Raw genomic sequence first — 54,266 nt, 5'->3', positions numbered from 1 at the left:
TGCGTACTCCGTGTGACGACCCTCACCCCCCGCCCTCTCCCAGAGGGAGAGGGAGCATGCGCAACACGACAATCCCCCTGTCGCTCCGGCATGCTCCTCGGCCAGAGGTGAGGCAATGACCATCCAGGGGACGTGGCTCTGTTCGTTGATGTTGCTGGGAAGCCTGGGGTGCGCCGGCCCGAGGCCACTTCTGGAAGAACCGGCTCCCGCGGTGGCGCCCGAGGTGATCCGGGCCGATCTCCACGTGCACGTGACCATGCGCGAGGCACTCGGGCCCCTCTTCCAGGGCGAGCCCGGGGACGGCGTGCTGGCGGGCTCGCACACGGAGCGCTTCGTCAACCAGGTGGACGCGGCGGCGCTGCGGCGGGCGGGAGTACGGCTCATCCTCGCGACGGTCTGGCCTCCTCCCGCCACCCGTCCCGGCCGCGGCGCACTGGGCGAGGCCCTCCACCAACTCACGGAGCTCGAGGCCTTCACGCGGCGCAACCCCGACTTCGTGCTGGCCCACGGTGCCGCGGAGGCTCGGCGGAAGCTCGCGGACGGCCAGCTCGTGCTCATCCCCGCCGTCGAGGGCGGCGAGGGCATCCGGCGCGTGGAGGACGTGGATCTGCTCTACGCCGCGGGCGCGAGATCCATCACCCTCGTCCACTTCGTCGACAACCCGCTGGCGGACGCGGCCGATGACCAGTTCGGCGCGGTGGTGGGTGGCCTCGCCAACGGACGGGACGGAGGCCTGACGCCGCTCGGCGCGGACGCGGTCCGGAGGATGATCCAGCTCGGCATCCTGATCGACGTGGCCCACGCCAGCGACCGGACCATCGAGGAGGTGCTCGCCATCGCCGGGCCCGCGGGGGCGCCGCTCCTCTACTCGCACACCGGGGCCGGCTGGGCCGCGACGCGCTGCCTGAGCACGCCCCTCGCCCAACGGATCGCCGCGGGCGGAGGGCTGATCGGCATCGGCCTCTTCCGCTCCCCCTTCCAGGAGGTCCCCCTCTCCGAGCGCTGGGAGGGCTTCCAACCGGGAACCTGCGACGACGACGTGGCCCACTGGCTGCACTACGCCCGGCAGGCGGGCCCCGAGGCCGTCATGCTCGGCAGCGACTTCAGCAGCGCCATCCTCCGCGCCCGGCCGGGAGGCGCCTGTGCCCGAGGCCTCCGCCATACGGGGGACCTGCCCGCCCTGTTCGCCGCCCTGGAGGCCCATGGCGTCGCCCGCGACACCCTGGACGGCTCGGGAGAGCGGTTGCTGCGCCTGCTCGAAACGGTGGAGCGCCGGGCGGACCCCTCGGTCTCCCGCTCCGCTCGGAACCTCCCCGTGCCACGGGACGACCTCTTTCTCGACCGGGGGGAGCACTCTTCGGGCCAATGACCTATGATCGACGTTGGACCCCCTACCCCAGCACACATCGGCGGCTGGGAAGCGTCAGTCCTTGCTTCCAGCCGTCGGCTGCCGTAACTCGCCCCGCATGCTCGCGCACTCGGTCGTGAATGGAACCAAGACCTGGACCACCCCGAACGGGGAGCTGCGGCTGTGGCAGCCCGCCCCCCACGTCATCGTGACGCGGTTCCAGGGAGCGATGTACGACGCCCACCTGGCCCACCTCGCCATGACGAGCATCGAGGGAATCGTCTCCACCCAGACGAAGACGGACATCTTCCACGACTGGGAGGAGATGGAGCTCTACGCCACCGAGGCGCGGACCATCATGACGGAGCGCGCCATACCGCTCGCGCCGAAGATCAACTCGCTGAGCGTGTTGTTCGGCTCGAAGGTGGTGCTGATGGGGGTGTCGCTGGCCAGCCTCAAGCTGGGCGGCATCAGCACCTACACCAGCCGGGAAGACTTCGAGCAGGCCGTGCAGCAGGCGGCGGCGTCCCGGCCGGGGACGTTCAAGCCGGCGCACTGAGGTCCGCGGCATGATCTCCAACGTGGTGTTCGACTTCGATGGCACCATCGCCAATTCGAAGTCGGCGCTCCTCGGCGTCTACAACCAGGTGGCGGAGAAGCACCGGTTCAAGCCGATGGCCGAGGAGGACATCCCCGTCTTGAGCAGGCTCTCCATCCCGGAGCGATGCAGCAAGATGGGGGTCCCGCTCTACAAGGTGCCCTCGTTGATGGTGGAGGTCGCCCGGAGCTACAGGAACGTCGTGGACTCGGTGCGGGCCTTCGACGGCATGCTGTCCGTGCTCCAGACGCTCCACCGCCACGGCCTCACGGTCGGCATCATCTCGTCCAACGCGACCGAGAACATCCAGCGGTTCCTCGCGAAGAACGGCATGGAGTCCGTTGTCCGGCGCGTCCACTGCTCCAGCAACCTGTTCGGCAAGGACAAGGTCATCTCCCGGTACCTGAAGACGTACGGGCTGACCTCAGAGCAGGTGGTCTACGTCGGGGATGAAGAGCGGGACGTGGTGGCCTGCAAGAAGACGAAGCTGCGCGTGCTGTCCGTGTCGTGGGGGCTCGATTCCCTCGACGTCCTCACGCGCGTGAACCCGGACTCCATCGCCCACCAACCCACGGACATCCTCCAGTGGGTGGCGCGGTTGAACGGGTTGCCTCACCTGGCGTAGGCACGCTCGAGGTGTCGTGGCACCATCCGCGGCACGAACCATCTGGCGCCATGGGGTAGAGGAGCAGTACGACGCTCATGTGAACCCCATGCTGGTGCTGGACGGCGGCACGCTGCTGTTTCCGCGAGGCCAGGGCGCGCAGCGCCTGGAGGCCTTTGCTTCCGTGGGCCTGGGGATGAGCCATGCGCGCTGAGTCGCCAGGATTCAAGTGGACGGGGCTGCTGCTGGCCCTGACCCTGCTGTCCAACGCCTGTGCGTCGCGGACGTCACCACCCGGCCGGGGAACGCACCTGCGCTACACGCCGCACGAGGCCGCCACGCCCGCATGGGCCAGAGACCCGAGCGAGGAGTCCGCGCCCAAGCCCGAGGGTCCACAGCGGCTGCACCGCCGCCAGGACGTGCGGGAGGCGGTGACGGCGGTGGGCCCTGGCGGCACGGAAGAGACGGCGTGGCAGAGCGCCCTGGCTGCCCACCTGGCGTTTCGCGGTGCCCTGCTCGACGTGTCTGGCTCCACCCGCGACCTCTCCGGGGAGCTGTCCAGGTTGCGCAAGAGCCACTGGGGCATCGCCGGCAAGGCCGCGGGCCTCTTCGTGCCCTCTCTCGAGTATGGCCAGAGCCAGTTGCGGTGGTTGGACGCCGAGTTCGCCGCCGCCACCCGGCTGGCCCACGCCGCCGCGGACGTGGAGGACCCGGACATGCAGCTGGCCCTGCTGTGTCTGGCGGGCCCACGGCTGGAGGCCGCCCTGCTGGGCTCGCTGCTGCTCGCGGCCTGGGTGGACTTCCTCAACCTCCTCGATGTGGCGTTCAAGCAGGGTTACAACTCAGTGGAGACGCTGTTCGTGGACATGGACCGCTGGCGGAAGATGGTGGAGCCAGCCATGACCGCACTGGCCTCGCTGGAGTCAGGGCAGGTGGAGGCAGCGGCGGAGAACATGCCCGCGCTGATGGGCTACCTGTCCGGCGAGTTCAACAGGACGGCGGAGCGCCTTCACTCGGGGCTGAGGAACGTCGAGAAGGTGATGTTGCTGGCGCAGCTCATGGAGCTGGTGACGATGAGGTCAGCGCTGAAGTTCTCGCTGCCCGCGTTGCGGCCCTCGGCCCCCGTGACACTCGGGGTGGGCATGGTGATGGGCGGCAACGGCGTGATGATGGGCACGCGCATTGTCGTCTCCGCCGAGTGGGTGGAGAGGGTGAACCGGCTGGTGCGGGCGGGCGTCCTCTCCCTGCCCGCCGTCAGCGCCGCGGTGCGGATTCAGGCCGGCCAGATGATGATGGCGCACGGCGAGCTGCCGCGCGGCGTGCGCGAGGCGCTCGGCGACGGGCCCGAGGTGCGGGGCATGCGGGTGTAGACGGCAGCGAAGATCCGACGGAATTTGACGGTCGGGTCGGCCGAGCATCCTCCCCCCCCCAAGACGACAACCCCCCCGATCGTTGGCGCGACCGGGGGGCGAGGTGCTTCACGGAGGCTGGGCGCTCAAGCGGATTTGGCGCTCTTGCGCTTGGGAGCCGGAGCTGTCGGCTGCGGGGCCTGGCCCGCGTGCTTCTGCCTCCAGGAGTCCGCGTCGATATCCAGCACATGGCAGTGCTGGACGAATCTATCCACCAGGGCCGCGACGCACGCCGCACCAGGGAAGACAGTCCCCCACTGCTTGAATGACAAGTTGGTGGTTATCACCGTTGCGCGTTTCTCATGCCGCTGGCTGATGATGTTGTAGAGCAGGTCTCCAGAGCGGCTGTCACACGGCAGGTAGCCCAGCTCGTCGAGAATCAGCAGGTCCGGCTGGAGGTAGCGGCGTAGACGCCTGTCGAGAGCGGGGAGGGACTCCTGTTTGAGCAGGTCGGCCAGGGCGCTCGCGAGGGTGGTGAAACGCACGGTGTAGCCCTGCTGGAGGGCGGTGAGGCCGAGGTTCTGAGCCAGCGTCGTCTTGCCCACGCCACTCTGGCCGCGCAGCAGCACGTTGTGCCCGTGCGCGAGGAAGTCGAGCGTGAGCAGTTGCTCGTAGAGCGGCTTGTCGATGCTGCGCGGGTGATTCCAGTCGAAGCGGTCCAGGGTGGAGAAGGTGCCCAGGGTGGCGACGCGGGTGCGGCGGTCGAGGTTGGTGGCATCGCGGGCCCGGTGCTCCAGTTCCACCAGGCGCTCGCACAGCTCGGTGGGCGAGGCCCGGCCGCGGGTGGAGCTCTCCAGCAGGGAGCGCAAGGCCTCGGGGGCGGCGCGAAAGCCGAGGGTGCGCAGCCTGTCAATCACGTCGACGGGTGGTGCAATCATCGTAGGACTCCAGGGAGTGAGGCAGCACGTCCCGGTCAGGGACATGGCCGCCGAGGTGGACTTCGAGGGGAAGGGGCTGGCGCAGGGCGAGGCGGCGCTGCTCGCACACGGCGGCCAGGGCGCCCGGGTCATGAGTGCCACGCTGGAGCACTTCATGGACGGCGTCGGCCAGGAGGGCGGGGCCGTAGGTGTCCAGCAGCCGGAGGGTGCGGGCGGTGAGGCTGCCCACGTTGCGGCCGGCCTCCACCCAGCGGGTGAAGAGGGCCTCCACGCCGGGCACGGCGGAGCGCAGCCTGTCCTGCCCCTTGGGCTCACGTGCATGGCGCTTGAGGGCGAGCAGGGCCTCGCGGTGCTCGGGGGCTTCCACCAGCTGGCGCCGGCCCCAGCAGCGGGCATGGCGGGCCACCTCCTGGGCGCCGTCCAGCAGACGCACGCGGGTGTCATCGGCCACCAGGGTGAGGGAGGTGCTGGCGTAACGCGGAGGCACGGAGTAGCTGTTGGTGTCCAGGCGGACGAAGGCGGTGGCGTCCACGCTCACCGGCTCCACCCTGTCGGTGCTGGCCGGTGTCGGTGGAAGCGGAAGCAGGCGCTGCTTCTCCTCGGCCAGGCACTCGGCCACGGTGCGCCCGGGCTGCGTGGGGTGGGCTCGCGCGTGGGCCACCTCCTGAAGGAAGGCCCACAGCTCCCGGTTGCCCTGCTCCACCGAGTGCACGCTCCGGCCCGCCAGAAAGCGCTCGCGCAGGTAGCGGATGGCCCGCTCCACCTTGCCCTTCTGGTTGGCCTTGCGTACCGCGCACACCCGCGGCTGCACCCGGTAGTGGCCCGCCACCTCCAGCAGCAGCGGGTGGAAGCGCACCGCGTCCCCATACCTCTCCAGCACCACCGCCTTGGGGTTGTCGAACAGCCATTGCCGGCTGGTGCCGCCGAAGTAGCCCGCCGCTCTCACCAGCGAGCGCACCAGCGAGTGGGCTCCCATGTCGAAGACGAACTCGCCCCACATGCCGCGCGACCAGGCCTGCACCTGGACAAACAGCCACAGCGCTCTCTCTCCTCCGGGTACCTTCACCTTTCCCACGTAGGCCCAGTCCACCTGCGACTGCTCGCCCACCAGCGGCTCCACCCGCAGGAAGGCCTCCCTCGTGGGCCGCGGGCGCACTCCGGCCACGTACTCGCGCACCGTCCGCACGCTGCCCTCGTACCCTCTGCCCCTGAGCATGTCGTACAGCCGCGTGGCTCGCAGCTTCGGGTAGCGCGCCAACGTCTCGCCGATGAAGTCCGCATACGGCTCCACCAGCCGCGGCTTCTCCTGTCGTGACGCTCCGCCGCGCTCCAGCAGTCCCAGCACCCGGCGCACCACGTCCCCGTGCACCGAAAGCTGGCTGGCGATGGTGCCCACCTTCCAGTGCTCGGCGTAGTACAGCCGCCGCACCTCCGCCTCCACCTGCGTGTCCACCGTCACGGCAACCCTCCCGTCGGCGGCGCCTCGCTCAGCGCGTGCATGTCCCCGAAGTCACCCAGGCCGTGCACCTCGGTGCTCAGGCGCTTGTCCCGTGGCGCGACGAGCTGCACCTCGTAGAAGAGGCCGCGCGTACCCACGCCACGTGCGTCGGTCAATCCCAGCCAGTACGAAACGGCCGTGGCGTTGGCACACAGCACAACGCGCAACGGTGCGTCCATCCACAGCGCCAGTCCCTCCAGCACCGTCGTCACCGCCCGGCCGTGGCGCAGGTGCGTCAACGGGGGCAGCACCGCCCTCAGCTTCTCCTCCGGGCCGTGTGTCAGCAACAGGCGCGTCTGCGTGGCCGAGGGCCACAGCAGCAGCGAGGGGGAATCCATGCTCAATCTCCACGCCGGCTCGCTCGCGCTCACCGCCCATCGGTGCGCTCGGCTCGCCCGGCGCCGCGCACTCCACCGCGGCCGGATGCGACTGCGAAGGTGGAGCCGTCACGCTGTACCTGGTGCGTTGGCTTCGCCGCTGCCTGTAGGCGCGTTGCCGGTCGCGGTGGTCCAACCGCCCCTCCTCGCTACGCTGGTGGCGGGCCCTGGCCGCACGTACCACCCGCTGGCGGCCGGCCTCGCGGCACTCCGGGCTACAGTAGGACTGGCCCCGATAGCAGGAGGGGCAAATGAAGAAGACCCTGAGGCACCAGGAGCAACGCTCCTCGAGAAGAAGCTCCACGTCCGCACACTCCGAGCGGACGGGCAGGAACTTGACGGGGCCGCGGCCCGGAGGCACTCCTGCCGCCAGCCGACCGCAACACTCCGGAGGGCTCGGGTGGCACAGACCCGGGCCCTCTCTTTTTATCGCCGCCCGCTACTGCGCAGGTGGTGTACGGCGCTCTACCACTCCGGTCGACTTCTCGACCCGACCGTCAAATCTCATCGGATCTCGGCTGCCGTCGACAGCTCTGGACATGCGCGGTCCTGGGACTGCTACCCGACACACTGGTTCAAGGAGCACGGGTGGGACCCCCTTGCACCCCGCGACGACCCGAGACGCAGCGCGGCCATGCAGGGCCGTCCAGTTCAAGGCTGCTCCGCGCTGCCCGCAGGACGGTACCTTTCGGGCAACCTGTGAGCCGACCAGATCGCGCACGACGCCCATACCCTGCTGGGGCGGAGAAATGGCTGGGGCCACCCATCAACCAACTCACGTTAGGTCTTCACTGCCAAAGTGAGCTTTTCGATGGCAGTTAGGGCAGAGAGCAATAGCATTCTCAACAGTATCTTCGCCCTCATCTGCGAGTCGGATGCAATGATGCACCTCAAGATAGGGAGTGCCATCGGAGGCGCGAATGAACGGCGCGGATTGGCGGCACCCTTCGCAGAGGCCATTGGCTCGCGCCAACACCTCTGCCACCACGTCAGGGTTACGCTCGTACGCGACCGTCTGCACGAGCTTTCTGCGGGGCTTGCGCGGGGCAGATGCGAGCCTTAACTGCCGCTCTTCTTCAGATGATCGCTGTGCGCTCAACACAGCTTCAAGGAAGGCGTTCTGCTCCCTCTGGAACTCATCTGAGAGCAAACCTCGTTCAAATTCGTCGCAGATCGCTTCAACATCCTTCAACTGCCCAGGCCTTCCATTTCTATAGCGCACAAGGTGGGCTCGTACCGAACAAACAGCCCTTGTAGCTGTTTCAGCTCCGAAATCATCTCGGATGTGCTCAAGGAAATAGCGCGTTGCTTCTGCGTTGATCGTATAGTGGTAAGCCTGCCCGAGACACATCTTCTGGAAGTTGCGGATATAATTCAAAGCCGAAGACTTTGACATGGCTTTTTGCTGAACCAATTTACGCACGCCCGAAGTCTCACTCATTACGGATAGATAAACCCGCTTTGCAACCTCGTACGCGGCACGCACTCCCTGCCCAGAAATCGTGTTCAAGCAAGCCTCTTACAAGCATTCCATAAATCCCGGTCAGATGGAACAGGACGAACTCCATGTCCCAGAACGAGAGGACGAGGGAATGGTATCGGAGGAATCAAACTCGTACAAATCATTTTACTCGGCTTTCGCCATTTCGAGGAGGGCTTGAGAGGAAGAGTGCGAGCGGAAAAGAATAGAGACCAGCGCGAATGGTTGAGATGTCGGCATTGCCTCAAGAGCTTGCCTGTGCCTCATAAGTGAAACCAAACTTCATTAATTGGGGCTTACTCGGCAACAGCGAGCACCCGATTTCGGCTCTATCCCCCTCATATCTACTCGACAACTCATGTAGATAACGAGAGATGTGCTCCAAACCTTCCGGAGATGGGCGCCCGATGCCGTCATTGCTAGAGGCACCATCCCTTGGATCGACGATGGCACACCCCCAAATCCCCTTCGGAGACCAGTCGAGTCCTGGCACAGGACACATCAAACTGGCATGGGGCATACCATAGAATGAGACCAAGGCATTGATATGACCATGCGCACAGCCAATAACCAATGAATGCTTGCCAGGTTGCAAGACGTGTTCTGCCGCCAACTCAGCTTTGATTGGCGTGTCCTGTTGAAAAAGGAGAAGGAAAACAGCCGCCTCTCGCCCGAATCCCAGCCGTTCCCCACCTTGCGCGATGCGCTGAATCCGCTCAACACCCAGCTCGAACGCATATTCTCTTTCGATCTGCCCCTCAAGGACTGCTCGACGAAAGACATCAAACACTCTGAGTCGCGCCAACTCCGGGCCAAGAGCATACGCGACGAAACTGAGGAGGATCTTGTAAAGTGCCCGATGGGCATAGTCCACACGCAAAGGCAGGACCCCAACAACAGGCGTCTGTGTGCTCTTGAGGAGCACATCAAGCCCGGGGCTGAAATCCCAAGGCAATTTCGCCAGCTGCCCAGAAGCAATGATCTGCTCCACTGCTCTTTGTTCAGACTCACTGGCAGCTAGAACCTGGTACACCCCCCGCCTGCTGCGTGCGACAATCACCTGCCCACCCAATTCCACCTCGAATTCTCGGAAGTCACAGCCGCTGATATCTGGCGAAGCATTGGGATGTAGTTCAGAACGCATAACCTGAAGCACGTCTGGACTTGCGCCCCATGCCCTTATGGTACCATCAGCAAGAACGAGCAATTGCGGCGGTAGAGGGCGATTCCAACTCCGCTCAGTCGCATGAGTTCTCCACCACCGCCCGTCCAGCTTGCAGATGGCGGTACTTCCAGAGAGAACGGATCTCTCGGGACTCTGGCGCATTGATAACGACACAAAATCAAGGAGCGCTCGGTCTAACACGGATGTTGCGTTGTTGCAGCGGTCGCACAAAACACCGCGCGGCAACAGGAACCGTGCTCGTAATCCATTTTGGAGAACGTGTTCGCGACTATCGGCGCCTCCATCATTACGGAGACAAACAATGCAGGTGGGTGCTTGCGTTTCCATTGATCCATGGTGCTAGCCCTCATGTATAAATCCAGCAGAGCTAGAGGGAGCATGTGTGGGAACAGACGGGTGCACGAGGTTCGTCACGTCACTCTCGACAACGAGAGGCTTCGGATGGCTCGCCGGGCATGCTCGAGGAAACCTCCCGGCCACGCGGTGAGATGCAGGTCGGCGTGGCCAGTGCGGAGATAGCGCTCGACCTCGTCTGTGATGGTGGGCTGCGCGTCAGTCACTTCGCCATGGTACTCCCGGCCTCCAAGGACGGAGAGAACGATGAACCTGCCCCGATTTCGTGGCTCCCCCACGGAACGGGTTGCCTCACCTGGAGTAGGCGCGCTCAAGGATCCGCCCGGAATCGAGGCTGCTCTCCTTCGCCGCCTCCACGTCGAGCCCCTCGCCGTGGCCCTGGCCCCGCCCCTCGAACGAGACCTCCCTGTCCCCGAAGTGGGCGGTGCGTGGACAGGCGGGGAGCTTCAGCGCTGAACGCAAGAGTTCGCACGGCAGCGATTCCGCAGCGTCGAAGACAGCGCCTCCCTCCCGCCTCGTGCGCAGGAAATGCACGCGCCCGTCCGCGAAGCGCACCGCCGTCACGCCCATTCCCAGCAGAGAGTCCACCCGCTCGCGCGGACGTGTCTCACTCCACGGCTCCTGGCCTCCTTGTGAGAACGGCAGCCACTCGCGCCAACGCAAGGGCGGTGCCGCGAGCGCCCGCTCCTCCTCGGGCTGCACGCGCACGGTCCCGAGGAACGCCTGGCAGTGCGTCGTGTCGCAGACCGGCCGGCCCGCGTGGCGGCTGTGGGCATGCCGCTCGTTGTGCGCCACCACGCGCGCCAGCGCCACCCTCGCCTCACCCTTCAGCGACGCATCCTCCGCCGCCACCACTCCCGCCGTGTATTGCAGGCGCGTGGTGCGGAAGAGGAAATCCGAGCCCCTCCGCGCCTTGAGGGCATTCGGGCTCGTGGGCACTCCGGCGGGCGGCTTGTAGGGAGGAGGCGGAGAGTTCGTGAAGATGCCGGCGTAATCGCGGCCAGCGGGCGCATCCGGGAAGCGCACCCGCCATGGGCTCCCGAGGCACACCATCGCCCCTATCTGTACGAGCGGCTCCAGCTTCGCGAAGCCCTCGGGGACGGCTCTTGGCGTGCCCTGCTCAAGGAGAAACCCCGCGCCCTGGCACCGGACCTCGATGGCGCTCGGCTGCACCAGTCCCATCACCTGTACCCGTGCGGCCTCCAGCCCGCTCCGCTTCTTGCGCACCTTCGCCAACACCTCGGGCACCTCGTGCGCGAAGGCGCGCGGCATCTTCCCTGGCCGAGCCACCACCGCCACCATGTCCCCATCCACCGCGACGATCCACCCGAGCCTCGGCCGGCTCTCCGCGTCGCGCACCGTCCCCGTCTTCGCCGCCACGCCCGCGTAATCCTTCGAGGCCGGCAGCTCGGACAGCGTCCCGCGTGCGGCGCTGCCCGAGAGCACCTCCATCAGGTCCGGCCGCGCCTCGGCCAACAGCCGGTACGCCTGGGCCAGCCCCCACGGCGAGAGGCGCAGCGTCGATTGCAGTCCGATGGCATCCGCCATGTCCAGGGGCTCGCCGGACAGCCCCACCGCGGCCAGCACCGCGCCCCAGGGACCGAAGGCCCTCGGCGCACTCCCCTGCCCCTCCCAGTCCAGGAAGTATCCGTTGCACGAGCGCACCAGCGCCGTCTTCGCGTCCACCTTCCCGGGCAGCCGCTCACCACACACCCACTCGGGCACCTCCGCTCGTGGAGACAGCACCGGCGGAGGCCCCCCGCTCCCGGCCACCACGAAGGGCTTCAGCGTCGAGCCGTACGGCATCGCCGTGCGGATGTCCCCCTCGGAGAACAGCACCTCGCCCGAGTGACGGCTGAGCACCACCGTGGCGGAGGCCACCACCTGTGCCACCCCGGCCAGCTCGTCCACCGACAGCGGCACCGCCCACCGGGCCCCGTCCTGGCACTGCCTCAGCCGGCGCGTCAGGGCTCTCGGAAAGCCCGTGCTCTCGTTCAGCACGCGCGCCAGGGCCCGCCGGGCTCGCGGCGTGTCCACGTCCGGGTTACGCGCCAGCTCCGCCGAGGCGCTCGTCAGTGATTGGTAGGGCGCCTCCCGCCACTCGGCCAGCTCCCCGCTCACCGCCAACGCGAAGGCCTCGTGGAACAGCCGGTCCTCCGCCGAGGCCGGACACGCCCACCACAGCAGTTGGTGCGCCAGCTCATGCCGCAGCGCCACGCGCAACCGCTCATCCAGCACGCCGGGCTTTTCCTGCCGCAGCTCCACCGTGCCCGGCCGCCCCTGCCCATTGCGCGAGGGCAACATCCCCACGCCCCGGCGCAGGGAGATGTTCATCGGCGCCCGGCCCGGTGCACCGCCGGCCTCGGCCACGTAGCGCGCCTCCAGCGCCTTCCACGTGGACTCGGCCTCGGCGCGCAGCTCCGCCTCGGGCGTCACGTCTCCCCTCGTGAGGAAGACGGGGGTGGCCGCCAGCATGGCGACCGTCATGGCGGCCCACCCCATCACCGCTTCACCACCCGCCCGGACCCACGTCGCCCGGGCTGCGCTGGGACGGCGCCACCTTCAGCACGTCCGTCCCCGTGCGCCCGCGGATGCTCGTCACGTACATGTCCTCGATGAAGGCCGGCGGCGCGGAGAACGTGCCCGCGAACTGCGCCCGCATCACGTACCCCACCGTGCGCGGACTGTCGCTCCACCACGCCGGCTCCTCGAAGAAGAACGTGGCGCGCTCGGGGCTCAGCGAGCGGCGCTTGAGAGCCTCGGGAGCCAGCGGCAGCGCGTGCGGCGGACCGCGGAACTCCTTGTCCTCCACCAGCGGCACGAAGCCCGCCGGCACCGCGTCCTCCAGCACGTAGTACGCCGAGCGGTTCCGGTTGTCGCCGCGCGCATCCAGCGTCAGCTCCACGTACACCTCCTCGCCCTGGCTCACGCTGACGCCCGGCTCGAGCTTCACCCGCCCGCCCTCGCGCAGCACGTAGTACACGCGCTGGAGGCTCATGCCCTCGGCCACCGGCTTCACCTCCGCCAGCGGCGTGGCCGCCGTGGCCCGCAGCGTCGCCACGCCCGCGAAGTCCGCCACGTCCACCGAGCGCGTCCCCGGCTCCAGCGTCGCCACCAGCCCCATGCCTCGCGGCGTGAAGCGCACCGGGCCCTTCGCTCCCTTCACCTCCGGCGGCGCCAGCTTGCGGAACTCCTTCGCGTCGCGCTCGATGAGCCACATCGAGTGCAGCAGCGCCGTGCTTCGATCGAAGGTGGACAGCCCCGGCTCCGTCAGCGCCTCCAGCAACCGCCGGCGCGCCTTGTCCACGTCCATCTTCCCGAAGGACGCCGCGTGCCCGAGGATCGCGGTGAGGCCCACCCGGCGCAGCGGGTAGCGCCACAGCGCCTCGCTCGGCGCGGGCAGGTTGGCCAGCGTGACGAAGCCTTCGTTGCTCCGGGCCACCAGCTCGTCGATGCGGCCCTTCAGCGCGGGCTCCTTCATCACGCCCGACTTCTCCGCGGCCAGCACCGCCATCGCCAGCGGGTACAGGTCTCCCGGCTGCGCGGCCTCCACCAGCGCGCGCACCCGAGCCGCCTGCCGCTCCCCGTCCAGCCGCGCCAGCACCCAGGCCCGCGTGGCGTCCCACTCGAAGGGCAGCCCCTCCTGGGCCTCCAGCCAGCGCATGCTCTCGGTGATGCGCGGATCATTCCGGTCCACCAGCCCCGCCTCCACCGCGTACGCCAGCCCGTCCAGGGCGATGAGCGTCATGGGCAGATCCGGCGTGCTGTAACCGCTGAACCAGGTGAAGCCACCGCCGCGCACGGACATCTCCAGGATGCGGGCCGTGCCCTGCACCGAGCGGCTACGCGCCTCGGCCAGCAGCGACTGGCTGTCCGTGTCGAGCGACTCCAGCGAGCCCGCCTTCTTCAGCGTCTGGTACAGCGCCACGTTGGGCACCGTGGTGGACACCAGTTGCTCCAGGCACCCGTACGGGTACGTGAGCAGCTCGCGCACGTTGGAGAGCGCCGCGTCCACCAGCGACGGCTGCAACACCAGCTGCACCTCGGACACCGTCGCGCGCTGCGCCGCGGGCAGGGCCAGCGAGCCGCCACCCCACTGGGACACCTTCACCGGCTCCTCCAGCACCGCCGGCCGCACCGCCACCGCGCGCCTGTCACGCAAGGGCTCCTTGCCGCCCGTCACCTCCACCGCCAGCTCGGCCGAGCCCGGGCCCTTCGTCTTCAGGGTGATGGGCAGCACCTGCTCTCCGCCCTGGCCCAGCTCCACCTTCTGCGTCGCCTCGGAGGACTCGAGCACCCCCGCCGCCGCGAGCCTCACGTCCAGCAACTGGCTGCCCTTGGACAGCTCGCCCGCGGACAGGCGCACCGATGCGAGGGCCTCGTCCCCCTGCCGGAGGAACCGAGGCAGCGCGGCGTACAGGTTGAGCCCGCCGCGCGTGGCGAACTCGGCCGTGGACTCGCCAAAGCGGCCCGAGGTGTCCGCCGCCACGCCCGTCACCACCCACAGCGTCTGGTTGGACGGTAGCTTGAAGCGCAGCGTCGCCCGCCCGTCCCGGTCCGTGACGATCGTGGGGCTCCAGTACGCCGTGTCCCGGTCCAGGTCCTTCGCCTGCCGCGTGGGCGGCTTGATGGAGGCGAAGGCATGATCCGGCAGCCCCGCCATCTTCCGCGCCAGGGCCTCGCCGTAGCCGTAGCCCTGGAACTCGGCCGAGAAGAAGGTGGCCACGTTGTTGCGGCCCACCGGGTAGAAGAAGTCCAGCACCTTCGGGCGGAACTCGTTCTGGATGGCGTAGACGGCCTTGTCCACCACGCCCACCGACAGCTGCGCCACCACGCCCTGGCCCTCGTGGTCCGTCACCCGCACGTCGATGACCTGCTCGGTGAGCGGCGTGGCCTCGGCGCGCCGGGGCTGCAACGAGACGGAGAGCGTGCGCTCGGAGGGGATGACGCGGAAGCCCACCGTGCGCTCCTCCCAGCGGCCCGAGGCCGTCGGGTACGCCACCGAGGCATACACCGCGCTGCCGAAGCGCTTCTCCACCTCGAAGGCATGCACCAGCGTACGGCCCTTCTGCTCCACCAACCTCGTGCCGTACACGCCCGAGCCCGTGAGCGTCACCCACACCGGGCCCTCGTCCGAGCCCCCCGGGCCCCAGCTGTCCGGCAGCAACGCCACGAGCTGCGCCGTGTCCCCCGGCTCCAGCGTGCCCGAGAGCGACGCCAGCGTCAGGTTGGGCACCTGCGCCACCGGCTCCGAGGCCTCGCCGATGACGAGCAACTGGTCCTCACCGGTCCAGGCCTCGCCGCCCTTGTCCTTCACCGTGACACGGGCCACCACCGCGCCCGCGTCCGAGGTGGGGACCTTCTCGCGGTACGTGCCATCCGCCGCCGTGGTGAAGCTCTTCTTGCCCAGGCTCTTCTCGCCGCCATCCGCCTTGCGCAGCACGAACTCCACCTCGCCCTGCGTGGCGCCGTAGGGCTTGCCGGAGAGCGTGGTGGCGCGGATGCCCAGCGTGGCCTCGGTCCCCTTCTTCACCACCGCCGCCGAGTAGCGCGTGCTGCCCAGCACCTCCACCTTCGAGAGGAAGAAGGCGGCGCTCGCGTTGGCGAACGTCTGCTGATCATCCCGCGCGCGCACGGTGAGCGTGTAGCGGTACGGCAGCCGCTCCTCGCCCGGCTTGAGCGCGGGCACCGCGATTTCAATCCGCGCGTCACCGTTGGCGTCGAACGTCGCGGCGCTCGCCCACGGATCCTCCTCCACGCCGCGCTCGGCCACCGTGGAGTACAGGCGCTCGGGCACGCTCAGCCGGCCCTCCGAAGACGAGGCGCTCCCGTACGTCACCGCGCTCCCCTGCCCCCCCAGGCCCGCGTCATCCACCCAGGCCGGCGCGTCCAGCAGCGAGCGGTAGAGGAACACCTCGTACTTCGTTCCCGGAGGCACTCCGCCCGCGTACCGCCGCGCCCTCACCGTGGCCCGCAGCGTCTCGCCCGGCACCACCGTCTCCTTCTCCGGCTGCAGCTCCAGGTAGAAGGTGGGTTTCACGTAGTCCTGCACGCGCGCCTCGCCCTGGTGCGGCTGCGTGTCCAGCTCGGCCATCACGCGCAACACGCCCGTGCCCAGGTCCGCCGGCACCTTCAGCGTGCCGTTGAAGCTGCCGAACTCGTCCACCTTCGCGTTCGTCCGGATCTCCCGGCCCTCGGCCGAGACGAGCTTCACCGCCACGTCACGCCGGCGCGGCGTGAAGAGGCGCGCGAGGAAGCTGTCCGGCTGGCGCACCAGGCCGCGGAACCTCACCTCGTCGCCCGGCTTGTAGATGGGCCGGTCGCTGTAGATGAACACGTCCGGCGCCACCGCCAGCGACGAGTAGAAGTCCGTGTCCACGATGGCGGTGTCACCACCCGACGTCGCCGTGGCGATGAGGCGCGGCTCCTGCACGGCCAGCGTCACCTCGCCCTTGTCGTCCGTGGTGCCCGCGGGCCCCTTGCCCGAGGACAGGTACACCTGCACCTGTGCCCCGGCGCGCGGCTTCTGGTCCCTCCCCGCCACGCGCACCAACACCTGTCCGTCCGTCTGCTTGAGCTGCACGGTGAGGTCCGTGACGACGAGCACCACCTGCCCCTCCACGCGGCCCTGGACGAGCTGGAGGATGTACGTGCCCACCGGCAGCGGCGGGAGCGTCACGCGGCGCTCCTCGAAGCCACTGCTGTAGAACGAGGTGTCGAAGCCCGGGACGTTGAACTCGCGATCGGAGCCGCCGAGGTCCAGGTTCAACCACTGGCTGCGCACCACGGAGAAACCGGCGGGCACGCCCACGAGCTTCGCGGCGCCCTCGGACACGAGGGCGAGCGGACGGCCCGGAGGTGGGGGCGGACGCGCGGGCAGGCCCGGCGCCACGGACTTGCGGAAGTCCTCGTTCAGGGCGAACAGCAGGAACGAGCCCGGCGAGTGCGCGTCGTTGAGGCCACGGCTGAGCGCGTTGCCGGGGTTCGCCGTGGTGGGCGGGGCCTGCCAGGCGCGCCGGACGTCTCCCTGGGCGCGGATGAAGGCGTCGGTGTCCGCGGGCTCGAGCACCCGCAGCTCCACGGGCCCCTTGTTCTCGAAAGCCACGTCCACGGCCACCGGCTCACTGCTGCCGTAGGCCCGGGGAACGGTGATGTAGAGCGGCTTGGCCGCCGCCACGCCAGCGCACACCAGCGCGGCCAGCACCGCGATGCGAGCGGAATACCTCATGACCCAAACCCTCCCGGAACCAGCCTGTTGCCATCCACCGTGCCGCGCAGACCCATGTACGGCAGCGTCTCCAGATCACGCCGCGCCGCCTCGATCTCCGGCGGGGCCGCGCGCGGTTGCGGCTTGCTCGAACCCGCCTCCCTGACCTGCGCCCAGTACCCATCCGCCATCAGCGTGCCGAGCAGCCGCCCGGTGTTGACGCCGAAGGACACCGAACCCGGCGCGCGCAGCCCCTGCACCACCGGCGCCGCCGCGTTGAGCAGGTTGGGCCCCTGTCCCTCGCACGCCTTGCGCAGCCGCGCGAGCACGTCCTGCGTGGAGGCCAGCACGTGGTGTCCGCACAGCGTGGAGGACTCCATCCTGTTGGGCCCGGAGAACAACTGCCCCAGCGCGGCCGCGTCCTCGGGCCGGCCCCACAACAGCGCCACCTCGGTGGGCAGTTCCGAATCGCCCCGAGGCGTCCACACCATCGCCACCTGACGCGTGCGCAGCGGCACCGCGGCGCCCTTGCCGGACCAGAAGGCCTTGAGCGAGTCCTTGTCCAACTGCTCGGGCAGCTTGAGCTGGAGCGCGAGCAGCACCGGCGTCTCCTCGGGGATGAGCTTCAGCAGCTCGTCCGAGAGCGGGGCGCTGTCCAGCCGGGGCTCGTCCGCCACGGGCCCGGAGATGCCACGGCCCACGAGCCGGTTGCCCTCCACGGCGAACTGAAGCCGGATGCCGTTGGCCATGCCCATGACATGCGTGAGCAGCTGCGCCTCGCGGCCGAGCGGCTCGGGAGCGAAGCCCACTTCCACGTCCACGCCCTGGGGCGCCTCGAGATCCAGGTGCCCCTCGCACAGGCCCTGGAGCACCACCGCCGGGTGCCGGCCGAACACCAGCTTGTCATCCGTGCGCGCGGCCCACAGCGCCTGCTCGGCGATGAGCCAGCGCTGCAGCGTGAAGCCCTCCGAGGGCGCCTCCCCCTCCCCGCCCGGACACGTCGCGGCCGTCAGCTCGTTGCGGCGCACCACCTGGCTCATCGAGTCGAAGGCCGCCATGGTGGTGTTGCCCGGCTCGGGGACGATGATGGCGGGCGTGCCCGCGCGGTTCTCCCCGGAGAACCACACCATGCGGAACGGGGCGGCCAGGAACTGTCCGGCCACGACGTCGAACACGGCGCCCTTGAAGCCGGCCCCCAGCTCCTCGCCGCGGGTGTCGAGGAACGGGGCCCATCCGCCCGCGAAACCCTTGCCGAGCGGCTTCTGGAGCTGCTCCTTCACCCACGCATTGCCCGTGAGCGCCTCGCGCACCTTGCCCGGCGCGTAGACGTCCACCCAGAGGGCCGGACGCACCGGCTCGGTGGGCACCTGCATCTGCCCCGGCTTGCCGGGCGCGGGAGGCAGGGCCTGCAGCACCGAGCTCTGTGCGGACCCGGACGTGCCCGGCTGCCCGGAGGGAACCTGGGCCCGCGGACCCTTCGCGGGAGCGGAAGTGCCGCGACCGATGAAGAAGGCGATCAGGGCCACCACGATGAGCACGACGATGCCGATGCCCAGGAGGAGGGCCTTTTTGTGAGGCCCGGAGGGTGCCGGGGGCGGTGCGCCCGGCGCGGGAGACGGAGGGTTCATCGCATCCACTCCTTGAAGCGGAAGAAGCCGAGGAAGGCGGTGTTCTGGGGGACCGGGCGCCACTCCAGCGGAGCCTCGGTGACGAGCGACTGGAGGACGCCGGTGCGCACCGCGGCCCCCTTGTCGCCCGGGTGATAGACGATGCGCGTGGGAGCGTGCGCCTTGTCCTCGGGGCGCACCACGAGCATCAGGTGGAAGATGGGGCCAGCGTCGCGCTCCTGACGGAAGGCCACGAGGTCTCCCGTGCGCAGCGACTCGCGCGTGGCCTCGTCGCGGCCGAGCGGCACGAAGCTGTGCGCCAGCAGCGTCTCGGCGTCGGCGAAGTCACCGGGCCGGCCCTTGTCATCGAGCCACAGGGGTGAGGCGAGCCGCTCGGGGCGGAAGCGCCGGTACGCGCCACGGAAGGCGAAGCGCACCAGGCCGGCGCAGTCGCGCTGGTCCGGGTGCCAGGCCGGATCCATGCGGCGCACCTGGGCGAGCGCCACCTGGGCCACCTCGCGCCGCAGCAGCGTCTCGAGGGCCTCGGCGGGAGCGGGCGTGGCCGCCTGGAGCATCAGGAGCAGGAACAGCGCACTCATGGCGAACCGGGAGCCTCAGCCTTCCGAGTCCACGCCGCCACTGGTGAGCGTCTTGACGGCCGAGTCCAGGTTGCGGGGCCAGGAGGGGCCCTTGGGAGCGGGGTCCTGCGAGGGCACGTACACCTCGGCCTTGCCGTCGCCGAGCACGTTGATCCAGGCGAGCACGCGCGTGGTGCCGGGGGTGGCGAGCGGGATGCGCACCATGCGGCGCGACTCCTGGGGAGTGCCCTCGTAGAGGACGACGTTGAGGGTGGCCACGGTGTGGGCCTTGTCGCCGCTGGGCCAGTAGTTGGTGGCGATGAGGTAGAGGCCCTTGGGCGGCGCGCGGTGGACGTAGAGGTAGGGCCCGTAGGCGGGGTCGTCGAAGGAGTCGCCCTGCTCGTTGAGGTAGAAGGTGCCGCCGCTGGGGCTGTTGGTGTCGGCCCAGTAGACGTGGCCCATCTTCTTCAGATCGAGCACCGGGCCCTCGCCCGCCTTGGGGGTGGAGACGCTGTCCTGGGTGGGCTCGTAGATGTGGAGGTCGGTGTAGACGCCCTGGGTGTCGCTGGTGAGGATGGCCTTGAGGGGCACGGGAGGAATCTGCGCGTAGCTGGTGGCCTGGGCGCGCGCGGTACCGGCCTGATTGGTGGCCATGAGGGTGACGACGTTCTTGCCGCTGGCCGCGGGGAACTTGCGCTTGAAGCGCCCGCTGAAGGTGCGCATCAGGTAGCGGTCGCCGTTGATGGAGATGACCACCGGATCAATGGTGGTGTCGCTCACGGTGCCCTCGACGAGCAGCATGCGGTCCACCGTCCAGCCGCCAGAGGGTGCGGTGAGGCGCACGGTGGGCAGCGTCTTGCCCTGGCCGATGGGAACGCCCTGCTGACGGGAGGGGGCGGTCGGGGCCTGGGAGAGCAGCACGGCCAGGAGTACGGGCAGCATCGCGGACAGGTCCTGTCGAAGGGAGGAACGGCGGACAGCCTGCGTCATGTGGCCGCTGCATTCAAGCAGTGAGCGGAAGTGCTTCCTGGTCCTTGCGATGACCCGTGGAGCCTCCTAGACCTGGGCGGTCGCGGCCCCGGAGTTCCACGGATGAGCATCCTCAACGAAGTCGCCGTCTTCCTCATCGCCGCGGTCATCGCGGTGCCCCTCTTCAAGCGATTGGGGCTCGGCTCCATCCTCGGCTACCTGGCCGCGGGCACCCTCATTGGCCCCTCGGGCCTGGGGTTCGTCGGGAAGCCCGAGGACGTCCTGCACTTCGCCGAGTTCGGCGTCGTGCTGTTCCTGTTCATCGTCGGCCTCGAGCTCCAACCCGCCCGCCTGTGGGCGCTGCGGCGCTCCGTCTTCGGGCTCGGTCTGGCACAGGTGGCGCTCAGCGCCGCGGTGCTCACGGGCGCGGGCATGTTGCTCGGCCTGTCCATGAAGGCCGCCCTCATCGCCGGGCTCGGTCTGTCCCTGTCCTCGACGGCCATCGCCCTCCAGTTGCTCGGCGAGCGCCAGCAACTCACCGCCCGCCACGGCCGCGAGAGCTTCGCCATCCTCCTGTTCCAGGATCTCGCCGTCATCCCCCTGCTCGCGCTCATTCCCCTGCTCTCCGAGCGGCCCGGGGACACGGACGGCGGAGGCCAGGGCATCCTCCTGTCCCTGCTCAAGGTGGCGGCCGTGCTGGCCGTGGTGGTGCTGAGCGGACGATTCCTGGTGCGCCCCGCCTTCCGGCTCATCGCCTCCACCCAGTTGCAGGAGCTCTTCACCGCCGCAACCCTCCTGGTGGTGGTGGGCGTGGCGCTCCTGATGAACTTCGCCGGTATCTCCATGGCCCTCGGCACGTTCCTCGCGGGCGTGCTGCTCGCGGACTCCGAGTACCGTCACGAGCTGGAAGCGGACATCGAGCCCTTCAAGGGCCTGCTGCTCGGGCTCTTCTTCATCGCGGTGGGCATGTCCATGAACCTGGGGCTCGTCATCCAGCGGCCGCTGCTCATCGCCACGTGCGTGGTGGGGGTGATGGCGCTCAAGGGCGCGGTCCTCTTCTGGCTCGGACGGCCCATGGGGTTGATGCTCCAGGGGCGGCGCATCATGGCCCTGGCGCTCGCCCAGGGCGGCGAGTTCGGCTTCGTGCTCTTCGGGGCCGCCGCCTCCGCCGGGGTGATGGACCGCGAGCTCACCGAGCACCTCGTGGTGGTGGTGTCCCTCTCCATGGCCGCCACGCCGCTGCTGCTGACACTGCATGACCGCCTGGTCGAGCGCCAGCTGAGGCGGGCCGTGCCCGCGGAGTATGATCACCTGGAGGACGCGGAGCAGCAGCCGGTGCTCATCGCCGGCTTTGGCCGGTACGGGCAGATCATCGGACGCGTGCTCAACATGCTGGACATCGGCTTCACCGCGCTGGAGGTGAGCCCCGAACAGGTCGACTTCCTGCGCCGCTACGGCAACAAAATCCATTACGGGGACGCCTCGCGGCTGGATCTGCTGCGCGCCGCGGGAGCGGGCAAGGCGAAGCTCCTGGTGCTGGCCATCGACGACCCGGACGCCTCGGTGCGCACGGCCCAGCTCGTGCGCGCCAACTTCCCGCGGCTCCCCGTCTATGCCCGGGCCCGCAACCGCGCGCATGCCTACCGGCTGATGGACGAGGGCGTGAAGATCCTCAACCGGGAGACGCTGCTGTCGAGCCTGGAGATGGCCTGCTTCGTGCTCCAGGGGCTCGGCTTCGACGAGGGACGGGCCCGGCACATCATCGAGCGTTTCCGCAAGTACGATCAGGAACTGCTCCAGAAGCAGTACGCGGTGTCCCAGGACGAGGAGAAGCTCATCCAGACGTCGCAGCAGTTCCGGGAGGAGCTGCGCTCGCTCTTCGAGCAGGACAACCGGCCCCAGACGCAGGCCCAGCTCCAGGAGAACGGGGAGGACAGCGCTCCGAAAGCACCTCCACCGCGGCAGCCGTGACGCTCCCCACCGTCATGCGCGAACCCGCGTGGACGGCGAGGGGGTTCATGTCCTTCAAAGCCGGAACACGTCCGCGAGCACCCCGTCCGGCCCGTAGCACCGCTGCGGCGAGGGCGTGTCGTAGACGACGAGCACGGAGTCATTGGGCTCGAACCAGGAGAACACGGCCACGCCCTCGGCGTTGTCGTCCCTGCTCGCCTCCTTCAAATCGAAGAGCGGCTCCAACACGCCCTTCTCCTGCGGGTGGAGGGTGTCTCCGGTGAGCAGCAGCCCCTTGTGCAGCCGGAACAGCCGGATGGGAGCGTCCACCGGCATGGTGGGCCCCGCGAGGATGAGCAGGTCCTCCCCATGGCGGCACAGCTCGCGGATGCCCAGACCATCCAGGTCCACGAAGTGCTTGCGGTAGGCACGGCCATTCTTCGTCCGCCGGGGCGCGAGGAGGCCACCGCCCACCTCCTCCACCTCCATCTCCAGGATGACGGCGTAGCCCCGCAGCACGGGGCCCCGCAGCCCGAGGAAGAGCCGGTCCCCATGGACGGCGAGCCCCTCGATGTCCAGCCCGTTGTCCTTGCTGGGGATGGCCAGGGCGCCATCCGGATCGTCCGGCGAGGCGGGCGCGAGGAAGGGCCCCAGGTGGGGATCCTGGCGCAGCATCTCCACCAGCACGTTCACCCCCGAGTCCTCCCGGCCCTCCGCGCGCTTGAGCTTCGCCGGACGGGCGGCGCCTGACGCGGCTTCCGGCAGCGGCACACGGGCGAGCAGGAAACGCCAGGGCTCGTGCTCCACGGTGGCCAGCCGCTCCAAGTCCTTCACCATCGCCTTGCCCTTGGGCTTCTTGCGCTTCGCGCTGTGGGAGCCCACGAACCACAGGTGCCCGTCCTGGAAGTCCAGCGCTTCGATGTCCACCTCCTCGCGGATCTCCTCCCCGAGCAGGTCCGCCATCACGAAGTGCTGGTGCTCGCCGAAGACGCGCGGATTCACCGGAGAGAAGCGCTCGAGCGAGTGGTGCTCGTCCGAGGCCACCCAGAGGCTCCCATCCGCGGAGAACACCGCCGCGGAGAGATCCTCGTGGAGTTCCTCCTTGCCAGCGTCGAAGCGCAGCAGGACACGGCCGAGGAGTGGGGCATGCAGCATGATGGAAGACCTCCAGGAAGGAGCTCTCCCGCTTAAACACGCCCGTCGAGCGAGGCAACGGCCGCCCCCCGGAGGCACGAGGGACTCGGCCCGCGCCTGTTCTGGCGCCAACCCCCGGGCCCTGCGTCGAGCCCGCTGGAAGACAGGGGGTGCGGTGCCCGGGAGCACGCCCCCAACTTGAAACACGTGGAGGCTGGCCCATGCTCCCCCAAGGCACTCCTGTCCATCCGGAGGCGCTCGAGCGCGCCGTGCTCGACGTCGTCGGGACGCTCGTGGCCGAGCTGGCACCACCGCGTGCCGGGGAGGCGATCGGCCTGGACGACTCGCTGGATCATGACCTCGGACTGGGCAGTCTGGAGCGGGTGGAGTTGTTGCTCCGGCTGGGGCAGCGCTTCGGCGTGGTGCTGCCGGATCCGCTCGTGGCCAGCGCCTCCACCCCGCGCGACCTGGCCCGGGCCGTCGCCACGGCGGTGCCCGCCCTCTCCGAGGAGCGGCTCTCCCCTCCCCAGGCTCCGCTGACGCCAGGCATGGCCGCGCCGGACTCGGCACGCCTCCTGACGGACGTGCTCCGCTGGCATGCGGAACATCACCCGGAGCGCCCCCACCTCTTCCTGCGCCAGGAGGACGGCTCGGAGCACCCCCTGCACCATGGCGAGCTGTGGGCCTCGGCCTCGGCCGTGGCGGCGGCCCTCTTCCACGAGGGGCTCCAGCATGGGGACACCGTGGGACTGATGCTGCGCACCGAGCGGGCCTTCTTCCCGTGCTTCCTCGGCATCCTGCTCGCCGGAGGGCTCCCCGTTCCCCTCTACCCGCCCTTCCGGATGGATCAGCTCGAGGAGTACGTCGAGCGGCAGGTGGGCATCCTGCGCAATGCCGGGGCGCGCGTGCTCATCACCTTCGACGAGGCGAAGCGGGTGGGCACGCTCCTGAAGGCCCGGGTGCCCTCCCTGCGGCATACCGTCACGCCCGCCGGCCTGGACTGGAAGGAGGCGGTGGCTCCGCCGGTGCGGCTGGAGCCCTCGGACCCCGCGCTCATCCAGTACACCTCCGGCAGCACGGGTGCCCCCAAGGGCGTCCTGCTCACGCACGAGCACCTGCTCGCCAACATCCGCGCCATCGGCCAGTCGCTGCGCATCCAGCCCGAGGACGTCGCGGTGAGCTGGCTGCCGCTGTACCACGACATGGGCCTCATCGGCTCCTGGCTGATGCCGCTCTACTACGGGATTCCGCTCGCGCTCCTCTCCCCCCTCGCCTTCCTCGCGCGCCCCTCGCGCTGGCTGCGCGCCGTGCACCACCATCGGGGCACGCTCTCCGCCGCGCCCAACTTCGCCTACGATCTGTGCGTCCGGAAGGTGGAGGACGCGGAGCTGGAGGGACTCGACCTGGGCTCCTGGCGCGTGGCCCTCAATGGCTCCGAGGCGGTGAGCCCGGAGACGATCGAGCGCTTCACCCGGCGCTTCGCCCGGCACGGCTTCCGGCCCGGCACGATGTTCCCGGCGTATGGCCTGGCGGAGGTTGGCGTGGCCCTGACCTTCCCGCCCGTGGGACGGCCGCCCCGCGTGGAAGCCATCGAGCGCGAGCACTTCACGCGCCATCGCGAGGCCCGGCCCGTGTACGAGGGGGAAGCTCCGCTGCGCTTCGTCTCCTGCGGCCGGCCGCTCCCGGGCTATCAGGTGCGCATCGTGGACGGCGCGGGACGCCCGCTCGGCGAGCGGGTGGAGGGACGGATCGAATTCCGGGGGCCCTCGGTGACGTCGGGCTACTTCCACGACCCCGGGGCCACCCGGGCCATCCTGCACGAGGGGTGGATGGACTCGGGGGACCTCGGCTACCTGGCCGAGGGGGAGCTGTATGTCACCGGGCGGTGCAAGGACCTCATCATCAAGGCCGGCCGCAACCTGTACCCCACGGAGCTCGAGGAGGCGGTGGGAGACCTTCCCGGCATCCGCAAGGGCTGTGTGGCCGCCTTCGGTCTGCCCAGCGAACAGCTCGGGACCGAGCGGCTCGTGGTGGTCGCGGAGACGCGCGAGCGCGGAGAACAGGCCCGGGAGCGGCTCCGCGCGGCGATCATCGATCGGGTGACGGCGGTGCTCGGCCTGCCGCCGGACGAGGTGGTGCTGGCCCCTCCCGGTGCGGTGCGGAAGACGTCCAGCGGGAAGATCCGCCGGAGCGCCACCCGGGAGGCCCATGTGCGCGATGAGCTCTCGCGAGGCAGGCGCGCGGTGCTGCTCCAGTACGTCCGGCTGGCCGGGGCGCACCTGCGGGCGCATGGAGGCCGGGTGGCCGGCACGGTGGGCTCCGCGCTCTACACCGTCCATCTGTGCCTCGTGATGCTGTTCACGGCGCTGCTGCTCTGTGTGGGGCTGGTGGTGGTCCGCCCGGGGCCTCCCACGGCTCGTCTGGTGCGCCGGCTGGCGCGCTGGATGCTGTGGGCCGCTGGGTGCCCGGTGCGCGTCGAGGGGCTCGAGAACCTGCGCGGCTCCGGGCCGTGGGTGCTGGTGGCCAACCACGTGAGCTATGTGGACTCGGTGGTCCTCCTCGCGGCCCTGCCCGTGGATTTCCGCGCGGTGGCGAAGCAGGAGGTCCGCGCATGGCCCCTGGTGGGCGCGGCGGTCCGCCGGGCCGGTCACCTCACGGTGGATCGCTTCGACACGCTCCATGGAGTGGAGGGCGCCGCGCACGTCACGGAAGTGCTCCGGCGGGGCACCTCGCTGCTCATCTTCCCCGAGGGCACGTGCGCCCAGGGGCCCGCCCTGCTCCCGTTCCGGCTGGGGGCCTTCAAGGCCGCGGTCGAGGCCGGGCGGCCCGTGATCCCCATCCATCTCGAGGGCACGCGGCGCCTCCTCCGTCCGGGCTCGCGCCTGCAACGCCCCGGCCAGTTCACACTCTCCATCGGCGAGCCGCTCATTCCGGCTGCCGGGGGCTGGCCGGAGATGGTACGCCTGCGCGACAAGGCCCGGGCCCGGCTCGAGACTCCGGCCAGCGCCCCCACCATCTGAGCGGTCAGGACGAGGAGAGCACGGACATGTCCATGGATCCCCACCGCGAGTACTGCCGGCGCCAGCATCGACTCCTGGCCCATCACCTCAGCATCGAGGCGTGGTGCGCTGGAGACGACTGCATCCTCCTGGAGCGCAACCACCTGGAGGAGTTCCTGAAGCTCGAGCGCTTCAAGAGCACCCGCGTCCAATGGCTCCTCGAGGACATCAAGCCCTGGTTCAAGCACACCGAGCCCGTCTACGACGGCCCCGAGAGCGAGCTGTCCTCCCTCGAGGCGCTGTACCTGTCCCGGGTGCCCATCGCCCGGAAGTTCCTCGTCCGGCCCGATCCCATCAACGTCGACGAGCTGATCGCCTGGCTGAGGAGCAACGGTCTGCGCATCCATCTCCTGGATTCGGTCAGCGCGGTCATTCCGCCCTCGGAGGAGCAGATCGTCACCCGGCTCGCGCTGCTCGCCCAGGGGCTGGCGGAGCCGTAGACTTCCGCCATGACGAACTCCCTCACGAGCGACGCCGAGGTGGTGGCGCTGCGCACGCGGCTTCAGGCGGCCTCGTGGCGCCACGTCGTGGTGCTCACCGGGGCGGGTATCTCCGTGGCCTCGGGGCTCCCCACCTACCGCGGCCCCGGCGGCCTGTGGACCCGGCCAGACCTGGAGGAGATTCCCGATGCCGGCATGCTCGCCCGCGATGTCTCGCGCGTCTGGTCCCTCTTCGGTCCCTTGCGTGAGCAGGTCCGCACCGCGGCGCCCAACGCCGCCCATCTCGCGCTGGCCGGGTGGGAAGGGCGGTGCGGAGGCTCCTTCACCCTCCTGACCCAGAACGTGGATGGGCTGCACTCGCGGGCGGGGAGCCGCGAGGTCGTCGAGCTCCATGGCTCGCTGCGGCGCACCCGCTGCACCAACGCGCGCTGCACGCTCGCCCCGTTCGAGGACTCCGCCGCGCATACGCGAGCGCCCGTGTGCACGCTCTGCGGCGAGCCCCTCCGGCCCGACATCACCCTGTTCGACGAGCCGCTCCCCGTGGATGCCGAGTGGAAGGCCAAACACGCATTGCGTGAGTGCGACCTCTTCCTGGCCGTCGGGACGTCCGGGACGGTGTCCCCCGCTTCCAATTTCGTCCGGGGGGCGAAGTACGCGGGGGCTCGGACCCTGCTGGTCAACCTCACGCCCATGCGGCCCCGCCACCCCGACTTCGACGTGGAGCTCCTGGGGCACGCCGAGCACATCCTGCCGCTGCTGCTCGGCGAGAGGTGAGCCTCTACTTCACCAGCGCGCGCTCCTCGGCGGGCAGCGCCCCGAGGCACTTCGCGCAGTAACGCCCCGAGCTCGCGTCCGCGGACGAGATGGCCTTGCCCTTCGCGTCCGCCATCACGCAGCCCTTCTCCTCGCAATGGGGGAACCCCAGCGTGTGCCCGAACTCGTGCACCGCCAGATCTCCCAGCCGGCGCAGCAGCGCCTCCTGCGTCTTGCTGTGCTTCTTGTAGATGTGCGCCGACACCACGCAGTTCGGCCCACCGACAATCCCCAGCCCCGCGATACCCCAGTCGAGGATGTTCCCCTTCGTGGCCGAGATCTCCGCCTCCGTCACCGCCACCACCTTCCACGCCCCCTCCGGTGGTGGGTTGGCATCCAGCCACTCCAGGATGCGATCCGCTCGCCACCGGCTTCGCGGGGCGTACCAGGCCTCCTGCGGGAGCTCTCGCGCCGGATCGATGCGGATCCGCACCTTCATGCGCGACTGGAGCTCCTGTTGGACCTTGTCCAGGAACTCCTGCCGCACCTCGCCCAACGGCACGATCGCGACCACCCGCTCCGGGGAAGGCTCCGCCACCGCGGGCGCCAGGAAGGACCCCACCAGCACCATCGAGATGAACAAGAGCCCCAGGCCCACGACGCGGCGAGTGCGCATGATTTACAGTGTAGCCGCTTGGGGCACGGGTTTCCGTTCACGCGGAGGTGAACCTGGGGACCTCGATACCCTCACCCCGTCCCTCTCTTAGGACCCTGGCGTAAATAAAACTCCCAATGGTATGGCATTGGCCCGCTGTGCGGCGGGCCTGGAAGTTGGTCAACTAATTTACGCCAGGGTCCTTAGTGGGTGAAAAAAGGGTTCTCCAGTGGCTTCAGGTACTTAGGGGGCTCGGAAGAAAGAGTATTCCGAAAGCAATTGCCACTCCGGGCTGGGCTCCAACCCAATTGGAACATTTATTCTTCCGTGCCTCCTTAGGTCGAATTGATGGGGGCTCGAAGCGCATAAATTCAGGCCCCCTCTGGCGCACGAAGCTACATCCGCAACTACACGGGACCCGCACCCGAGGTGAACCGACCGGGTGGCGGGTGGGGGCGTTCGGGCAGGGTGTTCCGGTGGGTCGGCTCAACGGAACGAGTCCACCACAAAGACCGAGGCGTTGGAGAATTCGATAATGGCCGTCCCGGGCTTCGACTCGGGGCGCTTCCTGAGTTGACCATCCCCAAGTCGGGCAACCGCGCAAATGGGCACGGTATCTCCATCCGGTGGTTTCGCCTCGTAGTACCGGACGACAACCTGTGGTCCACTCGTCCACACCCGTCCGTAAAGCCGTGTGGCGGGCTCAAGCGTGCCAAGCGTGCCGTCAAGCACGCTCTCGACCGGCCCCTCATAGAGCGTGACGGGCCTCGCTCCAATCTGGTTCGCGTCGAGTTCCACGTCCGCAGCATCACTGACGTGCATCCGAAGAATCCGCATCGTCTTCAGGGCTTCTTCCGGGCACTTCTCCGGACCAGGGGTGCCATCCGCTCTCAGGGGCACTCCCGCCGACGGGCAGCCAAGAGACGTAAGAATCAGGCCAATAAAGGGGAGTAGGGGTGCTCTATTCGCTGACATAATGTGCGCTCTTACTAGCGCGTGAGGCGTTCATCTAGAACAACGTAAGCCTGCCTCCAACCATCCTTGCGGTAAATTTCCAAGATCAATTCCGCGTTCCCGTTCTCCGTTTTGAACGCACTCCGGTCCACGACGATTGCCACGTTTCCGGACTCACCGGGGGCAATCTCGTCCCGGTCAGCACGCAAGGCAAAGGGCTTCTTGTCACCGAAAACGTAGGGCTCCGGGTCCTCACCCGGGCGAATCGTCACTAGCCGAGCCTCAAGCAGATTCCACGGCTTCGATGGGTCATGGTTCGTTACGGTGAACAAGACCGCAGCCTTTGCTTTGCCCTTGTAGATTCGGACCGTCGTCTCCTCGCCTTCGCTCTTAATGACGCGCTTCTTTATTAGCCTAAACGGAGTCTGTCTGATGGCCCCCAATGCTACGAGCTTTGCGAGCGCATGGTCTGGCGTGTCCTCCCGATAGAACCGGCGCACATCATCCAGGAGACCGTTTTCCCTCTCGCGTGCGTTCTTCAGCTGATCGTTGAGTGCTTCGCGGGTATCCGGTTCAAAGAAGACGTTCACCTGTTGGTCTGGCCACTCTCCTTCCTTCCTTGTGGCACCCATCAAGGTGAATGGCACTTCGGTCCCATCCGCGAGCCTCACGACCAGTAGGAATCGGTCCTCTGGCTCAAGGGCTTGGATCGGCTCTATGAGCACCCTCTTCCCGGCACACGCCACCGGCTCGAAGCGACCTTCCCACCCAATCATTTTCGTTCCTGCCGCATCGCAGGGCTGCTGGAACCGGAGGATGGTTGCCGCATCGGGGGTCACGTACAGCCGATCCACCCGCTCCTTATGGCGGCCGAAAATGTAGGCACTCCGCACGTTGACATCACGTCCACGAGCCATGGCCGCAGACGCCAGGAGGACGAGAAGAAGGGTAGACCGGGGAGGTAAGAGGTTCCGCATATCGCGGGTTAACCTACCAGATAAGGTGCGCGAGCGGCCAGACCCCCGAGCCATGACCCGTCGTAGCATCTCGAAAAGAGACTGCTCTACGCTGGCCGCATGAAACACTTGACTTCCGTTGTGTTCGTGGGTGTGGCCTTGCTTTGGGGGCTGTTCGCGTCCGGTTGCTCGGCCAGTAGGGCGCACTCCACCTGTTCCGGTGGGACGCACTGTACGTCGAAGCGCCCCATCCTCCTGGCGCAAGCGGCCACGATGGACTGCCGCCCCGGTGACTCAACAATGACCTGCTGCATCAAGAAGCATCCGCACGACCCAGTGGGCGCCTGTGGAGCCACGCAATCTGAGGTTGATCAGGTGCTCCGGGCTGTGCGCGCTGGCTCCGATGCTGACGATGACGACTACTCCAACAACGATGCTCTGCCCGAGTGGAAACAGGATTGCATTCGCAAGTACAACAGGTGCCAGGATCGTAAATGGACGGGCAATTGCCACGACTGCCTGCGCTTGTGTGAGGGGCAGCATGAGTGGCCTTCCAAGAAGTGCCACGGAAAAGAGTAGGTGGAGGTGCGCAAATGACCGAAGAGACGGACTGGGACGAGGTGCGGGAGTTGTCTCGTGACGTTCACGAAAACGGTATCCCGTTGGAACTCACCGACGAGACGCGCGCCCTTCTTTTGCGGACCGCTCAGCAGGTGGCCATCAGCGAGCAGGACGCGAAAGATGCTCTGCACGGGCTGCCCACCGCAACGACCCTGCTAAGGGAGATTCGCCAACGCATCCGGGATGGATCGAATCGACTCGGTAAGGCCGAAGACCGGGTGGAGGAGCTTCAAGAGAAAGGGGACCTGGACGGGGCACAGCAAGTCATTCGTGACGTGCTCGCCGTGGAGATCGTCCCTTTCTACCGGGAGCAGGCCAAGATCCTACTCGACGAATTGACCGGGCTTTCGGAAGTGCTCGCGACCGGGCGGATCAATCCGGACCTTCACGACCGGCAACAGCTCGCCGTTCTCGCGCAACGCATCCAGCAGGGTCACCCCCTGGAAATCACCGACGACTTGCGCGCCCTTGTTCGTCAGACCGCCCCCACGGCAGCCATCACCGAAGCCGAGACCGAAGAAGCCCTAAAGAGCCCGGAAGGCGCCGAGGCCCTGATGGGGATGATCCTCTCTCGCTTCCGGAAGGCCCAAAGCCGGTTCCTACGCTCGATGTACCGGATGACGAGCCTACGGGACTCAGGTGACGTCGAAGGTGCGCGCCAGCAGATGCGTGACGTGCTCGCCGTGGAGATCGTGCCGCAATACCGGCGGATGGCCGAGGAACAGCTAAGGGGCCTCGACAGTCCGTCCCCGGAGTCGTGACCGGCTGGGGCTGGGCGCTCGGGTGAAGGACACAAATCGCAGGAGCCCCGTAGAGCGTTGTTGAGGGCCCGGGGCATGGGAGACCCCGGGACAGTCTCCGAGGCTTGGCGGGCCCTTCCCGGCGCCATGGAGGGCATCGCGGCCCGTACTCACCGGAGCTGCCCCACTTGAGATCGAATGATTACGCTGGCCAATAGACTGAGGAGGCGCGGGAAAATAAATGGGTGATTGGACTCAGCCTGCCGCTTCGTCCTCGGACTCCTGCGGCTGCATCCCATCGAGGATCCGATCGATCTCCGCGTGCGCCACCCTCGCCTGCTCCGCGTTGAGCCGCTTCACCACTTCCATCTGCTCGATGACCCAGTGCGCCCGCTTCTTCAGCGCCTTCGAGCCCGACGACGGCGACCTCTTGCGCGGCGCCGGCAGCATCGACGCCAGGATCGCCCCCTGCGCCGGCGTCAGCTCCGAGGCCGAGACCCCGAAGTGCTCCCGCGCCCCCGCTTCGATTCCGTACACCCCGTTCCCCCACTCCACCACGTTCATGTACAGCGTGAGGATCCGGTTCTTCGGCAGCGACTCCTCCAGCCGGTGCGCGAGGATCAACTCCTTGCCCTTGCGCAGCAGGCTCCGGTCCGTCGACAGCCAGAGGTTCTTCGCCAACTGCTGGGTGATCGTCGACGCGCCCCGCCCCAGCTTCCCCTTGCGCACCGCGTCTTCCAGCGCGTTCTCCAGTTCCTTCGTGTCCACGCCCTCGTGCAGGTAGAAGCTCGCGTCCTCCGACAGCAGCACCGCGTCGATCGCATGCCGCGACACGCTCGACAGCCCGACCCAGTGCTGGCGGCGCCTCGGCTTCTGGCCCGCCTCCCGCGCCTCCTCCGCGCGCTGCTCCATCAGCGCCGTCAGCTTCGGGTTCTGCTTCAGCAACGGCTCCGCCGACGGCAGGCTCGCGTACTCGTAGGACGCGAACACCACCAGCACCAGGAACACCGCCATCAGCACCCGGCTCAGCCATCCGCCACTCGCGGGCGCCTTCGCCACCTGGCGCGACTTGCCCGTGGTCGTCTGCTTCGCCTGCTTCACCTTCCCCGTGGTGCCCGTGCTCTGCTTCAGCTTCATCGTCCGGCTGGCCATGTCCTCGCCCATCTACCTCGAAGGGACTCCCGAGGAAAATTCACCGCCTCGACGGACAACCCCCTCCCACCTGCTCACGGAGGGCCTGCCCGCCCGCCTCCCCCAAACCGCACTCTCCGTGCCGATTTCTGTCTCGTAAAGGAGAGTTCTCATGCCCCTACGTCTCATTCCCCGTTGGGTACTGGTCGCGGGTATCGCCCTTCTCGGCTCGGGCTGCATCCCCACGGCCGATGCCGCCGGCCAGACAGCGGCCCTGACGGAAGCGCAGGACGGTGAATTCTGCGGTGGCTTCGCGGGCATCCCCTGCGCCCAGGGTCTCACCTGCGTCGACGATCCCAACGATGATTGCGACCCCAACCAGGGCGGCCGCGACTGCGGTGGCATCTGCCAGGCCACCGGAGAGGAAAAGAAGAGTTGCACCGGCAAGGAGCCCGGCTACACCTACGTCAACCGCGACCCCGCCAGGTGCGCCGCCCTCCGCTTCACCTGCCCCGAGGGCCAGTCCGCCTTCTTCAACGACTGCGGCTGCGGCTGCATGGCCAACGCGTGCAACTACGACGATCCGGCCCGCACCTACGTCTCGCAGGATCCCGAGCAGTGCGCGGTCATCCGCTTCACCTGTCCCGAGGGCCAGTCCGCCTTCTCCGATGACTGCGGCTGCGGCTGTACAGCCTCTCCGTAGCGGGTAGTGCCCGCCAGGTCCCGGGCGCTCCGGGGGTGCAGCCCCGGAGCACGGGCCGTTTCTACGGAACGATCTCCACGGTGGTGCCGGAGATCTTCACCCGCACGTCGACGGAGTTGGGATGCACGTCCTCTTCGTCGACGATGTCGCTCTTGTCCACGCCGACGCGCAGCGCGTACGTGCCATCCGGCACATCCGTGATGTCCAGCCACTGGCACGGGTAGTCCCCGGCGTACACGTCGGCCCAGCCCGGCGAGATGCCCTGAGCGCCCTCGGGATCGAGGAACGGGGGCGGCGCGTCTCCGCAGTAGGGCACCAGGTCCACCAGGAAGAAGCCCTGCTTGCGGCCCACGGTCACCACCGCGTTGCCCGAGTCCACCAGCTCATAGCTGGCGAACCCGACCAGGTGCTCATGCTGGTGGCACGAGTCGAACTCATAGAGGTCCGGCCGCGTCTCGGGGGGCGGAATGCGCACGGAGCCCGAGCCCAGGTTCGGAATGGACACGCTGAAGCGCAGCAGCCGGCGGTTTCCGGGTGCACCCACGCAGCCCTCCACCACCTCGCAGGCCGTCTCCGGGAAGTCGCGCCGCTCGATGTACACCGAGCGGGAGATGACATCCGCGTCCACCGTCATGTCCGGCTTGCCCCCGCTGCTCGACAGTCCGCACGCGGCGGGCAGCCGCAGGAAGGGCGCGGGCTCCAGGGACGGCACCTTGCCTCCCCCATACGCCACCACCCGTCCCGGCCGCTGCGGCATCGTCGGCGTCAACTGGTCCACCGGCGGGGCCAGGCCCGCGAGGAAGTCGGGGTAGCCATCCCCGTTGAGATCTCCCGCGCCCACGGTCGCGAAGCTCACGAGCCCCGGGAACTCCGGGCCCACGGAGTCGCGCCTCGGCCAGGCCCAATCCGGACGCATCTCGGCGGAGAGCGCCTGCTTGGGAAAGAACGCGTACAGGCGCCCGAACGCGCTCAGCACGAACTCGGATTCCTGGCCGTTCTTGTCCAGGTCCCCCACCTGCGAAAGGGCCAACGACTGATTGAAGCCGGGGTATGCCGGGTCCGCGAAGATGCTCCAGATGGGCGCCGGGGAGATGCCGCCTCCCGGCTGGACGAGATGCACCGCCATCCGGCCCTGGTAGCCCAACACGGCCTCGTGGTGGCCATCCCCGTTCTGGTCCGGGAACAACGCCAGCAGGGACTCGGGGGCCGTCCAGGTGGGCGAGACGCGCAGCCCGCCCTCGCAGACCCCGGGCTCCTCCACCTTGCAGCCGGAGTAGAGCTGGGAGCCCGCCGCCGTCACGAGCAGCAACTCTCCCGTCCCATCGCCATCGAGGTCCCCCACCCGGAGGGTCCGCGTCGCCCGGTCCATGAACGTCCTCACCAGGGTGAACGGAGCGTCCGCACCGGGCGTGGCGCGGTAGATGCTGGTCCGCCGTGTCGAGGCCTGGTTGACGACGAGGTCATCGAGCCCATCCCCATCGAGATCACTGAGCAGGGCCGCGTAGTGGACGCCGATGAACGGCACGCGGAACAGGGGCTCCTGGAGCACCGCCCCGAGGTCCGCCTTGCCCGCGAAGACGAGCGTCCCCGCGGACTGGGAGCGGACGAGGATGTCGGCGAAGCCGTCCCCATTCACGTTTCCGATGGACACCACGCTGCCGCGCCCGCTGACGGTCGGGGTGGGGTTCTGCCAGTCCAGCTCGGCGATGATGGGCTCGGAGAAGGAAGAGCCATTGCCGGCGTAGAGGACGAGCGAGCCCTTGCCCGTCATCGACGAGCACGGAGGCGCCACGACCACCAGGTCCTTCTTCCCGTCCCCGTTCACGTCCCCGAGCGCGATGGAGCTGCCGAAGCACGACTGCCGGAGCGACGCGGGCGCCTCCAGCACCCAGAGCGGCGTGTCGGACAGGAAGGGCCCCTGCTCCTCGGGTGGATTCGGGTCCGGGTCCGGATTCGGCGGAGGCGTGGGACAGCCCCCCAGCACCACCGCCAGCGCGGTGGAGACCACCAGTCGACGCATCTTCATGTGCGAACCCCCTCGGCGTGACAGGGCCCCCCGGCCCGAGCCCGAAAACGGACGATAACGGACCGCCCCATCCCCGTCATCGTGTGCCTGGAGTCCTGGGCCCGCGGCCGGGCGTGCTATGCCCACCGCCATGGCCCAAGGGTCAGACACCTTCTCCGAGCTCTCGCAGTACACCCTCGACCGCCACTCCATGAGGCTGCTGCCGGAGCCGTTCTGCCGCCGCCACTCCGTGGTGGTGCTGGGGAAGATCGACGCGCAGGCGCCCGATGCACCCGTCACCATCGGCATGGCGGATCCGGACAACCAGTCCCTGCGCTTCCGGATCTCCGACTTCCTGCAGCGGGCCATCCAGCCGGTGAAGCTCAACCTCTACGAGATCGAAACGGCCCTGCGGACGGGCTTCGGGGCCGGGCCCCAGACGAAGGCGGATCTCGTCATCCGCAAGCGCCTGCCCTCGCGGCAGCCGCCCACGCCCGTCGAGCTGGTGGATGACATCCTCGCCGGCGCCCTCGAGCGCAAGGCCTCGGACATCCACATCGAGAGCTACCGCGACGATGTGGACCTGCGCTACCGCATCGACGGCATCCTGCACCAGGCCTTCACGGACATGGATCCGGAGTCCGTGCAGGAGGTGGTCAGCCGCATCAAGATCCTCGCCGGGATGGACATCACCGAGCGCCGCAAGCCCCAGGACGGCCGCATCCGCGCCGTGCTCGTCCAGGACGAGGAGCACAAGGTCGTCGACTACCGGGTGAGCGTGGTGCCGAGCCCGGGCGGCGAGGACGTGGTCATCCGCGTGCTGGATTCGAGCGCGGGGCTCGTCCCCGTGAGCAAGCTGGGCATGAGCCCGGACACGGAGCGGGTGTTCCTCAACCTGCTCTCCAATCCCGAGGGCCTCATCCTCGTCACCGGCCCCACCGGCAGCGGGAAGACGACCACCCTCTACGGGGCACTCGCGCAGCTCAACGATGGGCGCAAGAAGATCATCACCGCCGAGGACCCCATCGAGTACTACGTCCCCAAGGTGAACCAGAAGGAGGTCACCTCGCAGATGTCGCACGCGCTGCTGCTGCGCGCGCTGCTGCGGCAGGATCCCAACGTGATGCTCGTGGGGGAGATCCGCGACCAGGAGACGGGCACCATGGCGCTCAACGCCGCGGCCACCGGGCACGTGGTGCTCGGCACGCTCCACACCGCGGATGCCGTGGGCGCCGTGGGCCGGCTCCGCGGCCTGGAGCTGGATGACACCGACATCGCGGACTCGCTGCTCGCGGTGCTGGCCCAGCGGCTCGTGCGCCGCAACTGCCCGAAGTGCGTGGCGCCCGCCGAGCCCACCCGGAAGCAGAAGGAGCTGCTCGGCCCCCTGCTGGACGGCATCCAGCCCCAGACGGGCGTGGGTTGCGAGGAGTGCCGCCACACCGGCTACCGCGGGCGCGTCGGTATCTACGAACTGCTCGTGGTGGACCCGGGGCTGCAGGAGCTGATCGCCCAGGGGGCCCACGGCGCGCAGCTCCGCCGCCATGCGCGGGCGCACGGCTTCCGTACCCTCGTGGAGGACGCGATGGAGAAGATCGCCTCCGGGCAGACCACGCTCGCGGAGCTGGTGCGCGTCATCCCCTACCGGCAGCTCATGACCGCCCGCGAGGATCGTCAGCAGGGCCAGAAGGATGTTCCCTCTCCCTCTGGGAGCGGGTCAGGGTGAGGGTCTAGAGAAGGATGAGCGCCGCCAGTCCCAGGCCGAGGAGCACGAGGATCACCGCCAGGGTCCGTGCCGGGAGGGCCTCCACCCGCTCCGGCAGCGGCATGGGACGGCGAGGCTCGGGCGGCACGTAGGGCTCCTTGGTGACGCTCAGCCGCAGCAGGACCGACGGGGACAGGCTCCGGCAGAGGTCCTCGGGCGGGAAAGGCTCCCCGTTGATGATGAGCCGGGGCCGCTCGGAGGCGACCGGCTCGGGGGTCTCGGGGGGCGTGGAGGGGGGCATCTGTACCCACTCTAGGCCATCTCCCGTGGCGCGGACGCACCTGGACGGGGTCTCCCTCCGATAATCCCCTGTCTCGATTTCCGAGAGGATTTCTCCATGAGTTTCCTGAGCCGGCTCACCCGTCGGCCCCAGCAGCTCCTCGGCGCCCCCGCGCGCGTCGCCGCGGCCGTGGTCAGCAGGCCCGCCGCCCGGCTCGCCAACACGGCCCGGAGCACCTTCACCCCCGCCCGGTCCGTCGCACAGCGGACCCTGGGCCGCACCGCCAGTGCCGCCACGCGGCAGCTCGCTCGCGCCCACAGTGGACCCCCCGCCGCGCGCGCCCAGCCCCAGCCCCGGAGCCTGTTGGGCAATGCCCTCGGCCAGGTCTCCGCCGCGGCGCGTCAGGGCGTGCGGAACGTGGGACGTGCCGTGGGTGGCGCGGCCCATGCGGTGCAGCAGGCCCCGGCCCAGCTTCAGCGGGCGGCCCAACACGGCGTGCAGCAGGTGCAGCGGACGGCCGGACAGGTGGCCGAGCGCGTCAACGCAAATCCCGTCACCCAGTCGCTGCGCCGCACCGCCGGTTTCGCCCAGCGGACCCTCGGCCACGCACAGAACATCCAGACGTTCGGCCAGGGAGTGGGCGAGCTCGCCGGCAAGGCGCGCACCGCCGCGAGTGACGTGCGCGAGGCCGTCCGGACCCGCAGCCTCTCGGCCGCCGGTCAGGCGCTCCGCTCCGTCACCGACACCGCCCGGTCCACCGGAGAGGTCGTCACCCAGGCCCGCGAGGCCCGCGAGAGCCTGCGCAACATCCGCGACGACTTCGCCAGCACCTTCCCGCGGACCGCCGGGCGCCTGAGCCAGACGTACCAGCGCGCCGCCTCGGTGGCGTCCCGCGTGGCGGAGCGCACCGGGTTGGAGCGCGTGGCCTCCAGCGCCCAGCGGCTGGCCTCGAGCGTGGCCAACAACCCCACCGCCCAGGCCTTCCGGCGCACCGCGGGATTTACCCAGCGCACCCTGGGCAGCGCCCACTCACTGGTGGAGTTCGGCAGCCAGGTGCGCAACCTGGGCGGCCAGACGCGCACCGCCTTCAACGACGTCCGCAACGCCTTCCGCGACCCCAGCCTCGCCAACGCGGGCACGGCGCTGCGCTCCACGTTCGACGCGGTGCGAGGCGCCCGGGACACGGTCACCGCTGGACGGGAGGCGCGGGATGCACTGCGCTCCATCCGCGACGACTTCTCGCGCACCTTCCCCCGGGCCGCCGAGCGCCTGGGCCAGACGTACCAGCGCGCTGCCAACGTGGCGGGCAACGTGGCCGAGCGCCTCGGTGCCTCCCGCGTGCGCAACACCGCGCGGAACCTGATCTCCCGCGCCACGCAGTCGCGCGTGGGCCAGGCGCTGGGCAACCTGCGCGAGAACACCCGTGGGCTCGGCGGAGCCGGCAGCACCCTCTTCAACCTCGGCCAGAACGTCCGCAACGCCATCACCCAGGCGCCCACCGCCATTCGCGACATCCGGCAGGCCTTCCGCACGGGCAGCGCCGAGGACGTGGGCCGGGCGCTCACCTCCACCCGGGAGACGCTCAGCTCCGTCCGGGACATCGCCGAGGCCGTGCCCCAGGCGCGCGACGCCGTGCGCACCCTGGGCCGGGTGGCGCGGAACGTGGCCCCGCGGGTGTCCGCCCGCGTCGCCCAGGCCGCGAGCCGGGCGGCCTCCAGCGTCGCTGGCTCGGTGGTGGGCCGGGTGGCCTCCCGCGCCGCGGCCTCGACCGTCGCCCGGGCCGGTGCCGCGGCGGCGGGCCGGGCCGCGGGCCGCTTCGTGCCCGGTGTCAACGTGGCCATCGCCGCCGCGGACACCGCCGCCTTCGTCAACACCCTGCGCGATCCGAACGCCAGCGTCGGCTCCCGCGTGACGGCCGGCGTCACCGCCCTGGGCTCCATCGCCGCCGCCACCAACATCCCTGTCGTCAGCCAGGTGGGCGCCGCCGTCTCCACGGTGTCCAGCTTCATCGGCGGCCTCTTCAACTGAGGCCCGAGGGGGTGGGTGCCCTCAAAACAGGATTTCTGCTTTAATCCCGAAGGAACCGAGCGGACGGCGATCCCAGGTGTCGCCGCCCGCTTCTTCGTTTTCACAGGATGGGCCCGCCCCGGGGGCCCGAGGGAGTCACGGTGTCTTCTCGTAACGACAGCAATGGAGCCCACCGCGGCAGCACCGGTTCCATCGAGGGTGATCACATCCTCCGGAAGCTGGAGGGCAACGCTCAGCGCCCGGCGGCCAAGGCATCCCCCTCCCCTGGCGGCCCGGTGGCCCAGACGGCGCGCGCGTCCGGAGCCGCCACGAGCGCGGCGCCCCAGCGCCAGGAGCTCAAGCTGCCCGCGGTGAAGGCACCCTCGCTGGAGAATCTCCAGGTCACCGTTCCGCAGGACTCGGACATCACCCAGGAAGAGCTGCTCATGCGCTTCCACGAGCTGGTGCGCGCGCACTCGGCCACGCGGGAGCGGGCGCCGGGTGAACCGGTGCGGATGGGGGACACCGTGGTGCTGGACACGCTGGGCTATGCCCAGGGCCGGCTCATCCCCTTCAGCGCGCGGAGCGGCCTGGAGCTGGAGATGGCGCCGTCGGATCTGCTGCCTGGCCTGCCGGAGGGACTGGTGGGCACGCCGGTGGGTGGAGGCCAGGAGGTGCAGGTGACGCTGCCGGACACATACCCGGTGGAGCACCTGCGCGGGGTGCAGGCCACCTTCCTGGTGGACGTGGTGGCGGCGCGGGAGGTGACGGTCCCGGACGCCGAGAGCGAGGCCTTCGTGCGCAAGCTCGGCCGCGGCATGACGCTCGAGGCGGTGATGGAGTCGCTGGCGGACGAGATCGCCAACGAGCGGGCCGACGACATGTGGCTGGAGGCGCAGGAGCGGGTGTTGGACGAGCTGGTGCTGCGCACCGAGGTGCCGCTCACGGTGGAGATGGTGGACGAGGAGATCCGCCAGGCCTGGAGCGCCACCGAGGCGCGCATGCTGTCGCGGAAGGACTTCGCGCCGGACGAGCTGCAGGAGTCGCTGGACGGGTGGCTGGACGATCCCACCACGCGGCTGGAGGCCGAGCGGCGCCTGCGCATCGCCTTCGCCCTGAGGGCGCTCATCGAGCGGGACAAGTTGCAGCTCACGCCGGACAAGATGGACGAGGTGCTGGAGCAGGCGGTGGTGCCCTTCGGGCTGTCGCTGGAGGAGGCGCGCCGGGCGCTGGCCAACCCCGCCACGGCCGAGGGAGTCCGCAACGCGGCCCTGCAGGTGGTGGCGGTGCGCCACGTCATGTCCAAGGCCCAGGTGCGCTTCGAGGGTGTACCCGGCGTCTTCACCGGAACCGGCAAGCAGCTCCGCTAGGAGCCAGGGCGAGGGAGGGAGCGCCGCCCGGCACGCTCGCGGGTGTGCGCCAGTGGGCGCCAGGTCCGTCACATTCCCGGCGAGCACCCGGACGCCGCGTTAATCTCGGGGCATGTGGCGGATCCTGAACCCCAGCAAACTGAAGATGCCATCCGCGGAGGAGGCCCTGCCGGGCCGTTCCGCGCGGATGGCGGTCCCCAAGAAGCACCACGTCAACGGCGCGCCGCTCGAGGCGCCCTTCCCGGAAGGAATGGAGCAGGCCATCTTCGGCCTGGGCTGCTTCTGGGGGGCCGAGCGCAAGTTCTGGCAGACGCCTGGCGTGTACTCGACCTCGGTGGGGTACGCGGGAGGCTTCACGCCCAACCCCACGTATGAGGAGGTGTGCTCCGGCCGCACGGGCCACACCGAGGTGGTGTTGGTGGTGTATGACCCGAAGAAGGTGTCCTTCGAGACGCTGCTGAAGGTCTTCTGGGAGAGCCACGATCCGACGCAGGGCATGCGCCAGGGCAACGACGTGGGGACGCAGTACCGCTCGGCCATCTACTGGACAACGGAGGCGCAGCGGAAGGCAGTCGAGGCCTCGCGCGAGGCCTACCAGAAGGTGCTCACGGCGGCGGGCCACGACCTCATCACCACGGAGCTGCGCCCGGCGCCCGAGTACTACTACGCCGAGGACTACCACCAGCAGTACCTGGCGAAGAACCCGAACGGGTACTGCGGCCTCGGGGGCACGGGGGTGAGCTGCCCCGTGGGCGTGGCCGCCGCGCCGTAGCGGGCGGTGTTCCGGGCGGCACCACTCCAAAGGTGGGCTCTGGCAAAGCACCGTGTGCTGAGCAACGCTGCTCGGGAATGACGACTCCGGCCACTCTCATTTCCCTCCAGAAGAAAACCCGGATGAAGGGGGTGTGCGTGCTGGCATTGCTCCTGCTGTCCGTGGGCTGTACCACGGACGGCGGGCGCGCGGCGGGCACGAACATCGCGGATACAGGCTCACGTGTCGTCCTGGTCACGGAAGAATCACACGCCCAGGTGGTGCGCTCTCCCGTTCGCATCAAGCCCGTGGAGGTGTCCCAGGCCGATTACAACGCCGCGATGGTGCGGCTCGCCCGGGAACTCCGGGACAAGCTTCCGCCCCGGCCGGAGAAGCAGTTGGAAATCGTCTCCTGGGGGAGTCCTGAGCAGCAGGACGAACACTCCCAGTTGGTCGCCGCCTACTACCAATGGTGTGATTCACGAGGCACTCCAGGCGACTGCTTCAGGTTGCTCAAAGGGCTGCCCTACCTGACTGAAGAGGCCAGGCGAGCCCTGGCTTTCGCATTGGCAAATCCGGGGGTCTGGGACGGAACCGCCGCTGTCATCAACGAAGTGTTGGATCCGGTCCAGCTTCAAATCGCGGTGATGAGCACACTCACCATGACGCTCACGCTCCTGGCGATACCTGAGCCCATTTCAAAGGTGATCGTCATCGTGATCACCGCCTCCCTGATCGGCTACGTGGGTTGGGACACGCTGGCGGGGCTCATCGCGGGCTGGCGACAGTTGGAAGAGGAGGCCCATATTCTCGCGCGTCCACACACAGGAGGAATGGCCATCTGGGGCGGAGGGTACTGAGCATGCCCATTCAATGGATGCCCTACCTGAGTATCGACCCACAACCAGTGACCCATCAGGAACTGGAGCAACTCGAACAAGAATGGGGTGTTCGCCTCCCAGAGGAATACAAGGCGCTCGTCACCTCCCATCAAGGCATGACGCCTGAGCCCTCTGTCTTTGACGTAGGGAGAGGCACCAGCGTGTTCAATGTGCTGTTGACGATAAGGCCATACGAGAATCGTGAGGGCTACTCCGTCAGACGGATACACGAGGCTTTGGAGCCTCACCTTCCCAAGGGCATATTTCCATTCGCCGAAACTCCCGGCGGCGAATCCATATGCTTTGATTACCGTTCCGGCTCAGCACAACCCAAGGTCGTTCTGGTCACCGTGGAGACCTTCATCTACCCTATCGCCGACAGCCTGACTGACTTCCTGAACAAGCTTCACGACTGACAGCTCTAGTACTACTTGGTCACTTCGGAGATTATCCGAGGGAAGTTGCCGACAGAGAGGCGATGCGCCCCGAGAGAAGTGACCGAGTAGTACTAGTCCGAAAGCAGTTCGGACTCCGGGTAAGGTGATCGTCCGTCCATGAAATACTTCGTCATCGCCACGCGGGATGGTGTCCTGTCCACAGAGGACTTCGCACGAAGACTGGTATCGCGATGGTCCGGCGCGGAAGTGACACACGTCACAGCTCCCGACAGCCGTCATGCGCTGGAATTCCTCGTCCCCATGGCCCACTCGCACCTGGACGGCTCGCTCAACCGGAGAGGCAGCTGCATTGCCTTCGAAGCCGACCTCCCGGACTCCGCCGCGTTCGCCCAATGGTGCCGCTCCACCATCGCCGCTCACGAGCCGCTCACCTTCTGTGACGAAGGCATGCATGGCAACGTGAAGCTCGAAATGACGACGACGGTGGAGGAGCTCCTCCACTCATTTTCCTGAAGCGAAGTGCCCCGCGCCCTACTCCGAGCGCATGGCCTCCACCGGATCCAGCCTCGCGGCGCGGGCCGCGGGGTAGATGCCGAACACCAGGCCCACGCCCGAGCTCATCACCAGCGAGAGCACCACCGCCCAGCCCGGCACCACGGTGTTGAAGCCCAGCACCCACCGCGACAGGAAGGCCAGCCCGAAGCCGAGCCCCACGCCGATCGCTCCACCCAGCAGCGACATCATCACCGCCTCGGTGGCGAACTGCGCGAGGATGCGGAACCTGCGCGCCCCCAGCGCCTTGCGGATGCCGATCTCCTTCGTCCGCTCCGTCACCGACACCAGCATGATGTTGAGGATGCCGATGCCGCCCACGATGAGCGACAGCAGGCACACCCCGAAGCTGGCGATGGTGATCACCTGCGAGAGGCTGTTGAAGGTCTGCGTCATCGACTCGTTGGTGTGCACCTCGAAGTCGTTGGGCGCCAACGGGGCCACGTCGCGCCGGCGTCGCATGAGGTTCGTCACCTCTTCCTTCGCCTTGTCGAGCAGCTCCGGCTCACGCGCCTGCACCGCGACCTCCACGGAGTCCACCTCTCCGTAGACCATCTCATAGGAGCGCATGGGCACGATGAGCACGTTGTCCATGCTCACCATGCCCAGGAAGCTGCCCCGCCGCTGCAGCACCCCCACCACGGTGAAGGGACGGCCCTTGATGCGCAGCTGCTGCCCGAGCGGCTCCATGCCCGGAAACAGCGTGTCCGCCACGTCCAGGCCCACCACCGCCACCTGACGGCCGTCCACCGCCTCCACCGGGCTGAAGAAGCGCCCCGCGGCCACGGTGATGCCACTGGTGTTGATGTACTCGGACGTGGCGCCCGTCACTTGCACCCCCGGCCGCGTCTCGATCGTCGAGCTGGAGATCTTCTGGCCACCCGACGTGTCCGAGGCGGACACCACGCCCACCGAGGGACAGAACTCCTGGATGGCCCGCATGTCCTCCAGCGTCAGGTTCTTGCGCCTGGCGTACATCCGCCAGTTCACCCGGCCGAAGCCCGAGGGCCACTTGCTCACCTCGAAGGTGTTGGCGCCCAGTTGCGACAAGTCGTTGTTCACCTTCAGGCGCAGGCCCTCGATGAGCGCCATCATGACGATCACCGTCGTCACGCCGATCACGATGCCCAGCAGCGTGAGCAGCGTGCGCAGCGGGTTGCCCAGAAAGGTGCCCATGGCCAGCCGCAGGTTGTCGGCCATGGCCAGCAGGTTGGCCTGGAAGCGTTGGAACATGCTCGTGCTCACTCGTACCGGAGGGCTTCCACCGGATCCAGGTTCGCGGCTCTCGCCGCCGGCCAGATGCCGAACAGCAGCCCCACCAGCGCGGCGAAGCCCACGCCGCCCATGATGGTGCCCGCCTGAACGTCCGCCGCCAGTGGAGTGATGAGGGACACCACCTTGGCCGTCCCCAACCCCACGATCGTACCCAACAGGCCGCCCACCGCGGACACCGCGGACGCCTCCATGAGGAACTGCACGACGATGGTCCGCTTGCGCGCCCCGAGCGCCCGCCGGATGCCGATCTCCCGCGTCCGCTCGCGCACCGACACCAGCATGATGTTCATGATGCCGATGCCTCCCACCAGCATGGTGATGAAGCCCACGCCCAGCGCCACGCCATAGAGCGCGCCGGTGAGCTGCTCGTACGTCTGGGCGAGCTGCTCCGGGCGGTTGATGGAGAAGTCGTCCGGAGCGCCCGGGGGCGTGCCCCGCACGCGCCGCACGATGCCCACGAGCTGCTCCTCCGCCTTGCGGATGTCCTGCCCCTGATCCACGGCCATGGAGATGCTGAAGGGGCGGCCCTTGCCGAAGGTGGAGTAGAACGTCTTGAAGGGCACCATCACCGCCAGATCCTGATCCCTCTCCAGCAGCTTGCCCTTGCGCGCCAGCGTGCCCACCACCTGGAAGGGCCGGCCGTCGATGCGGATGGAGCGGCCCAGGGGATTGATGCCCGGGAAGAGGCCCTCGGCCACGGTGGCACCGATCACGGCCACCGGCCGGGTCACGGCGTTATCCGCGTCCGTGAGGGAACGCCCGGACATCACCTGCCAGGAGCCGATAGCGAAGTACTCCTGCGTCACCCCGAAGACGTCCACGGTGGAGAGCTGCTGGCCATTGAAGCCCACGTCCCCGTTGCGGCCGACGATGGGCGAGATGGCGGCGATGAACGGCGCCTGCGCGCGGATCTGCTCCACCTGCGGCAGGGTGAAGTTCTTCCGGTTGCGGTACATCCACCAGTCCCCCTTGATGACCCAGGGGAACTTGGAGACCTGCAGCGTGTTGGAGCCGAGCGAGGCCAGCTGCTTGTCGAAGGAGGCGTTGAGCCCCTGGATGATGCCGATGATGGCCAGCAGCGTGGCCACGCCGATGCCGATGCCCACCGTGGTGAGCACGGTGCGCATGCGGTTGGCTCCCAGCGAGAAGAAGGCGATGCGCGCCCCCTCCATGACATCCACGCGCACGGCCTTGCTCATGAGCCCCCCGCCGCCTGCGCCGGAGGCGCGTGCAGGTCTCCCAGGGCCACCTGGCGCCCGGGTCCATCCGCGACGATCTCCCCGTCACTGAGCCGGATGGCCCTCGGGCAGCGCGCCGCCAGCTTCGGCTCGTGCGTGACGAGCACCAGCGTGTTGCCCGCGCGGTGCAGCTCCTCGAAGAGCCGGACGATCTCCTCGCCCGTGGCCGAGTCCAGGTTGCCCGTGGGCTCGTCCGCCAGGAGCATGGAGGGCTCGGCCACCAGCGCCCGGGCGATGGCCACGCGCTGGCGCTGACCACCGGACAGCTCGTTGGGCCGGTGGTGCATGCGGTGCTCCAGGTGCACCTTCGCCAGCGCCGCCCTGGCCCGCTCGCGCCGCTCCTTGGCCCGCATGCCCCGGTAGACGAGCGGCAGCTCCACGTTGGAGAGCGCCGTCTCCTTGGGCAGCAGCTGGAACGTCTGGAAGATGAAGCCGATCTCCTCGTTGCGCACCACGGCGAGCTCGTCGTCCGTCATGTGCGACACGTCCTTGTTGTTGAGCATGTAGCGGCCGCTGCTGGGCGTATCCAGGCAGCCCAGCACGTTCATCAACGTGCTCTTGCCCGAGCCGGACTGGCCGATGATGGCCACCCACTCGCCGCGGCTGATACCGAAGGAGACGCCCCGCAGAGCGCGCACCTCCTCGCCACCCACGTGGAAGACACGGGTGACGTCCTGCACATCGATGAGCCGGGGGGACCCGGCGCCGTTGACCTGGCTCACGACTTCTTCCCACCCGGACCACCGGGGCCACCCGGGCCGCCCATCTGCGGCTCGCGCACCGTGTCCCCGTGCTTCAGCTCCTTGGACAGCGTGCGGTAGGGGCCCTCCACCACCTTGTCGCCCTCGGCGATCCCCTCGAGGATCTCCAGGTCCGTGTCGGAGGCGATGCCCGTGCGCACCCGGCGCAGCTGCGCCTTGTTGTCCGCGTCCACCACGAAGACCACCTTGGCCAGCGTCTCCGCGCGGCGCGCCACCGACAGGCCCGCGCCCTCCACCGGCGGCTGGTAGTCCGGCAGGCTCTTCTCCGGACGCACCGTCACCGACTGGATGGGGACGAGCACCGCGTCGTCATGCTTCTCGGCGGAGATGCGCACCTCGGCGCTCATGCCCGGCAGCACCCGCGCCGGCCGGATGTCGAGCGCCACCGTCACGGGGAACGTGGTGACCTCGGCCTCGGTTCCCGGGTTCTTGATGAGCGCCTTCTGGGCGATCTCCACCACCGAGCCCTGGTAGGACTCCCCCTCCAGCGCGTCCACGGAGATCTCCGCGGGCTGGCCGGGCTTGAGGTGCACCACCTCGTGCTCGCCCACCTCGAACTTCACCTCCATCACGTTGAGCGCGGCGATGGTCATCACCACGTCCTCGGAGAGGTCCGAGCCGCGCACGCGCTCACCCACCTCGCGCGACAGCTCGATGATGTTGCCGTCGATGGGCGACAACAGCGTCGTCCGGGCGAGGTTGGTCTGCGCCTCCTCGGACACGGCGGAGGCCTGCGCCAGGCGCTGCTGAGCCGCGGCCAGCCGGGCCAGGGCCGTGTCCCGGGCCGCCCGCGACTGATCCACCTCGGCCGCCGAGGCCAGGCCCTTCTTGCCCAGCTCCTCCACGCGCGCCAGCTCGGCCTCGGTGCGGGTCGCCTCCACCTGGGCCACCTGGGCGTCCGAGCGCGCCGCGTTCTGCGCCGCCAGGGCCTGCTTGGCCGAGGCCTCGTAGCGCTTGCGGTAGATGCGGCCCAGCACCTGGCCCTTGGTCACCCGGTCTCCATCCTTCACCAGCAGCTCCATCAGGTCGCCGGAGAGGTTGGAGGAGATCTTCACCGTGGTGGCCGCCTGCACCTTGCCGGCGCCCGTGATGGTGCGGGTGATGCTGCCCTTGCGGGCCTTGCCCACCTGCGCCTCCACCGTGGGGGGCGGCCGGTCCTTCAAACCGCCCACCGTGATGGCCGTCGCCCCGAGGAACAGCCCGCCTGCGATGACCGCCTTCCACCACTTCATTTCGCTTCTCCCGGGGCCAGAGTGCCCATGGCCCGCATCAGCGTGAAGCGGGCGATTTCGACGTTGATCCTGTTCTCCAACAGCGTCAGCTCGGCCTGCGTGAGCTTGAGCTGCGCATCGCGCACCTCCAGCGTCGAGCTGACTCCGGCGTTGAAGCGCTCCTCGGCGAGCACCAGCGCGTCGGCGGCCGCCTTGCGGTTGGCCTCGGCCAGCTCCGCGGAGACGATCTGCGCCTCCAGGGCCACGTGCGACTGGCGCACCGTGCCCTCCATCTCGCGCTCGGACTGCTGCATGTTCAGCTCGGCCGCCCGGGTCTGGTACTCGGCCCGGCGCGCCTGCGCCTGCGTGGTGAAGCCGTTGAAGATGTCCCAGGAGATGGACACACCACCGCGCACCACGTTCTGCCGCGACGGCTGGCCGAAGAAGATCTCCGGATCCTGGCCCTGGCGCTGGTAGGCCGCATCCAGGGAGAAGCGCGGCAGGTAGCCGGCGGTGGCGATGCTCCGCTGCAGCTCGGCCGCGCGCAGCCGCTTGCGCAGCGCCACCAGCAGGGGCCGGCGGGTCCTCGCCTCCTGCAGCGCCTGCTCCAGCGAGGGGGCCGGCGCGGGAGTCTGGGTCAGCACACCCGGGTCCACGGCCTCCACGACCTCGGCGCCCGGCATGGCCAGCCACGTGGTCAGCCGCGCCTGGTCCGTGGCCAGCTGCGACTGCCGCGACACCACGGCGATGCGGTCATTGCCCAGGTTCACCTGCGCGGACAGCTCCTCGGCCTTGCCCACCCGGCCCGCCTGGAAGAGCGCCCGCGCCCGCTCGAGCTGCTGCTCGCTGCGCCGCACGTTGGCCTCCAGCACCTGGATGGCCGCCTGGGAGCGGAAGAGCGCGTAGAAGCGGTTGATGCCCTCCAGCTCGGAGGTGTCCTGCTGCTCGAGCGCCTCGCCGCGCTGCGCCTCCAGCTGCGCCCCGCTCTGCTCCAGCCGAGCCCAGACGGCCCGGTCATAGAGGAGCTGCGAGACGGACACGCCCAGGCTGAGGTTGGGGAACGCCACTTCCGGCGTGTCGACCGCGAGCTGCTGGAAGCCGCCGCCCTCCACGGGCACGATGTTGTAGGAGCGCTGCGGGCCGATGTACGTCAGGTTGCCGCTGCCCGAGAACCGGACCTGGGGCAACAGCGACGAGCGGGCGATACGCACGTCCTGCTCGGCGCTGGAGGCCTCCAGGACGGCGGTGAGGGCCTGGACGTTCTCCCGGCTCCTCGCACGGGCATCCTCCAGACGGATGGGGGTCGCATGGGTGGCGAGCGCCACCGTGAGCATGAGCACGTTCATCGTCCACCTCCCGGACCACCTGCCCCCCGCGGACCGCCGGGACCTCCGGCCATCATCGCGGGCAGGCCAATGAAGAACACCCCGACGAACAGGATGTAGAGCACCACGAACAGCAGCACCGAACGGCCCTTGCTCATCCCCGTGGCCGAGGAGAAGCCCAACCCCAGCAGGGCCACGCTCCACAGGTTGAAGAAGTCCACGCCCCGCAGCACCTTGGCCATCTTCGGCGACAGCCCGTCCAGGGCCGCCAGGCTCGAGGGCACCAGGTCCATCACCCGCGTCTCGGAGAGCGAGTGCTGGGCGAGTGCGCAGAGGGCGAAGATGACGTGGTAGAGCGCGATGGGCAGCATGGCCAGCGCCGCCGCCGACATGAGCTGGCCGAAGGGCGCGCTCCGATCGACCAGCCACGCCACCACCCACAACGCCGCCGCCAGCACCAGCGTGAGCAGCGGCATCACGAAGACACCCTTGGCGATCCCCGCCACCAGCGCCTTGCGCGAGGCCGTCTGGATCTCCTCGGTGATCTCCGTCTCCGTGGCCCGCCCGAGCTGGCCCGTCATCTGCATCTGCTGCACCACCGCGGGGCCGGCGTCCCAGCGGAGGGAAAATGCCGTCCCAGAAGCGGACACGCACACGGCGAGGATCAGGAGGGGCCACACCCAGCGGCGGGCCTCGATGGCGGCTCCGGTCGCGTCGAGCGGGTCGAGGAGCACACGGGTGGGTTGAACGATTGAGCTCATAAGGAGAGGTGGCGGGGCGACGGGATGTACGCCCAGGAGCGCCTCCCATTGCAAGCCGGATGACAATGGCCCCCCAACAGGCTAGCAGCCGGACCATTCCCAGGTCCCCTCACGACCCGTGGGGGGCGTAGCAACCTGTAGCGGAAATTTTGCCGAGTGGATCCGAAGGGTGTATGTGCTCGCTTGCCCGCCTGCCGGAACTCGAATGGTCGACAGCTCGGATCTCGCTCAGGTTCTCCACGAAGCCCATGACATCGCACAGAGCGTGGCACAGAAGCCTACCTCGGCCCACGTACTGTTGGCACTGTTCACGGTGGAGAACCGGGCGCAGCTCCTCCTGAAGGAGAAGGGCGTCGACGAGGACAGCCTCCTGGAGAGGATGACGTCACATCCCTCGGAGCAGGAGGGGCTCGTGCGGGAGCTGTGCATGCGGGCGAGGGAGATCGCCCAGAGCAGCGGCGCGCGCGAGACGGACTGCATGCACCTGCTGGTGGCCTTCACCCGGGTGCGCTGCGCCGCCAGCGAGCTGATGGCCAAGGCGGGCCTGCACCTCATCAACCTGGGCAATACCGCCCTCTCCTACTGTCTCAGCGGGAGCATGCCCCGGAGGCTCCAGCCGGGCCGCAACTCGATGGCCATGGGCGTGCCGCGCCCCGGCCGGCCCCTGGGTGCCCCGCCCTCGGCGCCGCCCGCCTCCGCCCTCGCGCTCTCGCCCCGCCCCGCCCCGGTGCCCCCTCGCGCCCCGTCCCGGCCCGCGCTCTCCCCTCGAGATCTCATCGACGAGGTGAACGAGGACGTGCCCGGCGCCGCCGAGCCCACGCCAGTGCCCCCGCTGCCCCCGCTGCCCACGCGCACCCCGCCGCCGGTTCCCGCCGTCCTGGCCCCGCCCGTGACGGCGCCGGCCGCTCCGGCTCCCCTGCCCGTCTCCCCGCCGCGTCCGGCGCCCGTGCAGGCCCGTCCCTCCGCGCCCGCGTTGGTGCTCGACGAGAAGCGCTTCCCCCTGCTCACCTCGCTGGGCCGCAACCTGAGCCGGCTCGCCCAGGAGGGGAAGTTGGATCCCGTGGTGGGCCGCGCCAAGGAGATCGAGGAGGTCATCGACATCCTGGGCAAGCGGCGCACCAACAACCCGTGCCTGCTGGGCGAGGCGGGCGTGGGCAAGACGGCCGTGGTGGAGGGCGTGGCCCAGCGGCTGATCGAGCTGCGCGGCACCCTGGCCGAGAAGATCCTCCTCGAGCTGGACATGGCCACGCTGGTGGCGGGCACGCAGCTGCGCGGCTCGTTCTCCGAGAAGCTCAACGCCCTCAAGGAGGAGGTCCGGCGGGCGGACGGCCGCGTGGTGGTGTTCATCGATGAGATCCACACACTGGTGGGCGCGGGCTCCACGGGCGAGGGTCCGCAGGACGCCGCCAACGAGCTGAAGACGGCCATGGCGCGCGGCGAGTTCCCCTGCATTGGCGCCACCACGCACGACGAGTACCGGAAGTTCATCTCGCAGGATCCGGCGCTGGAGCGGCGCTTCACCCCCGTGGTGGTGCACGAGCCGTCGGTGCCGGAGACGGTGGAGATCCTCCAGGGCATCATCGGCCGCTACGAGGACCACCACGGCCTGCGCTACGCCCCCGAGGCGCTGGAGGCGGCCGCGTCACTGGCGTCGCGCTACGTGACGGAGCGCTTCATGCCGGACAAGGCCATCTCCGTGGTGGACCTGGCCGGCTCGCGCAGCCGCCGCGAGGGCAAGGAGCTGGTGGAGGCCTCGGACGTGGCCCGGGTGGTGGCGAAGATCGCCGGCATCCCCGAGGAGCGCCTGTTGATGACGGACTCGGCGCGGCTGCTGAGGCTGGAGGCGGACCTGGGCGAGCGCGTCATCGGCCACGAGGAGGCCATCTCCCGCATCGCCCGCGTCATCCGCCGCAACTACGCGGGCTTCGCCTCGCGCCGGCCCATGGGCTCGTTCCTCTTCCTGGGCCCCACGGGCGTGGGCAAGACGGAGATGGCGCGCGGGCTGGCCGAGGTCCTCTTCGGCAGCAAGGACTCGCTGGTGCGCCTGGACATGAGTGAAATGTCCGAGGGCCACGGCGTCTCGCGCCTCATCGGCTCGCCCGCGGGCTACGTGGGTTATGGCGAGGGCGGCCAGCTCACCGAGCCCGTGCGCCGCAGGCCCTCGTGCGTGGTGGTGCTGGACGAGATCGAGAAGGCCCACCGCGAGGTGCAACTGCTCCTGCTCCAGGTGCTGGAGGAGGGCCGCCTCACGGACGGCAAGGGCCGGCACATCGACTTCTCGAACACGGTCGTCATCCTCACCACGAACCTGGGCGCGGACGCCTTCCACAAGACGAGCCGCGCGCTGGGCTTCGGCTCGGCGGCCTCGGAAACCAACAAGGCCCAGAACGACATGGACGCCGCGAGCGCCACCGCGCGTCAGGCGCTGCCTCCCGAGCTGTGGAACCGCATCGACGAGCGGCTCCCCTTCCGTCCGCTGACGGAGGAGCAGGTGGCCCGTATCGCGAACCTGCTGCTGGAGGAGAGCAGCCGGCGGCTGGCCACGGAGAAGGGCATTGCGTACGTGGCCGGGGCGGAGGTGGTGGAGCTGCTGATGAAGTCGGGCGGATTCGACCCGAAGCTGGGCGCCCGGCCCATGCGCCAGGTGGTGCAGCGGCTGGTGGAGGCGCCCCTGGCCGAGCGGATCCTCGCGGGCGAGTTCATGGCGGGGGACCGGGTGCAGGTCTCCGTGCAGTCCGGGGAGCTGCAGTTCCTGCGCGAGAGCCGCTGAGCCCGTGAGCCCCCCGCGTCCCAGCCGTCCGAGGGTGGTGGTGGTGGGCGCGGGCCGGCTGGGCGGAGCACTGGCCCTCGCGCTCGCGGCGAAGCGTTGGCCCGTACGCGTGCTGGCGCGCTCCGAGGAGAGCCGGCGCCGGGTACTCGAGCTGGGGCTGAAGCCCGCCTCCGAGCGGGATGTGGCCCAGGCCCGGGTGTGTCTGTTGTGCGTGCCGGACAAGGCCGTGCCCGGGGTGGCCGAGGAGCTGAAGCCCCGGCTCGCGCGAGGTGCCGCCCTGGTGCACTGCGCGGGCGCGCTGTCGCTGGAGGCCCTGGGTGCTCCGCGTGGACGGGTACTCGGATCCTTCCATCCGCTGGTCGCGGTGTCGGATCCGCGCGACTCGCTGGCGGGGAACTCGGTGGCCCTCAGTACCCGCTCCCGATGGCTGCGCGAGGTGCTGGAGCGGATGGCGAAGGACGTGGGCCTGCGCGCCCTGCGGGTGCCGGAGAAGCAGCGCGCCGCCTACCATGCGGGAGCCGTGCTGAGCGCGGGAGGCGTGGTGGCGGCCCTCTCCGCGGCCGTGGAGGCCTTCCGCGCCGCGGGCATCTCCGAGGAGGACGCCCTCGCCGCACTGTTGCCGCTGACGCGCTCGGCGCTACGAGGCGTGGAGGCCCGGGGACTCACGGCCGGATACACCGGACCCATCGCCCGGGGAGACGCGGGGGTGGTGACGGCGCACCTCGCGGCGCTCCCTCCCGAGGTCGCTGATGTCTACCGGCCGCTGTCCCGGCGTGGACTGCGGCTCGTGGGACAGCGGTTGACGCCCGAGGCCCGCTCCGCCTTGGAGGCTCTTCTCGCTCCCAACAACCGTTGAGTTGGACTCACGCCTGAGTGGGACGGTTGCGCAGGGCGAGCACCGTGTCGTCGAACACCTTACCGAGCACATCGTCCTGAGGCCGGTGGGCCTCTAGAAGCTCCGCGTCCTCCCGCTGTCCTACGTACTGAAGGGTAACCGCGGCTCCAATGCTACGAAGGGCCGCTGGCGCTACCGCCAGCCTGCGTGCGACGTCGCGCAACGCGGAGCGTGACTCGAGCGGAAGTGCAGGAAACATCAGCTCAGGATGACGCTTGCGCCAGAGCGCATACGTCAGATCATTCACATCCGTCTGCTCTGTCATTGCCTCGCGCCTCCTCCAGGAGGAGTTGCTGCTCCAGACGCTTGATGCTCGACGAACCTGCCCACGCGCCTAGCGCGAAAGCCGCGGCCTGGCGAACCCTCTCATCAGGAGACTCGAGCATCTCTTCCAGCACGGCCCTGGCTTCGCGAGGCCGTGCCTCGCGCCACGCAGCAACCAGCGCGCGTACCCGCTCCTCGTCCCCCCAGCGGAAGGCTTCAACCAGTTCCGACTGCCCGTCAGGACGCACCGAGGAAGCGTCGGGTCTGCGGAAGCGCACACCTTTCGCGGGCGCTGGATCGAAGACGCGTCTGTTCGCGGCATTCGTCATGAAGGCGTTCCTGGCGCGCTACGCCTACTGCGAGCAGGGCACGCTCGTCCTGTGCGGCGACCACGCGCGCTTCATGAACCAATCGCCCAACTCCAGCTGCGGCAACGATCCCAACCGGCGCTTCACGACGCTCGCGCTGCGCGACATCGCCAACGACGAGGAGCTCACCGACAACTACTCCATCATGGATGAGAGCTGGGAGCCCTTCGCCGGCATCATCGAGCCCGAGCGCATGGACGAGGGCGCTCGCTGAAACGACAAGGGGCCCACGGGAGGGTGTCCCATGTGGCCCCTGGGATGCG

Annotated in this window: 47 protein-coding genes; 21 read left to right on the top strand and 26 right to left on the bottom strand. The window is 68.9% G+C overall.

What is annotated here, in order from left to right; all coding sequences use genetic code 11:
• The first annotated feature begins 115 nt into the window (after positions 1–115).
• The 5 genes from Q664_RS52090 (at position 116) to Q664_RS14505 (ending at position 3,920) form a co-directional block, all read left to right on the top strand.
• Entirely contained in the window at positions 116–1,369 is a 1,254-nt protein-coding gene (locus Q664_RS52090; RefSeq protein ID WP_084609888.1) for a dipeptidase, read from the top strand.
• A 115-nt stretch (positions 1,370–1,484) separates the two neighbouring features.
• The gene (locus Q664_RS14515; protein ID WP_160174408.1) at positions 1,485–1,907 is read left to right on the top strand and encodes a hypothetical protein; all 423 of its coding nucleotides are present in this window, start codon (positions 1,485–1,487) and stop codon (positions 1,905–1,907) included.
• Between the two features lie 10 nt (positions 1,908–1,917).
• Entirely contained in the window at positions 1,918–2,571 is a 654-nt protein-coding gene (locus Q664_RS14510; RefSeq protein ID WP_043394794.1) for an HAD hydrolase-like protein, read from the top strand.
• A gap of 16 nt (positions 2,572–2,587) precedes the next feature.
• Positions 2,588–2,764 (top strand): hypothetical protein, encoded by a 177-nt coding sequence (locus tag Q664_RS59060; RefSeq protein ID WP_160174407.1) that lies wholly within the window; start codon positions 2,588–2,590, stop codon positions 2,762–2,764.
• Positions 2,754–3,920, top strand: a complete 1,167-nt coding sequence (locus Q664_RS14505; protein WP_052518095.1) for a hypothetical protein — start codon at positions 2,754–2,756, stop codon at positions 3,918–3,920. The genes Q664_RS59060 and Q664_RS14505 overlap by 11 nt, the downstream gene beginning before the upstream one ends.
• Positions 3,921–4,045: 125 nt before the next feature.
• Here the strand turns inward: Q664_RS14505 and istB are convergent, their stop codons facing one another.
• From istB to Q664_RS14460, 10 genes are all read right to left on the bottom strand, one after another.
• Positions 4,046–4,837, bottom strand: a complete 792-nt coding sequence (gene istB / locus Q664_RS59055; RefSeq protein ID WP_084609886.1) for an IS21-like element helper ATPase IstB — start codon at positions 4,835–4,837, stop codon at positions 4,046–4,048.
• Positions 4,809–6,296 carry an IS21 family transposase gene (gene istA / locus Q664_RS14495; protein WP_043394792.1) on the bottom strand — a complete coding sequence of 496 codons (1,488 nt, stop codon included), beginning with the start codon at positions 6,294–6,296 and terminating at the stop codon, positions 4,809–4,811. Before istA ends, istB begins: the two co-directional genes overlap by 29 nt.
• A complete protein-coding gene (locus Q664_RS14490) occupies positions 6,293–6,673 on the bottom strand; it encodes a hypothetical protein (protein WP_043394789.1) in 381 nt (126 codons plus the stop codon). Before Q664_RS14490 ends, istA begins: the two co-directional genes overlap by 4 nt.
• An 814-nt stretch (positions 6,674–7,487) precedes the next feature.
• Entirely contained in the window at positions 7,488–8,222 is a 735-nt protein-coding gene (locus Q664_RS56340) for an HNH endonuclease (protein WP_200883703.1), read from the bottom strand.
• A 214-nt stretch (positions 8,223–8,436) separates the two neighbouring features.
• Positions 8,437–9,336, bottom strand: coding sequence for a hypothetical protein (locus Q664_RS57710; protein ID WP_152622101.1), 900 nt, complete (start codon positions 9,334–9,336; stop codon positions 8,437–8,439).
• A 687-nt stretch (positions 9,337–10,023) separates the two neighbouring features.
• Positions 10,024–12,234: a SpoIID/LytB domain-containing protein gene (locus Q664_RS14480; RefSeq protein WP_043394786.1), complete on the bottom strand. Its 2,211-nt coding sequence runs from the start codon at positions 12,232–12,234 to the stop codon at positions 10,024–10,026.
• Positions 12,235–12,241: 7 nt separating this feature from the next.
• On the bottom strand, positions 12,242–16,960 hold the full coding sequence (locus tag Q664_RS14475) for an MG2 domain-containing protein (protein ID WP_043394783.1): 4,719 nt from the start codon (positions 16,958–16,960) through the stop codon (positions 12,242–12,244).
• A complete protein-coding gene (locus Q664_RS14470; RefSeq protein WP_200883702.1) occupies positions 16,957–18,567 on the bottom strand; it encodes a hypothetical protein in 1,611 nt (536 codons plus the stop codon). Before Q664_RS14470 ends, Q664_RS14475 begins: the two co-directional genes overlap by 4 nt.
• Positions 18,564–19,145 carry a DUF1175 family protein gene (locus Q664_RS14465; RefSeq protein ID WP_043394779.1) on the bottom strand — a complete coding sequence of 194 codons (582 nt, stop codon included), beginning with the start codon at positions 19,143–19,145 and terminating at the stop codon, positions 18,564–18,566. The genes Q664_RS14470 and Q664_RS14465 overlap by 4 nt, the downstream gene beginning before the upstream one ends.
• A gap of 15 nt (positions 19,146–19,160) precedes the next feature.
• Entirely contained in the window at positions 19,161–20,066 is a 906-nt protein-coding gene (locus tag Q664_RS14460; protein WP_043394777.1) for a DUF2135 domain-containing protein, read from the bottom strand.
• A gap of 150 nt (positions 20,067–20,216) precedes the next feature.
• Between Q664_RS14460 and Q664_RS14455 the strand changes: the two genes are divergently transcribed.
• Entirely contained in the window at positions 20,217–22,064 is a 1,848-nt protein-coding gene (locus Q664_RS14455) for a monovalent cation:proton antiporter-2 (CPA2) family protein (protein WP_052518093.1), read from the top strand.
• A 54-nt stretch (positions 22,065–22,118) separates the two neighbouring features.
• On the opposite strand, the gene Q664_RS14450 is transcribed toward Q664_RS14455, so the two are convergent.
• Positions 22,119–23,198: a DUF3616 domain-containing protein gene (locus Q664_RS14450; protein ID WP_043394774.1), complete on the bottom strand. Its 1,080-nt coding sequence runs from the start codon at positions 23,196–23,198 to the stop codon at positions 22,119–22,121.
• A gap of 200 nt (positions 23,199–23,398) precedes the next feature.
• Here Q664_RS14450 and Q664_RS14445 point away from each other — a divergent pair, with 200 nt between their 5' ends.
• Genes Q664_RS14445 through Q664_RS14435 form a run of 3 tightly spaced genes read left to right on the top strand, consistent with a single transcriptional unit; the run spans position 23,399 to position 27,450 of the window.
• The gene (locus Q664_RS14445; RefSeq protein WP_043394772.1) at positions 23,399–26,197 is read left to right on the top strand and encodes an AMP-binding protein; all 2,799 of its coding nucleotides are present in this window, start codon (positions 23,399–23,401) and stop codon (positions 26,195–26,197) included.
• A 26-nt stretch (positions 26,198–26,223) separates the two neighbouring features.
• Positions 26,224–26,676, top strand: a complete 453-nt coding sequence (locus Q664_RS14440) for a hypothetical protein (RefSeq protein ID WP_043394770.1) — start codon at positions 26,224–26,226, stop codon at positions 26,674–26,676.
• A 9-nt stretch (positions 26,677–26,685) separates the two neighbouring features.
• The gene (locus Q664_RS14435; protein WP_052518092.1) at positions 26,686–27,450 is read left to right on the top strand and encodes an SIR2 family NAD-dependent protein deacylase; all 765 of its coding nucleotides are present in this window, start codon (positions 26,686–26,688) and stop codon (positions 27,448–27,450) included.
• 4 nt (positions 27,451–27,454) lie between these two features.
• Here Q664_RS14435 and Q664_RS52085 read toward each other — a convergent pair whose 3' ends face one another.
• The 4 genes from Q664_RS52085 to Q664_RS59050 form a co-directional block, all read right to left on the bottom strand.
• Complete coding sequence (locus Q664_RS52085) at positions 27,455–28,105, bottom strand: archaemetzincin (protein ID WP_052518091.1); 651 nt, start codon at positions 28,103–28,105, stop codon at positions 27,455–27,457.
• Positions 28,106–28,570: 465 nt separating this feature from the next.
• Positions 28,571–28,906 carry a hypothetical protein gene (locus Q664_RS14425; protein ID WP_326938698.1) on the bottom strand — a complete coding sequence of 112 codons (336 nt, stop codon included), beginning with the start codon at positions 28,904–28,906 and terminating at the stop codon, positions 28,571–28,573.
• A gap of 167 nt (positions 28,907–29,073) precedes the next feature.
• Positions 29,074–30,015, bottom strand: coding sequence for a DUF2381 family protein (locus Q664_RS14420; RefSeq protein ID WP_043394766.1), 942 nt, complete (start codon positions 30,013–30,015; stop codon positions 29,074–29,076).
• A 273-nt stretch (positions 30,016–30,288) separates the two neighbouring features.
• Complete coding sequence (locus Q664_RS59050) at positions 30,289–30,537, bottom strand: hypothetical protein (RefSeq protein ID WP_160174405.1); 249 nt, start codon at positions 30,535–30,537, stop codon at positions 30,289–30,291.
• Between the two features lie 50 nt (positions 30,538–30,587).
• Between Q664_RS59050 and Q664_RS14415 the strand changes: the two genes are divergently transcribed.
• Positions 30,588–31,376 (top strand): DUSAM domain-containing protein, encoded by a 789-nt coding sequence (locus tag Q664_RS14415; protein WP_043394764.1) that lies wholly within the window; start codon positions 30,588–30,590, stop codon positions 31,374–31,376.
• A gap of 234 nt (positions 31,377–31,610) precedes the next feature.
• On the opposite strand, the gene mtgA is transcribed toward Q664_RS14415, so the two are convergent.
• Positions 31,611–32,519, bottom strand: coding sequence for a monofunctional biosynthetic peptidoglycan transglycosylase (mtgA, locus tag Q664_RS14410; protein WP_235216701.1), 909 nt, complete (start codon positions 32,517–32,519; stop codon positions 31,611–31,613).
• Positions 32,520–32,658: 139 nt separating this feature from the next.
• Between mtgA and Q664_RS60000 the strand changes: the two genes are divergently transcribed.
• On the top strand, positions 32,659–33,189 hold the full coding sequence (locus tag Q664_RS60000) for a hypothetical protein (protein WP_052518089.1): 531 nt from the start codon (positions 32,659–32,661) through the stop codon (positions 33,187–33,189).
• Positions 33,190–33,250: 61 nt separating this feature from the next.
• Here Q664_RS60000 and Q664_RS14395 read toward each other — a convergent pair whose 3' ends face one another.
• Complete coding sequence (locus Q664_RS14395) at positions 33,251–35,215, bottom strand: lysyl oxidase family protein (RefSeq protein ID WP_043394761.1); 1,965 nt, start codon at positions 35,213–35,215, stop codon at positions 33,251–33,253.
• Positions 35,216–35,345: 130 nt separating this feature from the next.
• Here Q664_RS14395 and Q664_RS14390 point away from each other — a divergent pair, with 130 nt between their 5' ends.
• Positions 35,346–36,917: a GspE/PulE family protein gene (locus tag Q664_RS14390; protein WP_052518097.1), complete on the top strand. Its 1,572-nt coding sequence runs from the start codon at positions 35,346–35,348 to the stop codon at positions 36,915–36,917.
• A 4-nt stretch (positions 36,918–36,921) separates the two neighbouring features.
• Here the strand turns inward: Q664_RS14390 and Q664_RS14385 are convergent, their stop codons facing one another.
• On the bottom strand, positions 36,922–37,197 hold the full coding sequence (locus tag Q664_RS14385) for a hypothetical protein (RefSeq protein WP_043394759.1): 276 nt from the start codon (positions 37,195–37,197) through the stop codon (positions 36,922–36,924).
• A 96-nt stretch (positions 37,198–37,293) separates the two neighbouring features.
• Here Q664_RS14385 and Q664_RS52075 point away from each other — a divergent pair, with 96 nt between their 5' ends.
• The 6 genes from Q664_RS52075 (at position 37,294) to Q664_RS57700 (ending at position 43,096) form a co-directional block, all read left to right on the top strand.
• The gene (locus Q664_RS52075) at positions 37,294–39,204 is read left to right on the top strand and encodes a hypothetical protein (RefSeq protein ID WP_052518088.1); all 1,911 of its coding nucleotides are present in this window, start codon (positions 37,294–37,296) and stop codon (positions 39,202–39,204) included.
• Positions 39,205–39,344: 140 nt separating this feature from the next.
• Positions 39,345–40,553 (top strand): trigger factor, encoded by a 1,209-nt coding sequence (locus Q664_RS14375; protein ID WP_152622099.1) that lies wholly within the window; start codon positions 39,345–39,347, stop codon positions 40,551–40,553.
• A gap of 112 nt (positions 40,554–40,665) precedes the next feature.
• The gene (gene msrA, locus Q664_RS14370; RefSeq protein WP_043394757.1) at positions 40,666–41,325 is read left to right on the top strand and encodes a peptide-methionine (S)-S-oxide reductase MsrA; all 660 of its coding nucleotides are present in this window, start codon (positions 40,666–40,668) and stop codon (positions 41,323–41,325) included.
• 77 nt (positions 41,326–41,402) lie between these two features.
• The gene (locus tag Q664_RS14365) at positions 41,403–42,164 is read left to right on the top strand and encodes a hypothetical protein (RefSeq protein ID WP_152622098.1); all 762 of its coding nucleotides are present in this window, start codon (positions 41,403–41,405) and stop codon (positions 42,162–42,164) included.
• 2 nt (positions 42,165–42,166) lie between these two features.
• Entirely contained in the window at positions 42,167–42,601 is a 435-nt protein-coding gene (locus Q664_RS14360) for an SMI1/KNR4 family protein (RefSeq protein WP_043394753.1), read from the top strand.
• Between the two features lie 138 nt (positions 42,602–42,739).
• Positions 42,740–43,096: a hypothetical protein gene (locus tag Q664_RS57700; RefSeq protein WP_152622097.1), complete on the top strand. Its 357-nt coding sequence runs from the start codon at positions 42,740–42,742 to the stop codon at positions 43,094–43,096.
• A gap of 18 nt (positions 43,097–43,114) precedes the next feature.
• Here the strand turns inward: Q664_RS57700 and Q664_RS14350 are convergent, their stop codons facing one another.
• Genes Q664_RS14350 through Q664_RS14325 form a run of 6 tightly spaced genes read right to left on the bottom strand, consistent with a single transcriptional unit; the run spans position 43,115 to position 49,706 of the window.
• Positions 43,115–44,344 carry an ABC transporter permease gene (locus Q664_RS14350; protein WP_043394800.1) on the bottom strand — a complete coding sequence of 410 codons (1,230 nt, stop codon included), beginning with the start codon at positions 44,342–44,344 and terminating at the stop codon, positions 43,115–43,117.
• Positions 44,345–44,376: 32 nt separating this feature from the next.
• Positions 44,377–45,609, bottom strand: coding sequence for an ABC transporter permease (locus tag Q664_RS14345; RefSeq protein WP_043394749.1), 1,233 nt, complete (start codon positions 45,607–45,609; stop codon positions 44,377–44,379).
• Entirely contained in the window at positions 45,606–46,370 is a 765-nt protein-coding gene (locus Q664_RS14340; RefSeq protein WP_043394747.1) for an ABC transporter ATP-binding protein, read from the bottom strand. Before Q664_RS14340 ends, Q664_RS14345 begins: the two co-directional genes overlap by 4 nt.
• Positions 46,367–47,641, bottom strand: coding sequence for an efflux RND transporter periplasmic adaptor subunit (locus Q664_RS14335; RefSeq protein ID WP_043394745.1), 1,275 nt, complete (start codon positions 47,639–47,641; stop codon positions 46,367–46,369). Before Q664_RS14335 ends, Q664_RS14340 begins: the two co-directional genes overlap by 4 nt.
• Positions 47,638–48,966 (bottom strand): TolC family protein, encoded by a 1,329-nt coding sequence (locus Q664_RS14330; protein ID WP_043394743.1) that lies wholly within the window; start codon positions 48,964–48,966, stop codon positions 47,638–47,640. Before Q664_RS14330 ends, Q664_RS14335 begins: the two co-directional genes overlap by 4 nt.
• Positions 48,963–49,706 (bottom strand): YIP1 family protein, encoded by a 744-nt coding sequence (locus tag Q664_RS14325; RefSeq protein ID WP_043394741.1) that lies wholly within the window; start codon positions 49,704–49,706, stop codon positions 48,963–48,965. Before Q664_RS14325 ends, Q664_RS14330 begins: the two co-directional genes overlap by 4 nt.
• A 205-nt stretch (positions 49,707–49,911) precedes the next feature.
• On the opposite strand from Q664_RS14325, the gene Q664_RS14320 reads away from it, so the two are divergent.
• Together Q664_RS14320 and Q664_RS14315 are read left to right on the top strand one after the other, a co-directional pair.
• The gene (locus tag Q664_RS14320; protein ID WP_043394739.1) at positions 49,912–52,476 is read left to right on the top strand and encodes an AAA family ATPase; all 2,565 of its coding nucleotides are present in this window, start codon (positions 49,912–49,914) and stop codon (positions 52,474–52,476) included.
• 4 nt (positions 52,477–52,480) lie between these two features.
• Positions 52,481–53,332: a Rossmann-like and DUF2520 domain-containing protein gene (locus Q664_RS14315; RefSeq protein ID WP_075207430.1), complete on the top strand. Its 852-nt coding sequence runs from the start codon at positions 52,481–52,483 to the stop codon at positions 53,330–53,332.
• Positions 53,333–53,339: 7 nt separating this feature from the next.
• Here the strand turns inward: Q664_RS14315 and Q664_RS14310 are convergent, their stop codons facing one another.
• Positions 53,340–53,636 (bottom strand): hypothetical protein, encoded by a 297-nt coding sequence (locus Q664_RS14310; protein WP_043394737.1) that lies wholly within the window; start codon positions 53,634–53,636, stop codon positions 53,340–53,342.
• Positions 53,611–53,964 (bottom strand): HEAT repeat domain-containing protein, encoded by a 354-nt coding sequence (locus tag Q664_RS62645; protein ID WP_152622096.1) that lies wholly within the window; start codon positions 53,962–53,964, stop codon positions 53,611–53,613. The genes Q664_RS14310 and Q664_RS62645 overlap by 26 nt, the downstream gene beginning before the upstream one ends.
• Between Q664_RS62645 and Q664_RS62640 the strand changes: the two genes are divergently transcribed.
• A complete protein-coding gene (locus tag Q664_RS62640; RefSeq protein ID WP_481954997.1) occupies positions 53,900–54,217 on the top strand; it encodes an SET domain-containing protein-lysine N-methyltransferase in 318 nt (105 codons plus the stop codon). The two genes, Q664_RS62645 and Q664_RS62640, sit on opposite strands and share 65 nt — an antisense overlap.
• Positions 54,218–54,266 lie beyond the last annotated feature (49 nt).

Source organism: Archangium violaceum Cb vi76 (assembly GCF_000733295.1).
In the GTDB taxonomy this organism is placed as follows: domain Bacteria; phylum Myxococcota; class Myxococcia; order Myxococcales; family Myxococcaceae; genus Archangium; species Archangium violaceum.
This window is presented reverse-complemented; position numbering and strand designations above follow the sequence as displayed.

What these genes read in the sequence shown, in the direction of transcription:
- Q664_RS14325 (WP_043394741.1), bottom strand. Translation starts at nt 49,706, where the DNA reads ATGAGCTCAATCGTTCAACCCACCCGTGTGCTCCTCGACCCGCTCGAC.
- Q664_RS14455 (WP_052518093.1), top strand. Translation starts at nt 20,217, where the DNA reads ATGAGCATCCTCAACGAAGTCGCCGTCTTCCTCATCGCCGCGGTCATC.
- mtgA (WP_235216701.1), bottom strand. Translation starts at nt 32,519, where the DNA reads ATGGGCGAGGACATGGCCAGCCGGACGATGAAGCTGAAGCAGAGCACG.
- msrA (WP_043394757.1), top strand. Translation starts at nt 40,666, where the DNA reads ATGTGGCGGATCCTGAACCCCAGCAAACTGAAGATGCCATCCGCGGAG.
- Q664_RS14360 (WP_043394753.1), top strand. Translation starts at nt 42,167, where the DNA reads ATGCCCATTCAATGGATGCCCTACCTGAGTATCGACCCACAACCAGTG.
- Q664_RS52075 (WP_052518088.1), top strand. Translation starts at nt 37,294, where the DNA reads ATGAGTTTCCTGAGCCGGCTCACCCGTCGGCCCCAGCAGCTCCTCGGC.
- Q664_RS57700 (WP_152622097.1), top strand. Translation starts at nt 42,740, where the DNA reads ATGAAATACTTCGTCATCGCCACGCGGGATGGTGTCCTGTCCACAGAG.
- Q664_RS62645 (WP_152622096.1), bottom strand. Translation starts at nt 53,964, where the DNA reads ATGACGAATGCCGCGAACAGACGCGTCTTCGATCCAGCGCCCGCGAAA.
- Q664_RS14440 (WP_043394770.1), top strand. Translation starts at nt 26,224, where the DNA reads ATGTCCATGGATCCCCACCGCGAGTACTGCCGGCGCCAGCATCGACTC.
- Q664_RS60000 (WP_052518089.1), top strand. Translation starts at nt 32,659, where the DNA reads ATGCCCCTACGTCTCATTCCCCGTTGGGTACTGGTCGCGGGTATCGCC.
- Q664_RS14480 (WP_043394786.1), bottom strand. Translation starts at nt 12,234, where the DNA reads ATGGGGTGGGCCGCCATGACGGTCGCCATGCTGGCGGCCACCCCCGTC.
- Q664_RS14365 (WP_152622098.1), top strand. Translation starts at nt 41,403, where the DNA reads ATGACGACTCCGGCCACTCTCATTTCCCTCCAGAAGAAAACCCGGATG.
- Q664_RS59050 (WP_160174405.1), bottom strand. Translation starts at nt 30,537, where the DNA reads ATGCTGCCCCTCACACAAGCGCAGGCAGTCGTGGCAATTGCCCGTCCA.
- Q664_RS14505 (WP_052518095.1), top strand. Translation starts at nt 2,754, where the DNA reads ATGCGCGCTGAGTCGCCAGGATTCAAGTGGACGGGGCTGCTGCTGGCC.
- Q664_RS14465 (WP_043394779.1), bottom strand. Translation starts at nt 19,145, where the DNA reads ATGAGTGCGCTGTTCCTGCTCCTGATGCTCCAGGCGGCCACGCCCGCT.
- Q664_RS52090 (WP_084609888.1), top strand. Translation starts at nt 116, where the DNA reads ATGACCATCCAGGGGACGTGGCTCTGTTCGTTGATGTTGCTGGGAAGC.
- Q664_RS14390 (WP_052518097.1), top strand. Translation starts at nt 35,346, where the DNA reads ATGGCCCAAGGGTCAGACACCTTCTCCGAGCTCTCGCAGTACACCCTC.
- Q664_RS14435 (WP_052518092.1), top strand. Translation starts at nt 26,686, where the DNA reads ATGACGAACTCCCTCACGAGCGACGCCGAGGTGGTGGCGCTGCGCACG.
- Q664_RS14470 (WP_200883702.1), bottom strand. Translation starts at nt 18,567, where the DNA reads ATGAACCCTCCGTCTCCCGCGCCGGGCGCACCGCCCCCGGCACCCTCC.
- Q664_RS14425 (WP_326938698.1), bottom strand. Translation starts at nt 28,906, where the DNA reads ATGCACGTCAGTGATGCTGCGGACGTGGAACTCGACGCGAACCAGATT.
- Q664_RS14330 (WP_043394743.1), bottom strand. Translation starts at nt 48,966, where the DNA reads ATGAACGTGCTCATGCTCACGGTGGCGCTCGCCACCCATGCGACCCCC.
- Q664_RS14395 (WP_043394761.1), bottom strand. Translation starts at nt 35,215, where the DNA reads ATGAAGATGCGTCGACTGGTGGTCTCCACCGCGCTGGCGGTGGTGCTG.
- Q664_RS52085 (WP_052518091.1), bottom strand. Translation starts at nt 28,105, where the DNA reads ATGCGCACTCGCCGCGTCGTGGGCCTGGGGCTCTTGTTCATCTCGATG.
- Q664_RS14490 (WP_043394789.1), bottom strand. Translation starts at nt 6,673, where the DNA reads ATGGATTCCCCCTCGCTGCTGCTGTGGCCCTCGGCCACGCAGACGCGC.
- Q664_RS14345 (WP_043394749.1), bottom strand. Translation starts at nt 45,609, where the DNA reads ATGAGCAAGGCCGTGCGCGTGGATGTCATGGAGGGGGCGCGCATCGCC.
- Q664_RS57710 (WP_152622101.1), bottom strand. Translation starts at nt 9,336, where the DNA reads ATGCGTTCTGAACTACATCCCAATGCTTCGCCAGATATCAGCGGCTGT.
- Q664_RS14415 (WP_043394764.1), top strand. Translation starts at nt 30,588, where the DNA reads ATGACCGAAGAGACGGACTGGGACGAGGTGCGGGAGTTGTCTCGTGAC.
- Q664_RS14310 (WP_043394737.1), bottom strand. Translation starts at nt 53,636, where the DNA reads ATGACAGAGCAGACGGATGTGAATGATCTGACGTATGCGCTCTGGCGC.
- Q664_RS14445 (WP_043394772.1), top strand. Translation starts at nt 23,399, where the DNA reads ATGCTCCCCCAAGGCACTCCTGTCCATCCGGAGGCGCTCGAGCGCGCC.
- Q664_RS14420 (WP_043394766.1), bottom strand. Translation starts at nt 30,015, where the DNA reads ATGCGGAACCTCTTACCTCCCCGGTCTACCCTTCTTCTCGTCCTCCTG.
- Q664_RS14510 (WP_043394794.1), top strand. Translation starts at nt 1,918, where the DNA reads ATGATCTCCAACGTGGTGTTCGACTTCGATGGCACCATCGCCAATTCG.
- Q664_RS14385 (WP_043394759.1), bottom strand. Translation starts at nt 37,197, where the DNA reads ATGCCCCCCTCCACGCCCCCCGAGACCCCCGAGCCGGTCGCCTCCGAG.
- Q664_RS14335 (WP_043394745.1), bottom strand. Translation starts at nt 47,641, where the DNA reads ATGAAGTGGTGGAAGGCGGTCATCGCAGGCGGGCTGTTCCTCGGGGCG.
- Q664_RS14450 (WP_043394774.1), bottom strand. Translation starts at nt 23,198, where the DNA reads ATGCTGCATGCCCCACTCCTCGGCCGTGTCCTGCTGCGCTTCGACGCT.
- istB (WP_084609886.1), bottom strand. Translation starts at nt 4,837, where the DNA reads ATGATTGCACCACCCGTCGACGTGATTGACAGGCTGCGCACCCTCGGC.
- Q664_RS14475 (WP_043394783.1), bottom strand. Translation starts at nt 16,960, where the DNA reads ATGAGGTATTCCGCTCGCATCGCGGTGCTGGCCGCGCTGGTGTGCGCT.
- Q664_RS14320 (WP_043394739.1), top strand. Translation starts at nt 49,912, where the DNA reads ATGGTCGACAGCTCGGATCTCGCTCAGGTTCTCCACGAAGCCCATGAC.
- Q664_RS14460 (WP_043394777.1), bottom strand. Translation starts at nt 20,066, where the DNA reads ATGCTGCCCGTACTCCTGGCCGTGCTGCTCTCCCAGGCCCCGACCGCC.